The organism is Deinococcus hopiensis KR-140 (assembly GCF_900176165.1).
Taxonomy (GTDB): Bacteria; Deinococcota; Deinococci; order Deinococcales; family Deinococcaceae; genus Deinococcus; species Deinococcus hopiensis.
Map to the genome: position 1 here is coordinate 288,357 of NZ_FWWU01000006.1, position 57,671 is coordinate 346,027.

Below are 57,671 nucleotides of genomic sequence, written 5' to 3' on the forward strand. Positions count from 1 at the left end.
GGGTCCTGGCGATGTTGTAGAACCACTGGGTGGACTTGCCGGCGAAGCGGGTGACGGGGGTGCCGCTGGTGATGAATCGCGATCTTGGGGTTCGTCCCGATGGGCTCCTGAACAGGTAAGAGGGCGGTGGGCTGGCCGTACAACTGGTGGAGCCGCCGCGGGAGACCGGGTTTAGGATCAGTCACTTCGGTAAGGATGGAATATCGAAGTTTCCTTTGGAACAGATACAGTCCTATCCTTCCTCTATCTATGCGGCGAACGTAATTCAGAACGATGGGGGACAGCCAGCTTTGAGGTCAGATGGCAGACTTTTTCGAGTACTCTGGTAGAGAGGCGTAACTTCCCAGTGCGAAGGAGGTTCTCGCGCTGGGAAGTTACGGAAAAATTTCTGCCGCCTCCGAAGTTTTCTCTCGACAATTCGAAAGCCAGACTTCCCTGCCTACGACGGCATGTTGGGCATCCTCCAGAACGAATTTATTCTTCCTCGGCTTTCGCGGTAGCTTTGCGGTTATGCCAAGTCCCTTTGATTACGTTTATATACTGAGGAGTTACAGACCCGTGTACCCACAAGATTTTCCTCCAGAGGATCTGCAGCTGGAAGTGGACATTGTATTTAGCAGGCATGACCTGAAACTTGACATTTTACGCTCAAAGTGCCGATTGGATTATCCTGTACCTGCCATCATTCACTTGCACGGTGGAGCGTGGATTATGTTCGGTAAATGGGCCGTGGATAATGTCTTCCTGGCCCGGGAAGGGTATTTAACCGTTAGTATTGATTATCGTCTCGCCGGTGAAGCACTCTTCCCAGCACAGATTCATGACGTCAAAACTGCTGTACGTTGGCTTCGGAAGCATGCCACCCAACTGGGAATTGATGCGGCACGAACCGGTGTATGGGGCATCAGCGCAGGAGCCCACTTGGCCGGTCTGTTGGGTACTTCCGCAGGTGTAAGCGAGCTTGAGGGAAGTGATGGAGGGTGGGCGGAAGAGGATTCTTCGGTTCAAGCAGTTGGAAGCGTATGTGGCCCTATGGAGTTGGCTGAACCATCATGGAAGCATGAAGAGGGGCCGTTCCCGTTATTTGGAAAACCGATAGACGAGGCTGTAGATCAAGCTGTGTTGGCCAGCCCGATCACTTACATTTCACCCCGGACGCCGCCGTTCGCTTTCATACATGGACGCCAAGATAAAGTCGTTCCCGTACTTCAATCCCAGCTGATGCATCAACGCTTACTTAAAGCAGGTGGATTAACTGAATTGCATATTTTGGAAGGTGGGCATGAAATCAATATGACCCATACTGCGGAAATGCAGCGCCACTTGAGCAACTTCTTTAAAAATTCCCTGAGGGGTTAACCCTTCAGTCCAGATACCTGCCACACGCTGAATAGCTACTTACTGCATAGATATCAACACCCGGTCGCACTCCTTGTGCGTCTTTGCACTGAACATAGCCAGCCCACCGTGACAGTCAGGTGGCACCACCGGTCCCCTATTCGTGCGGGAGAGGCGCTGACCAGCGCGGCGAACGCGGCACCGCCCATCAGCTGGAGGCCGTTCAAAAACAGCGTGCCGCAGACAACGGCGTCGGTGCCGCCCTCAGGTCTCCCATCAGGTTCGCCTCAAGCCGGCGTTTTGGCACGTGCGCCGTGAGCCCAGCGTCCCTGGAGCCGGCCCTGCCTCCATCCCTGGTCCACCCATGGTCAGCGCCCGGCACAAGGAATTCCTCGTGCCGGCGCGGCGTCGTCAGCGTTGGAGATCAGCGGGTGAGACTGCCGGCCAGAACAGGGCCATATCCAGCCGGTCGACGAAGGCGGCGCCGACAAGCACGGCCTGCTGGATATGGCCTTTATGAATGAACCCCAACGTTTCGTCCGGTTTGTTGCCCCGGGGCCGTTTGGGAACACCTGCAACTCAACCCGGCTGACGTGCTGCTTGGTGTCCACCCATGAGAAAAGCTGCTGAGGAAGGCGTTGTCCGGTGCCTTGCCCGCGGTGAGTAGGGGGCGCCGACATTCCCAAGACACCACCATGGGCCAGTTGGGGCCGACGATGCCGCTGAAAATTCAGACATGCCAACAATTCATGCTCCGGCGGCCGCCACCAGCCGCGTGTCCCCGGCGCCTGTGACTTCTGCTGGATAAAAGCGAGCTCGTCGGCAGGTGAGAGCGTGCGGTGGTTGAGGAACAGGGCAGGCAGAGCTGCTCCGCGAAAAGAGAGTTGGCATAGCCTGCCAGGCGCCCAGCGTCGTCAAGGGACGCGGCGCGCACCGTGACTTCTTCCATTCGTGGCTCCTCCAGGAAGGGTCAGGCCGCGCGACCCTCCGATTGTCTCTGGCGCGGTGGTCTTCTCCCCCGTTGCTCTGAGCCTGCAGGCAGCATTCACCTTCGCCCGCAGACCCAGACAACCGAAACCGTGAAGGGATCAGCGTTTAGGGATCACGGCGCAGTAGGCGCGGCTTCACTTGGAAAAAGCCTCTTGAACCGCTGTCATCAATGGATCGCGCGCACCTTCAGCCGCGCCTGGAAGGTAACCTTCGTTGATGTTCCAGATGATGGCCCCGCCCAGGCCCGCCGTCCGGACGTAGTCGGCTTTCAGCGCGATGCTCTGGGCATCTTCGTATGACACGAACTGGCAGCCTTTCGGTCCGGCAGGCGCCGCGGAGCTGAGATACGGCACCTGCGCGCCGGCATCCCAGTTTCTGGTCATCGCCCCGTACTGCGTCACGATGTTCGTGTAGCTCAGGGCGTTATCGTCGGCGATCAGTTTCATCGAGCTTGAGCTTTGCCTGGGGCCGGTGACACCGGAGTAACAGCTGCCGAAGAAGCCAATCCCGATGCCGAGCTTCTGGGGCGGCACCCCAGCGGCGCGGTAGGCGTTGACGCTTGCTTCGAGGCTGCTCGGGGTGGTTGGCGCCGCGCCGCGCAAGGCGCTGGAGTGCCATGACTGCCACCCTCCCCACACGCCGTTCATGGCGTAACTCATGATGTTGATGCGGTCGAAAAGGCCGGCGAGGTCTGCGTGGTAAGGTTTGGCATCCGCCGGGAAGTTGGCATTTACCCAGGCCACTGGCAGCGTCAGGAGCAGGCTGGACCGCTGCTGCTTGAGCGTTTGTGCCAGCGCTTTGAGCGGCGCGGCGTCAATCGCCTGGATCGGTTCCCAATCCAGGTCGATGCCGTCAAATCCGTAGGTGTCGACGAGATTGAGGAGGTTGGCCGCGAACCGGGCGCGGTTGGCCTCTGAGGCGGCCAGGGTGAATGCCGTGTGGGTTCCAGCGCCGCCGACCATCAGCAGCGCCCGCTTGCCGTTCGCGTGTGCCCCGCTGACCGCAGCCTTCGCCCAGAGCGGTCCGGACACCGCGCCGATATCGAAGTGGGTGTTCAGTGATCCGTCGCTGTTGGGCGTGACCCGCCCGACGACCAGATGGGTGAGCGCCGACCATTTCACAGCGTCCAGAGGGTACTGGTTACGCAGGTAGCCCACGTAATACCCCATGACCCAACGGCCATCTCCTGCGGGCAGCGGTGCGGGCGTCGGTTCCGAGGGATCCGTGGGGGCTGGGCCTCCGGTTGGCACGCCATTGACGGTGAAGGCGCCGGGCGCCGCGTTGGGGGTACCGCTCGGATACCTGGCATTAAATCCAAAACTGACCGTGCCGCCGGTCGGTATGGAAGCGTTATAGCCGGCATTGCGGACCGTCACGGTTTTCCCTGTTTGCGTGACACTGCCGTTCCAGAGTGAGGTGATCACCTGGTCACCTGCATACTGCCAGATCACGCTCCAGCCGTTGATGGCGGGACCATGATTGGTGAGCTGCACGGTGGCCGAGAATCCTGATTTCCAGTCGCTGCTGACCGTGTATTTCACCTCGAGGGCAGAAGTGCTGGCCAGGGTTTGGAGCGGCGCCGTGTAGGTGACCCGCGTGGGTGCCGGAGAGCCCTGATTGCATCCAGCAAGGGTCAGGAGAAGAAAAGGGGTGATACAGGCGAATACCCGGGACATAGCAACCTCCCGCTCGGTCGGCACTTGACCGCCAAGCCAGGACATAAGGCGTGGTCCGCCGGAGCGGACCGAAAGACATCAACCACCTGCGTCTTTGTCGTCAACTCATCTTATGCAGCACTTCTCCCATGTCACCGACGGCAGTGTAGAGGAAAAACTGCGGCTGGGTAGCCACGGATGCATCCCACGCCCACTGCTCAGCGCCTCCGGGACGGGGCGCCTACTGCTGGTGATGAGGTGCGCTGTTCTTGCACCCGAGGACAAGCGGCTTCTGGGAAAGACTCCAGCTGGTGGAGCCTCTCCGCCTGGCGAGGTGCCAGGTGGCATGGCCCTGAGTGGAAGGCGCCCCATCACGCTTCTCCCTGCCCGGATGAGGGTGAGGCCCGAAGGTGGCGGTGCATCCGCGTTGGACCGCGGGCACACAGCAGAGTGGTCACGGCGTAGGCCGCGCCCCTTCGTGCTCACGAGGAGCGCCATTGACATGGGAATGCAGCGCTTTTGGGTGCTCACACTGGGCCAGGGAGTCTTGCAGTCCGAGCGGGTGCATTTCGTGTCACCCAGGCGTCATGACCAGCGTGATCTGGTGGGTGCGGCAAGTGGAACACTCACTTGCCGGTTCTCCTCACGCTTCAGCTGATCCCCTGAAGCGTCTTCTTCCTGCTCACACGTCACCCATCCTGCCAGCTCAAGGGGATCCTGGCAGGGTGTTTTCCCAGGTCTGCTGGGCGGCCGCGACTTGTTCCAGGGCCTGGGCATTAGGCGCTGAACGCAGGGCAGGCGAGGACATCGGCAGACTGTTCTGGGATGTCGTGACCGCTTCGCGTGCTGCCACAGGCCGTGATTTCAGCACCGCAGAGACCCCCAGGCACTCACCAGGGCACTTACCCAGGGCTACACCGGCACCTCCAATCCCGAGAACCTGGACGGGTGAGCTCAGGCACCCCCCCATCGCCCTGGCACGCAGCTGGGTGCCCGAGTCCCCCGGGCAGCTGACTTGGACCTTGGGTTTCCCGGGTGATCGGAAGGAGGAACTCGGCCGTGCCGAGGCCGTCTCCCACGCGGCGATGCGCCCGTCCTTTAAAAAAACGTCCTTCAAGCCGCATCTTCACGGGCGCTTCGTCATTCCACCCCAGCACAACGGAGCGTGCGTCCATTCAACGGTCACCTGATCTGAAGACCAGCGGAAATCCCTTGATAAACTGCCTTCCTATGCCACACGGGTCAGTCTGGCAGTTCCATATGCTTGGACATCACCGCTTGCTCTCCCCAGACGGAGAAACCAGGCGGTGCGAGCGTAAACCGCTGGCTGTGCTGTCGTTTCTGGCATTGGAAGGGCCCACTTCACGTTCCCGTATGGCGGGCCTCCTGTGGCCGGAGACGCAAGAGGGCACGGCGCGCAACAACCTCGTGCAGCTGCTGCGCAGAATGAAGCAGACCTACGGGGAGAATCTCGTCCGGTTGTCCGATCCGCTGGAGTTGGGTCCACAGGTGCGGGTCGAACTTCCCCTGTGGTTCGCAGGGACCGCTGTCGGCGCAGACGCGTCGCCGCTCCTCGCTGGCGACCTCCTGGACGACGTGGATTTTGACGGCATGCCAGATCTGGAAGACTGGCTGTTGGCCCAGCGGGAACGGGTGGACGCGGCGCGGACAGCCGCGCTTGTGAAGGCCGCTCAACAGTTTGAGGCCGAGGCGCAGTGGGCGGAAGCCATCGGGGTCACCCAGGCGCTGCTTGCCCAGAACGCCCTGTCAGAAGACCATTACCGCCGGTTGATGCGCTTGCAGTACCTCAGCAATGACCGTACGGCGGCACTCCAAACCTACCAGCGGTGCCGGCAGATGCTCTGGCAGGAGCTTAGGGTTGAACCGATGCCCGTCACCACGATTCTCGCTCAGGAGATCGAAAAAGGCAGCGTTGATCTGCGCCCTCAACCGAAAGCGGTCCAGTTGCCTTTGGCCGTTCAGCGCCCTCCGGTGCTGGTCGGCCGGTCCGCCGCCTGGCAGGCCCTTGAAGAAGGCTGGCGCCGGGGTCAGTTCATCGTGCTGGCCGGCGTCCCTGGTGTCGGGAAGTCACGCCTGATGCACGACTTTGTGGCGGCGAAAGGAAAGGCGCTTCGGATAGAAGCGAGGCCTGGGGATATGCTGGTGCCTTATTCCACAACAGCCCGGAATCTTCAGGCGATCCTGGTGGCAAATCCGCATTACCGTCTGAACGCGTGGCAGCGGCGGGCCCTGGCGCCACTCCTTCCGCAGTATCTGGAAGACGGCGATCTGGACCTGCCGAACGAAATGCCTTTAAATGCAGTGATTCAGGACATTTTCCAGATGGGCGTCCGGGACGTTGAGGCCATTGTCTATGAAGATATGCAGTATGCCGATCTGGCTTCGATCGAAGCGGGACTGATCTACATCTCAAGTGCCTTTCCATTGGGCAGGGCCAGCGGCATTCCGCACATGCTCTGCACGGTCCGCACCGATGAACTGAATGCCGGTACGGCGGAAGTTTTCCGTCAGATGACCCTGGATGGTCTGGCGGTCCAGATCGAGCTTCCAGCGCTGGGCGAACACGACGTTTCCACCCTGCTGCGGCAGTTGGATGTCCCCCTGGGGGAAGGCATCGAGCGCCGCCTGGTTCAGTTCGCGGGCGGAAACCCCTTGTACCTGTTGGAGACGGTTCGCAACCTGATTGAAAACGGCACGTCCCTGCAGCGCCTGCCGGACCGCTTGCCAGTTCCGGAAAGGGTCTCCCAAATCATTGAGCGCCGTCTGGGGCGGCTCTCTACGGGCGCGCTCAATACTGCCCGGGCCGCGAGCATCCTGCAGAGCGACTTCTCCATTGAGTTGGTCTCCGAGGTGCTGGGCGCCCCCTTGTTTGATGTGGCCCGTCACTGGGAGGAGCTTGAAGCGGCGCAGATCATGACTGGCGGTCACTTCGCCCATGACCTGATTTACGAAGCGATTCTGATGGGTATTCCCGACCCTGTCTTGCGGCTTTTTCACCGCAGCGCTGCGCGCGCGCTGCTCCGGAGCGGGGCCTCAAAGGCGCGCATTGCCATTCACTGGCACCAGGGGGGCGTGCTGAACGAAGCCGCGCCTCTGTATGTCGAAGCGGCGCAGGAAGCGTTCCGCTTGACGCGCTTGCAGGAGGCTCGGCATTTCATCGAGCTCGCCGCGCAGCTGTTCTCCGATCAGCGTGATCGCGACCAGGCGAACACCGTTCGCCGAATGGGCGAGGCCCTGATGGGCACGGGAGCTGTCCCTCAGCCCTAACGCTTTCCCCGGCCAGAGGATGCACAACGGCTGGGCAGGAGAACCGCGCGCCGCACTCCGGCCTGTCTACCACCAACGCAAGGTCCAGATCTCGCGTCAAGCGGAGAGAACCGCATTCCTGGTTCGCATTGATGCCCTTCCGGAAGCGGGGGTGGTCTTCACCCCCGCAGGAGAGCCGGTTGTGAAGCAGCGGGGACGGATGAGGCAATCCCTGGGGCGCGACCTCGCGCTGCGATGTCAGAAGCGCCGGGACAAGGCGCGACGCTTCCTCCACGAAGAAGGGGTAGCCCTTGGCAGCAATCAGGCCGAGCGTGACTTCCGAACGGTGAGCGTGAAGCGCAAGATCTCCGGTGGTTTTCGTTCTGTTGGAGGTGGGAAAAACGTGGTTACCCACCACGGGAATAGACCTTGCAGTGGGGAGTTACCCTGGTTTTTCGCAGTTCGGACAGGCGTCGTCGCAGATGCCCCTACTCTACCCGCTCATCCAAATCCAGGCCCCCTGCTGGGCAGTGACGGAGAATTTCCATTGCCCTCACCGTAGATACGGCCAGCTTTGAACGTACCCGGCGTCCCCACGGCGCGCCATCACATCCAGGCCTTTGGTGCCCGCGCCACGCCGGTGGTGCCAGGAACAGGCAGCGGAAGGACGTGAAGGGCAGTGGCTTCTGGACCGGTGGACGGCGCGTCGATCAGTAATGCGCGCAGCATCCTCTCTTTCTGGGCGGTTGTGCCCAGCAGTCTGACCGCAGGTGCCGGGCTCGAACGTTGCTGTGCGCCGGGACAGGCGCCACGGGTCAACGTGGCTGTGAGGGGAGGTTCGGTGCCTGAGGGGCCAGGTACAGCTGATCGATGCCGGGTTGTGAGACGTGCAGCACTGCGTACTGCACGTCATCTTCGTTGGGCACAACGTCCGTCCAGAGGGTGAAGTGGACGATTTCCCAGGCCTGTGGATCAAAGGCAACGGCCGTGGCGTACACCTGGGAGAGGGCGGCGCGCTCCAAGGCCTGAGCGAGATGACGGTCCAGAACGCCGTGCAGTTCATCGTCGGGAGGGATGCGGTCGGTGCGCCGGGAGGCCGCGACAGGCTGCTGCGTGGCCGCTTGACCCGGCAGATACTGAAGGCCGATGTACCGGCGCACGGCCGGCCGGCCGAAGGAGCCCGAAAGTCCCTTGAAGCCTTCGCCCAGCAGGAACTGACTGATCCCGTCGGGATTGGCCCAGAGGTAGAAAGGGGCGTACTGGTGAATGGTGGAGCCCTGCTCGCCGCGGAAACGAACGCAGTAGGCTTTCAGACCCAGCCCCGGAAATTGGTCGGTGGCGTGCCCTTTGGTCGCGACGCGGTGACGGATGATCTGCATGTCGTAGTCGGCAGGCAGCGTGAATTCATATTGCATGGCGTGCATGGTCGTGCTCCTTGGTTTAGCGGGGGAGCAGGTGGTCGTCACCGTCGGCGACGTGCGCGAGCCACTGCGTGGCTTGTGATGCGGCCGCTGGTTGAACGGCCAGGTGCTGCATCAGGCTGTCGGGCGCGGCGCCATGCCAGTGTTCCTCGCCGGCCTGGACAATGAAGGTGTCGCCCTGATTCATGACCTGAGGGGTTTCGCCTTTGCGCCGCAGGAGGCCGCGGCCGAGCGTGACCACCAGGATCTGCTCGTGAGGGTGGATATGCCACGCTGTCCGGGCGCCGGGCGTGAAGGTCACCCGTAGGATTTTCGTCTCGATGTCCGGGGCGTCCGGGGTAAGCGCGTCCACCCACACCTGACCGGTGAAGAGCGCTGCTGGCCCTGGCGCTGTGGTTAAGTCGCTGACTTTCCGGCTGTACATCAGGCCTCCTGAAGGTGTCCCGGTACCGGTGCTGACCCGAGCATCTGGGCGACGCCGCATCCGAATGACCAGTCTTCCGCGGTGTTCATCGTGATCGTCACCATCACGTCCTCGGGGCGTAACCCCAGGGAATCGGACAGTTTCTGAGTCAGGCACCGGTAGAACGAGGTCTTGGTGGTGGTCGAGCGGGCGCGTCCAGCGGTGATGCCGATAAAGACCTGATTGCGGCTGCGCTGGATGCCGAGGTACTGGGCGTCGAAGTAAAATTCACTTTCCATGTGCTGATGGATGACCTGAAAGCGGTCATCTGGCGGGACCTCGAACGCTTCGACAAGTGCCTCGTGGACACTGTCTGCGAGTTGTTTGAGGTACGCCGGGGATTTGCCCTGGAGCAGCGAGAGGCGAACAAACGGCATAGGGTGGCCCTCCTTGGAAGCTGGAAGCGCGGATGCGCCGATACGCTGATGGTATGGCGCAGAGATCTTGCGGTCTATCGCAAGTTCTTGCAGGTATTGTTCTAAAAAGTAGAACGTTAGGGGTTGGCCGCCATCCAACGGCAAGCCCCAGCGCCGGGCAGACCAAACCACGGGGCGGCTCACCTCTTGGCGGGGAACTGCCCGCCCCTGGTACCTGGCCGTTGCGCTTAGGGGCGTGACAGCTGCAAACCAGCAGGGGAGAGGGCAGAGGTGCGCCGCTCCGCCGCCTCACCGGGGCCGCGGGTGGGAGGCTACACTCCTCCTCGGCGCAAGTGCAGCGGCGGACGAACAGGCACACCGTTTCGTTTTATAGAACGGTCCCTTCTCAAAAAAGGGATGGACCGGACCTCAACCCATCACTACACTGCCTGTGGAATTCCGCATTCGGAAGCGCTGGGCGACCAGCCGGTTGCGTCGCCGGACAATCCAGCGCTGCTCATCTGCATCACAGTGTCTGAAAGGATCAGGCAAGGGAGAGTCATGGAACAGGATCACGTGCACGCCAGTGTTGTGAACGCCTTTACGATGAATGGCGCGGGAGGCAATCCTGCTGGGGTGGTTTTGGACGCAGGTCGGCTGACCAGAGCCCAGAAACAAAGCGTTGCAGCAAAAATGGGGCTCTCGGAAACCGCGTTTGTTTCTCCTTCCGCAACGGCTGACTTTAAACTGGAATTCTTCACCCCCACGCGCCAGATCGCGCATTGTGGGCACGCAACGATCGCAACGTTCTCCCTCCTGGCGCAACAAGGGCAGCTGCGTGGGCAGACGAGTTCGAAAGAGACCATCGATGGACGGCGCGAAATCATGCTGGATGGTGACCGCGTGTACATGCAGCAGTTGGCGCCGAAATTCACGCCGCTGGGTGAAACTTCCGTGACGCTGCCGCAGGTGTTGGGGGCCTTGGGGCTCACGCCCGACGAGTTGCTTTCCGGCGCCGCGCCCCTGGTGGTCAATACCGGAAACGCCTTCCTGGTGATCGGGGTGAACTCAAATGCCGTGTTGGCCGGGCTGCAACCCGATATGGAGAAGATCGGCGAAATCAGTGACGCGCTGCAGCTGATCGGCGTCTATGCGTTCGCACCAGCCGTGCAGAATCCCAACCATCACGCTGACGCGCGGATGTTCGCGCCGCTCTACGGCATTCCTGAGGAGGCGGCCACAGGAATGGCCGCGGGACCACTGGGAGCGTACCTCCATCAGATTCTGGGCGTGCAGGCCAACCCCATATTGATTGGCCAGGGGGCCCACATGACGCCCCCCTCGCCCAGCGAACTCGAAGTGCACCTTTCTGTAGCGCCGGGCGTCATCACCGCCGTCACCGTTGGAGGACGGGCCACAAAGCGGGAAAGCCGTGACTTCCGCCTCAGCGAACTCTGATGCAGTTTCCGGATCGTCCGTTCCATCCGCGGCGCAGCGTTGCGCGTCCGCTCGGGGTGGCCCGTGATTTCAACACGGATAAACTGGAATCCTAAGGATTCCCCTGCCGGCTCTCCAGACGGGGTCGCCCTTGAGAACCTCACGGCCTGAGCCGCCGGCACCAGCGCCTCGAAGCCGCGGTAGGTCCGCCGGCGAGGGGCCCCCTGAGTCAGGGCAAATGGAAGGCGCACTTTCCCCCACCCTCCCCTGGGTTTGCCGGGAGCGCCTCCACAGGTCTGTTCGGGAGAAGAGAAGGATCAGTGGTCATATTTTGATAGAATCAAATGATGAGGCGGCATACCAACCTTGATATGGACGCGCTGAGGACACTGGTCTACGGCGTCGATCTGGGCAGCTTCAGTCAAGCGGCGCTCAAACTGTCGCGGTCACCGTCGGCCATCAGCACCCAACTCAAAAAGCTGGAAGCCCAGGTGGGAACCGAACTGCTGCGCAAATCGGGACGTGGCCTGGTCCTGACAGACGCCGGTGAGTCGTTCCTGGTGTATGCCCGCCGCCTTCTGGAACTGAACGACGAGGCCGTGGCCGCAGTTCGCGGCAGTAAAATGGAAGGTGCGGTCCGCCTGGGCGTCCAGGAGGACTTCGGTGAATCACTGCTTCCGCAGGTGCTCGGCGCCTTCGCACGCTCACATCCCAGAGTCAACATCCAGGTGCGGATCACCCGCAACGCCGACCTCCTCGCTGGGGTAAATAAGGGAGAACTCGACCTCGCGCTGGCATGGGGTGAAACCCGAACAGCCTACGTGGAGTCCCTGGCCACCCTCCCCGTCCGCTGGTTTGGTCCGCGGGAACCGGCCCAGGTCCTTCGGCATCCTCTGCCTCTGGCCGTATTTGAAAGCCCCTGCCTTTTCCGCACACTGGCGACGGCCTGCCTCGACGCCGTGGGCATCCCCTGGAAGGTAACGTTCACCAGCCCCAGTCTGGCAGGACTGTGGGCTGCCCTCTCTGCGGGTCTTGGCGTCACACCCCGCACCGCGTTGGGGGTGCCCCAGGGTGTGCGGCCGCTGGATCACGCGGACTTGCCTGATCTTCCCAGAATCGCTTTGAGCCTGCACCGTTCAGAAGCAACGGCGTCGCCAGCCGTAGCGCGCCTCACGGAACTGGTCAAACAGACCGTGGACGACGTGATCGAACAGCGCGCAATCTAGGCACTGCAGCGAGTTCTGTGAGGTGGCTGCGCGGCATTGGGTGAGGGAAAGGCAGAACCGCTGCGGCCACGCGGGTCGGCGGCACCCACGCGCGAGATGTGGGTACAGCGCCTCCCCGTACTGAAGTGCGGGGCCTACCTGCAGCGGCGTCCGTCAGGACGCCCTGCTCCTCGTCAGCGGGTCGCGCTCTCCCGGAGGGCCCCACCGCGCTCTCCTCTGTCCACGTTTAAAGCTTCCCGTGGTGTTCTGACCAGAACATGTGTCCTGCTGCAGGACATGCGGAGCTGGGAACGCCATGGGCGTCAAGTGCTGGACCTGCTGTTCTCCAGTTTCGGGGCCTTACCGAACCGGGCCAACTCCCTGATGAGGCAGACCTGGTTCCACCAGCACCTCATCCCGAAGAAGGGCGCCCTCTTCTTCCATCAACACCCAGGCCAGGACCAGGCCTGGAAGAAAAAGCCCAAGGGCGAACGCCAGAAGGAGGGGGGAGGTCCGCTCTTCCGGTGGTCTGGCGACCACGACGGCTGCCTGCACAGGGAGACGCGCGCTGCAAGCCGCAAAGGCGCTCCCTCCACCACGGGCAAACCTCCAGCACGCGTGAGCAGAGGGGGGCGCAAGGGATGATCCGGAAACTGTATTTCTTCTCCTGGAGCCGCCTGCCGATCTGGTGCTCCACCACCTACACTGGGGTGTCCGCTTCCTCCACACGGAGGGCGTCACGCACGGCGACGGGAGTGTCAAGAGGGGTCTGTCAAGTTCGTAGGGTGAGGCGAGCAAGTTTTCGCCTGGCCGCTGTGCCGGAGAAGGTCGAGCTCACTCCGCCCTTCCCGGGAGGTGGCGTCCAGGGCGGTGCAGCTGCCCGGTTTCATTGTTTGTCATCGCGGCACTTTACCGGAGCAATTGGACGAAGGCCTCGACGATCTGAGGATCAAAGTGGGTACCGGCACTGCTCCGGATGTGCGTCAGGGCCCGCGCCTTGCTCCAAGCGGCACGGTAGGGGCGGTCGCTCGTCAGGGCGTCGTAGACGTCTACCACCGCAAATGCTCTGGCCGTCAGGGGGATGACCTCGCCTTTCAGTCCCCGCGGATAACCGCTGCCGTCCCACTTCTCGTGGTGGTACTCGGGAATGTCCAGTGCCGGACGCAGAAACTTGATCGGCGAGAGCAGCTCCACCGCGTAACTGGGGTGCTTTCTCATCTCCATCCACTCCTCATCCGTCAGCTTCCCAGGTTTGAGCAGCACGGCGTCCCGGATGCCCATCTTGCCGATGTCATGCAGCAGCGCACCCCGGCGGACATGAATCAGATTCTCGGACGAGACGCCCAGGTGTTGGCAGAGTGCCACGGTCATCTCGGTGACCCGCCTGGAATGACCCTCTGTCTCTTTGTCGCGCAGGTCGAGCGCCCTGGCCCAGCCTTCGATGGTCTCGTCGTACGCCAGGCGCAGTTCCAAGTTCTTGCGCTCGATCGCGGTGAAAAGCTGCGCGTTTTCCACCGCGATCGCCGCTTGACTGGCCAGGGTTTCAAACATCTCGAGCCACGTGGGGGTGAGGGTCAAGGCCTGCCGCTGGAGGACTTCAACGACGCCCATGACCTTTCCTTTGCTGATCAGCGGCACAGCGTAGTACGCCGTCAGCCCTTCACGCTCAAAGAGGTTCTTCTCGTCGGAGGTCAGAGGCACGCCGCTCAAGTCCAGTGCGCTGAGTGGCGTTCCACTCAACGCGACCTGACCAGCCAGGCGGACACCGAGCTTTACGGCAGAGCCCTGCAGGATGCCCGGGGAGAGCCCACGGACGGCGGCGTACTCGAGGGTCAGCGTGTCGCGGTCGAGAAGCAGGGCTGTGGCGGCGTCCGCACCGAGTTGCTGACAGATATTGTCCAGCACCAGGCTTAGCGTCATGGTGAGATTGGCACTCGACGCGATGGCCTGATCGATCTCTCTTAAACCAGTGACGTGACGCAGTTGTTGGTGAAGGTCAGCGTTCAGGGTCCGGATCTCCTGCTCCGCAGCAAGCCGGGCACTGATGTCGTGGGTGATGTTGGCGACGCCCATTACTTGGCCAGTTGCATCGAGCACAGGGGAGGCCGTTGTCGACACCGGTACCCGGCGACCGTCTTTGGTCCTGCGGACCGTCTCGAGGGCTTCGACGCGTTCTCCCTGCCGTCCCCGGCTCAGCATCTCGGCTTCCTCAGTATGGAGTTCTGGGGGGACGATCAGGTCCAGCGCCTGACCGATGGCTTCGGCCTTCGTGTATCCGTACAATTTCTCGGCACCCATGTTCCACGACCGAATGGTGTTGTCGAGGCCGACCCCGACGATGGCGTTGTGGCTGGCCTCGACGATGGCGGCCAGGAACGCCTGGTCCTCCTCGGCCGCTTTGCGCTGGGTGACGTCGCGTCCCACCCCGTAGACCAGTGGATGGTCGGGAATGGCCGCAGCGTTCCACTCCAGCCAGACCGTATGCCCGTCTTTATGGAGGTAGCGGTTCTGGAACACAAATGCGGCTGGTCCCTCTGCCGCCCCTTGCTGAATCATGCGGGCCCCCTGGGCGTAGGTCCTGGCACGGTCATCGGGATGCACGAAGGCGGTGTGGGGGCGGCCGATCATCTCTTCGGGCGTGTAGCCCAGGATGCGCCCACACGCTGCATTGACGCTGATAATCCTGGCCCCCAGGCCGGACGTCGTGATGAGGTCCTGCGACAGGTCCAGCGTGCGTTGCAGCTCGGCCGCGACGTGTCGGTAACGCGCCTCGCTGGCCCGCTGCGCCTCTTCGGCGGCCTTGCGGTCGGTGATGTCACGGGCCACGCTGTAGATTTGCGGGTCTCCCGGAACGATGGTCGCGTTCCACTCCAGCCAGATGGTGTGCCCGTCCTTGTGAAGGTAGCGGTTCTGGAATACGGTCGTGGCCTGCCGTCCGGCCTTCGCCTCCTGGGTCATGGCCGCACCCTCGGCGTAGGCTGCCGTCCGGTCCTCGGGGTGGATAAGCTCAAGGAAGGAGCGGCCGATGAGTTCTTCAGGCGTATACCCGAGGATGCGCTGGCTCGCGGCATTGACGTTGATGACTCTGGCTTGAGGACCAGACGTCATAATCATGTCCAGTGACAGGTTGAGGGTGCGCTGCAGCTCGGCCGCCACCTCCCGGAGACGCGCTTCATTGGCCAGCCGCTCTTCCTCAGCCTGGCGCTGCTGGGTGACGTCTCGGGTAAACACCGAAACCCCGTCCTCGGAAGGGTAGGCAGTGATTTCAATCCACTTTCCGAATGGCTCCAGATAGCTCACAGCGGTCTGAGCCGTACCGGTCTCTTTAGCTTGCTGGATGGCCTGGACCACCGCAGAGTCAACGATGTCAGGGAAAGTCATCAGCATGTTGCGCCCGATCAGTTCTTCAGGGCGCTTTCCGGCAATGCGGGCGGCGGCAGCGTTGAGGTAAATGTAGTTCAGGTGTGCGTCGAACGAGACAACGCCGTCAGTGATCCGTTCTAAAGTGGAAGTGAGTTGTTGCCTGGCTTCCTCACGCGCAGTGACGTCGTTTTGGAAGCCAACATAGTGTGTCAGTGTGCCGGAAGCGTCGTGAACTGGACTGAGGGTCAGCTCGTTGTAAAACAGTGAGCCGTCCTTGCGGTAGTTGCGCAAGGTTGCGGTGGTGCTCGCCCCTCCTGCCACCGCCTGCCTGATCTCTGTTAAACCCGCCTGGTCGCGGTCTTGACGCTGCAGGAAACGGCAGTTGAGCCCGAGGACTTCACCGGTCGTGTAGCCGGTGAGTCGCTCGAACGCCCGGTTGGCATAGACGATGGGATGGTCTTCGCGTTGTGCGTCACTGATCACGACGCCGATGGCACACGCCCCGAGGGTATGACTCAGGAGGTGGAGGTCTGCCGAGGATGGAAGGCGAAAGGTCATCTGGTCATCGTTGCTCCTCGAATATGGTCCGCATTCATCTCAGTCTTTGATTGAGTCATTGACAAACATCTTCCAAAAGACCCGTAGGCGCCCTGCTGTCAGTACGCTGCACGCGCTGATCAGTAGAGGTGAAGCGCCGGGTTGCGGCTGCGCTTGGATTCGTACATTCTCCTGTCGGCCACGGTCATCACGGCGCTCCCTATACCGTCGGCCGGGAAAAAGGCTACGCCAGCGCTCGCTCCCACACCCGGAAACGCCTGCGCGCGCACCATCCCCACCGCCTCCTGAACCCGCGACAACACCACCTGCTGGTATTCCTGCGTGGGCTCCACCAGCAGCACCGCAAACTCGTCCCCGCCCAACCGAAACACTTGATCCTCGGCCCTGAACACCGAGGTCAGCGCTTTCCCAAACGACACCAGGAGCGCGTCTCCCGCGTCGTGTCCGTGGGTGTCATTCACCCGCTTCAACCCGTCCACGTCAATCACGATCACCCCGAACACGGTGTTGTGGCGCTCCGAACGCGCCACTTCCCGCACCAGGTCCTCCTCAAACGCCCGCCGGTTGCGCAGCCCCGTGAGTACGTCGTGGTTTGCCAGTTGTCCCAGCATGGCCGTGCGCTCACGCTCGAGCGAAAGCTCCACCTGCAGTTGCGCGAAGTGGTGCAGCATGATGATCAGGGCCCCATGCGCAGTGAGCACGATCAGGGGCAGCGGGACGCCCACAAAAGGGCCAACCATCCTCAGCGTCGCCACCGTATGTGGAATCCCTACCATGACCAGCGTCCCCGCCAGTCCCAGCGCTTCCAGGCGTGCGCGCCGGGGGGAGTGCTGCAAAAACAAAAACGTGTATACCACTGGGGCCAGCAGCGCAACGCTGAGGAGCGCGATCGGTGACCCGGGATGCGTGGGCAGCACGTACAGCCCACAGATCCATACACCCAGCAGAATCAGCGCGTATAGTGAGGAAATCACACCTTCCAGGCACTGACGTATGGGACGGGGACCGAAGAGTGCAGTGCCGTGGATCAGGAGCGTAGCGAGCATCAGAAAGAGGTACTCGCGCACCGAGTTGCCGAAGAGCAGGTAGATCAGCAGGCCCCAAAGACTGCAGATAAAGGGAATCCACAGCAGGAAGCGCAGGGGCCGGCCGAACGCTGCCGTAATGGGCGTGTGGCGGGGCTCGCTGGGTGCGATCCGCAGGGAAGTCCCAATGGGGGGCAGGTGCAGAGGAGTCATTTCGTTTCCTGGGCAGGGGAAAGGCGCTGCTCAGGCTTCATTCTACCTTTAATTTTTTCACATTGCCTTTATGCTCTTGACTGCCTCCCTCCTCCAATTGGGGGAGGAGACATTTTGGCTCGGCGTGATGCCCCAGTTATGTGCGGAGGAACTGCGCTTTGCATTTTTCGAGGGTGCGCGGCCGGCCCACTGGAGCGGCAAGGTGACGGCGGGACTCAAGGGCCGCAACAGAGGAAAGGCCCGGGGCGGGACGCCTGGGCCTCCCCGCGCTTGGTCAAAAGGCGGACAATGCCCTCAGTGGCGACAAACAGGGGGGCCGCCAGCTTGGCGTACGTTCTGGGAGGAGCGTCCGCATGATCTGGCTCCGCCTGCTGTCTCATGTCCGCGCTCCTGCTCGCCTCCACCGCTGAAGGCGGGACCGTGGGGCGGCCGGGGGCAACCGCCACGCCGGGGGTGAGTGGGGTTGAGCGTTGGCCTCGGCCGTTCGCGCTCCACCGGTGGCCAGATATGGCGTTCACAGGGCCATTGCGGACCTAACACCGGTGGGGAAGATGGCGCCCGTATCGTGCGGAGGTGGCGCCGTCTCCCACGCGCCAGAGCCCCCAGCCGGGGGGCGTTTTTCATTCTACTCAGGAGGTGGGCTATGCTCACTGCCAATGTCTTCCGGTCTTGAACTTCTGTCTCCCCACCAAGCTCAGAATCTAGAGCAGGTCTTGGCGCTTTTCGCTTACCCAGCTGCCATCCTGGACCGGAACCTGTCGTACCTCGCCCTCAATGAGGCGCACGCCGCCTTGAACGGGAAGTCGCAGCACGATCACCTGCGCCGGCCCATCTCTGAGGTGGCGCCCGCACTCTCCGCTCACCTTGACCGCAACTTCAAGCAGGTTCTTGAATCCGGCATACCCCTCCTTGATCGGCGGGTCCTGCTCGGTCACGCCCAGGAGATGGGCACTGTACAGCCGTGGTTCGTCAGCGTCGCCCCACTTCAGAACGCGTCTGCTGTGCCTGCCGCGCTCCTCTTTACCTGCCGTGAGGAGCGGAGTGCCTCGCTGCAACTCCCGTCATCCCTGGGTGATCTTGGGGCCCGCTTGTTTCAGCTCTCCACCGATATCGCCAAAGCGCAGTCCGTTCAGGACGTCGTCCACCTGATCCTGGCCCAGGCGTTGCCTATCATTGGGGCCATCGCCGGGGGACTGTCACTCCTGACGGACGACCGCACTGCTTTAAAGGTGTTGGGCGCCTCTGGTTACGACTTTGCCCTTATCCGGGCCTGGCCGGCTGTTCCCCTCTCCCTCTCTATTCCTGCAACGGATGCGGTCCAGGAGCGGCAATCCCTCTTTCTGACCTTCCCCGAGGTGCAGGCGCATTACGCGCAAGCGGCGGACACCCCCTCCTACGCTGAACAGGCCCATGTGGCCCTGCCGCTCATGGTCGACGATCAGGTGATCGGCGCCCTTACGCTGAACTTTCCAGACCGTGTACGTTTCACGCAAGGGGAGCAGAACGTGATGACGGCCCTCGCGGACAACTGCGCGCAGGCCATCGTGAGGCTTCAACGGCAGGAGTCGGAGCGGGCAGAGCGGCAGGCCCTGGAGGAGGGAGCCACGCTGTTTCGCACGGTGTTCAGCGAGGCCTCCATTGGGGTGGCAATGGTAGACCCACGGCTCCGAATCGGTGAATCGAACCCTGCTTTTGCACAACTTACCGGCTTGTCCCAAGTTCCGGGCACCTCCCTGATGCAGGAAGGACATGGCCTCCGTGAACTCGGCGTCATGGTGGCCACGGTGCGGCAGACCCGGCGTTCCATGTTGCGGCAACCGCTGCTGATCAACCGTCAGGGTGGCGCGGAAGAGACATTGCTGGTGGACTGCTTGCCAATGGTGAATGGACAGGGAGTGCTGACGGGCGCCGCCTGCCTCCTGAGGGCACCCTTCTTGGTGGAACCGGGTCTCCCTTCGCGGACGGACACCTGAGCTCACGGCGGGTGTGCGGTTTCCTTCTGCCACGGATGTGGGCAAAAGCGCTGCTCTAAATGTTTGGTCGCTGAGATGCTCCAGTTTTGGAAAATAACCTCTGGCACAGCTTCTTGGCTCATTTTGAGGCATGTCAAAGGAGCTTGACTGTGCTTGACGGCTCCTCCGGCCCTCATCCGGGTGCTCGCGCAACGCCTGGAGCTGGCGTGCGCCTGAAGGCCGCCAGTTCAGCCGGAAGGTGGGCGTGGAGGAGTAGACCCCGCGCCCACCTCCTCTTTTGGCCGCACCGCCCGGCGGCGCTGAGCGTTGCCCAAGCCGCCTACCCTAAGAAGCAAATTCGCCTTTGCGTGCAGGACGAAGGACGTCTTGGCCTTGCGGCGGTGTTGAAGCGCCTCTGGGCGCTACGGGGTTGGCGTCTCCTGCTTGCTCAACGCCGCCCTGATCCATGGCTCTACACCTCTATTTTCGCCGAACCTCAAACGGGCAAAGTGAATTTCTGGTTTTTTCCACGGTTAGCATCCCACTGATGGAGACCGCGCTGAAAGGGTTCGGTCGGGCTGTCGATCCTGGGGCCAACAGCTTACTGTGCTTCTACTCGACCAGGCAAGATGGCACATGAGGAAAAAACTCAGTGTTCCTCACAATATCATCCTGCTCCCATTTCCAGCGTCTACAACTGAACTTTCGCCAGCAAAGCCCATGGTCATGGAATTGAAGGCACCAGTGCGAGTAAAACAATTCGAGATATTCAATCAACCAAAGATCTGATCGTAAGAGAAGGGGAAAGACTGAGAAGTTGCCCTCAGGAAGTAAAGTTGCCGACCCTCTCTTCCTGGATCAAGCACGCTTTAGACTCATATTAATCTCGAATCTCGCATTACATCCGTTCTTCCTGAGACGGACTGAATTCTTGTGGTCTTGCCGTTCCACAGGCGCCTCCCGGAGGAGAGCCAAACCTCTGCACTTCCCCTCACCGGGCCCACGTTATGGAGAAGACGGTGATGCGGAGATGACGCTTGGGCGCCGGCGTCATCTCCGCATCATCCGGATCCCTTTACGTTGACGGGCATGAAGCTTTCACGGTCCGCCCTGCTGCTCGGCAGCCTCGCCCTCCCGCTGGCCCTCGGTCCAGGCGCACAGGCCGCCGCCCCGACGTCTGCTCCGCCCCGCACTGTGCAGGTCGCCGCCCAGCTCGACGGTGTGGCGGCCAAGCTGGGCGAAACCTTTACCCTGGGCAAAGGGAGCCCGCTGAACTTCACCCTGCTAAAGGCCGAATATGACGTGGGCCGTGTGGTGATGGGCAATACGGTGTACTTTGCCAAGGCCACGGCACTCGGCTGTATTCCCGCTTCCGCGGGCACCTTCGCTCCCCTCCAGGCCTTCGACCTCCGCTTCGGTGGGGCCACATTCACGGGCAAGGCCCTCAATGGCAAAGCGCCTGCCCCCAGCTGCCGGTACCTCACAGCCGTCTTCACGCTGAAAAACCCGCTGGGCACCGAGCAGCCCTACGCCTGGTCCGACTTCAAGCCCACGTTAAAGGACGCGGACGGCAAGCGCGTGGCGTACAACAGGGTGATGCTCAAGGCCAGCCGCGACGAAAGGGTGGAGGGCAGGCTGCCCGGCGGTGAGGAAGTCCGGGTGCGCTTCTTCTTCGACTTGCCCGCGAATGAGGGGGTGGAGAGCCTCTCGGTCACCGACGCTGGGGGACGCGCCTACGTTTACGACCAGAAGGACCTCAAGTGATGCGGGAGCTGGCCCCACGCACGCCAGGAAAGGATGACGCCCTGAACCTCCACTCGCTCGGTTACCGCACGGACATGATCTTCGCCCGCTTTCACGGCAAGGTCGAAGACCTCGGTGACGCCGTGTGCATCGCCCACCCGGAAAGCCCCGGCTTCTACTTCGGCAACCTGCTGGTCTTCCGCCATCCGCCGCAGGCGGGAGACCGTTCCCGCTGGGAGGCCCTGTTCGCCCAACACGTGGGCGCGCCGCCCCAGACCAGACACCGCCTTTTCGGCTGGGACGTGCCCGCCACGCGGGAGGCCGATGTACAGGACTTTCTGGACGCGGGCTACCACCTCGAAGAAAGTCTGGTGATGGCCGCGCCCCGCTTGCACGCGCCTCCCCGCCTGAACACGCAGGCCGAGTACCGCCCCCTGCGCGACACCGACGAGGAGTGGCAGGCGGCGGTGGAGAACCAGGTGGCCGGGCGCGAGGAAGGCCACGACGAGGCCCGTTACCGCGCGTTCAAGACCAGCCAGTTTCGCGGCTACCGCGCCATGGCCCGGGCGGGACTGGGCTTCTGGTACGGGGCCTTTCTGGAGGGCCGCCTCGCGGCCGATCTCGGCGTCTTTTTCGACGGAACCGGCCTGCTGCGGTACCAGAGCGTCACCACCCACCCGGACTGCCGCCGGCAGGGCCTGTGCGGCGCGCTGACCTTCCTCGCGGGGCAGCACGCCCAGAACCACTTCGGCGCGCGGGAGCTGGTGATCGTGGCCGATGACCACGCGGAGGCCAAGCGCGTTTACGCCTCGGTGGGCTTTCAGGAGGCCGAACGCCAGCAACTGCTGCTGCACCGGGGCTGAGGCGCAGCAGCTCCTCTACCGGGAACGGTCGTGGCCGGCATTCAGGAAGGCGTGGGCCTTCCGAACACGCCGGTGGGCCTCTCGTCGGTCCAGGGCGCAGCCCGCGCTGGTGGTCCACCAGGGCCGCGCTCGCAACCGCTCCACTTCCCGCTGCGTCTTGCTGCGGTCCGGTGGGGAAGGGGTGGCCACCGCGGTGAAGCGCTCCAGGTGTTCGGCGATCTCCCGCAGGATCCGGTCGGCGTGCCCGCACAGGTTATTCACGCGGTGGTGCGTCTGCTGGAAGCAGGTGGCTTCTCCCGGCACCGGGTGCCAAGCGCAGTTGTTGGAATGGTGCGTGGAAGGGTACCCCTCCCGGCGCCATTCTCCCCCATGCCCATTCCAGTTCGGTCAAAAAGAAGTCCGCCCTTTGACCCATGTTCCAAATCAGAGCGAAGGCCTGGAGTTGGCCCCGGGCCTTCGCTCTGATCCGTCTGCCTTCAGGAGATGAACCGTAGCAGCCCCAAAATGAGACAAAGCCTGCGCCGTTCGCGCCCTGATGGACGGCCGCCCTCCTTGGGAGTGGCGAGGGCGAGCTGCGCGGCGGGTCAGTGAACACCACCCGGAACCGAAGCCTTGGAGCGTCACCTCCCCTACAACCCTCCCAGGAGACCTCTACATTTGTCCACGGGCGACTGGTCCCTCAAAAGGAGACGGAACCGGGGACTTTTATGGTGATTGAAGCGGTCGTTATCTGCCCCGCAGCATTACGTGCTGTTGCGGTATACGTGAGCGGTTTGTCCTTTCCCAAAATGTCGGGGAGGGCCAGCGTAAACGTCGCCGAACTGTTCTTGCTCGTCGCCAGCACTTCAGCATGAGGACCAGAGATGACGAGTTCCGTCGGGCCAAGCGGATCAAAGGCGTTGGCCGTCAGCTGTACCTGGCCTTTACCTTGAAGGAGGTCAGGTGAGTAGGCGTTGATCATCACTTCGGTTGCTGCAGATTCTGGACTCACTGCGCAAACAAGAGCTTCAATGTGCACCTCCCCCGACTCCAGGGGAGCCCCTTGGGCATCGAGGTAGGTGTAATTCAGAACAGATGACCCAACACCCGGTCCTGACCAACACGAGCCGAGATTTGCCTGGAGAATATCTCCATCCAGAGATGCTGGCACTGCTTTCCCATTAAGAATGAAATGCCCAGATACGGCGCTTCTTCTGAGATCTTCATTTTTCGGTAATGCTTTTACCAATACAAAGTCATTCATCAAAACACCCTGAGAAGAAAAATTGAATTTGTCTCCATTGGAAATATTAAGGATCAAGCTTGGGGAGGCTTCGGGAATTACATTCAACCCGCATGCAGATAGAAGTAAAGTCAAGCCAACGAACCAATTTTTTCTTCTCATCATAATCTCCTGTTGAAAACTTCGGTATTTCTCTTGGATTTATGAAAATGTAGAGAACAGCACCCACTCGCCCTTGGAGGAGGCGGCTACCTATCGATGAGCAACAAAGGACCTATTCAAGATGTTCGAAGAATAATTGGGAACGCTTGGCACTGAGAAGGCGTTCGTCTGAATTTCAAATTGTTCCTTTAGTTGGATGAGCGCGTCTTCATAGGACAATTCGCCACTGAGGCACTTTAAGAGGATGATCTGGTAAAGTCCAAATAGAACGAAGGCAAATTGTTGAGCATTAATCCTTTGTTGAATTTCTTCAAATTTCCAACATTGATTTAAAACCATGGCAAGTTGGTCAACGATACTTCGCGTCTGTCCGGTCACATGGCATTGCCATGGCCCGTTTTGAAAGAGCGATTCCTTGACGAAATATCGGGACAGCTCGGGATGGGTTTGGTACAAATCTATATACGTTTTGAAGATCCCAAAAAGCGCTTCGCTGAGCGTTTCTTGAGAATAGTCGCGTTCAAATACTTTAACCGTTGTATTCGAAATATAATCAGAGAATACCATAAGGAGCAGGTCGGCCTTATCTCTCACGTGGAAAAAAACTGTACCGGGTGCTACTCCGGCAAGATCGGCAATCCCGCGTATCGTAGATGATGTAAAGCCCTGTTGAATAAAAAGAGTGGAAGCCGCTTGCTTAATGCGATCAAGAGTCTCCTGCTTATTACGCTTCCGCCAGGACTCCAGTGCTTTAGCTTCAATAGATTCGGTTGTCGACAAGGTACCCCTTTTCTGAGCGATCCTCTAGTTCTTTTCTCGCATTGCCTAATAAAAGATGGGCAATGGTATTTATACAGCCCGTTTTATCCAAAAAATGTTGCTTATCTTAATATGGTCACGAGTCCATTTATGATAAAAAAATAGTATTTTGTTCCTATACATACGCTTTCTTAGGTTCATGCATTGACGTTCCAACCAAAGATACCAAATGGAACTTGGCAAGAAGTCACTTCAAGTCGTTGGCAGAAACGATCTGGATCTTGGCCACTTGCGGCTGCAGCACGTTGTCCAGCTTCATAATCAGCACCCGAGAACGGTCACGCTCTCCCGTGTTTGAAAAGCCCACTGCCCCAGTCACAGTTACGCATGGGCTCTTAAAGCAGGCAGGCATGTTGACATCCCGAACAGCCATACTCACTTGTGCCCGGGTGGGCACCCCTTTACTCAGCGAACTCTTAATGGCCGTCAGAAGAGCATTGGCCGCGTCATAGGCATACATCGTGACACCACTGGGTTTGGTGCTGTACGCCGCCTGGTAGGCATTGGTAAAGGTCAGCGCATTCGAGAAGGAGCTGACTGGACCGTAGACCGTGCTGTACACCACTCCGGCAGCGTCAATGCCGGTACGTTGAAGGAAACTCGGTGAGTCCAGGCCGTCACTGCCGACGAAGGTCGACTTCACCCCGGCAGCGCGCAGGGCCTTTACCAGCAGCGGTCCATTGTCATCGCTGCCACCGAAATACACCACAGGTGCACCACTGGCCTTGATGAGCCTCACTGCACCAGCAATCTGTTCCGCACCAGAAGCACCGATGTAGCCAGCGACATTGACGTTCAGGGGCTTGAGGTTGGCCATGACGACTTTGGTGAGGCCGTTGCCGTAAGCGGTGTTGTCGGAGACCACATACACGCTTTTGGCCTTCAGTTCACCACTGATGTATTTCGCTGCCGCGACGGCCTGCGCCTGATCAGGAGCGACAAGACGGTTAAAGTGCGTCCAGTTGTGCGCTGTGAGCTGATCATTCGTACTTGCCGGCGTAATGATGGCCAGCTTTGCCGCTGCAAGCCCCTGCGCGAGGACGTTGGAGACGCTGGAGTTTACAGCGCCGACCACACCGAGAATGCTCCGGTCCGCGACGATCGTTTTGGCCAATTGTGTGCCGACCGTCGGGGAGGACTGGTCGTCGAACGAGACGAGCTGAAGGTCATGCCCGAGGGCTTTAAAGGCAGCAACCTGCTCTTTAACGGCGAGTTCAGTACCGCGTTTGACTTCTGTGCCAAAGGGCCCGAGGCCGCCGGTGAGGGGGCTGACCAAGGCGAGTTTGATGGTGGCGGCCTCAGAAGCACCGCTGAGCAGCAAGCCGGCCGTGAGGACGCAGGTCAAAAGCTGATGTGGGAGTAAGGGTTTCATAGGGCCTCCAGCGGTGTACTGGTTTTGCCGTCAAAGCTCATGACGACCCTCCTATACGCGCGTTCCAGGAATCATTCGCGTCGAGGAGAAGGTTCTGGACGGGCGTTTTTGCACGTTTCCCCGGTGTGGTTTCGGGTGCATTGAGCGTGATGTACCGAACACCAGGGACGTGCAGCCTGGGTGGTGGAGGGCTGGGATAGAGCTCTTGGAGAAGGGCCTGGAGGCGGTTCGGAGAAAACGTCGGGGTCATACAGCCTCCTTCACGTTGGAGCGGCGCTCAACCGCCCGCTTTGACTCGCAGCGGACTGAGCTTGAAGAAATACTAGTGCAAAATGCTCACAGGATTCTGACGAATAGACAATATTATCTTCTAAGCGGTCAAGTCTGGTCACAATTCCTGCATGTTGTAGATAAAATTCTTTACACTTTGCGAAATTCCTCTCGCTCCTCCGCCGCTTGGACGCTGGAGACCGTGAAACGTCCCTGGTCAGGCCGGCAAAGCAGGTGCGCGCCAAAAAACGCACCTCCACGACGCGTGGAGGTATCCGCGGGATTCGTGGTGTCAAACCGGCGCCGGGTGGTGGAGTGGACCTCCGCCTGGCCCTGAAAATGCAGGCGCATGGTGGGGGACGGCGAGGCCCTGCCAGAGACAGCAGAACACTTCATCTACGAGGTGATCATTCGCTTGATGCTCGGCCGCTTGGCTAAAGGTCCATCCTGATCTTTTCAGACGCGCTTTATTGGTGCCAGGCTTGATTCAAGGCGTGAAGGGAGATGTTCCGTCAGGGCGAGCCTTCCCAGGGGGAGGAGCACGCTGGGTGGCCCGACCTTAAGCCGTCATCAATACGCATCTCGCAGGTCTTTCCAGCCCTTATACGGCTTCCGATTCATTCCTTAACAGAGGCCACCGATGAAAGAGGGGTGGTGGGAGAGAAGATCGGGCTGGGTCTCCAACCACGCACACTGTTAAGCGAGCGTCTGGGAGAAGTCGTGCAGCGTGTCAAAGTAGCGATTGGCGACGGTGCGATCGGTCAAGGCCCTAAGCCGTTCGGCGGGTTGCAACTCTGGGGCATACGGTGGCAAGGTCAGGGGTTCAACACCCGGTGGATGTCCCTGCGGTGCAGGGACATGGAACCCCCGCCGTCCTGAACGGCGAGGACTTGGGGGTCCTCACCCGCTCCCACACTCTTGGCGAAGGCTGCCATCACGGCTTGGTAGGCCTCCTTGTTCAGGACCGGAACCAACCAGAACCGGCTTTCTCCGCTCTCGGGGTTGACGAACGCGTAGATGTAGAGCCGCTCATCGCGTGGATGGACGGGACGGACGAGGGGCTGCCCCGTCGGTGCCCAGACCGTACGGAGAATCGGTTGTAAGCCCAGACGATGTTCGTCCATGGCCCACAACGACACTCGGGGGTGGACAAGCTCCGCCGTGCGGAGCTTCTCGACTAACGCTTTGTTTTGGACGCCTCTTTGGCTTCCTCGTCGCCCTTGACGTGTCGTGGGCGTGGTTTCTGTGGTGAAAAACCGGCAGCACGCATGAACTCGTAGGTGCGGCTGAGGTAGACGTCTTTGCCGAATTCCTGCTTGACCCAGGCCTGCACCTGCTTGCCTTCCCACACGATGCCTTGCTCGAAATCCTTATGAATTTGAGCCGCCAGACGTTGCTGCTCCTCAGGGGTCAAGAGGGTCGGGGCACCGCGGTTGGTCTGTCGCCCGTCTCGTAACGCGGCGAGGCCGACTTCCCGATACCGCCCGAGGAGGTGGTAGGCCGTGACCCGGCTGTAGCGACTGATGGACAGCACTTCCTTCACGGGGCGCTGCTCTGCGAGCAGCGCGAAGAACTGGGCCCGGCGACGCTCCACCGCGCAGGTACTGACTTCAAAGATCTTCCAAAATTCTTCGGCGGAATGCTCTGGGGGATGGGTAAAAGCAGACTGTTTGATCCCTCTATTGTAAACGATTTATTCGGAGTCCGTATTAGGCGCGACTTTTGCCCATGGCAACCCCAGGCTCTCCACAATCCACCACTTGTACTTTCTGTGTAATTTCGGGGTGAGGCCCATCCATGCGAGTCGTCCATGCTGAGCGTCCTTAAAACTCCAGGAATCGAACCAGAACTGCTCCACCGTTGCGTTAAATCTCCTGAGACGGGGATTGTCAGGCTGATAGTACTCATCCAGCACCGTCATAAAACGGGACCACTGTTCGGTGTCCCCGCTGCCAATCAACTGCTGCCCCCGCTTCGTTATTTCAAGGATGGCATCAATGCTGTAGGGACCAGTTCTCCCGGAAGCCCGGCTGAGTTTCGGTTTCAAATCTGGAATTGCCTCCTCGACATTGTGCAGAAAGGCCGCCATCCATCGGTTGTTCAACCCCATCTTTTATAATCTACAGCGTACCGATGTATGGCAGAGACGAATTTTTCAGGTAACTGCTCAGCACGGGAGTGGCTCCCATGCCGAACAGCTGCCCTAACAGCATGTGAATTCTGCTTGCGCTAAATGTACATAGTCTTCAAGATAATCACTTAAAGCTAGGCTAGGAATCGTGCTGATTATTTACAATACTCAGTTACTTCTTGTATAGGTTAAACGGTGTATTTCTATCAATTCTAATGATGTATTTTCCGCATCTGTCGTATCTATGAAGAATGACAACTCCGTTCTTAAATTCAACAGTGCGATTTCCATGATTATCATTCCAGGCATCTTTGATCTCTCCACAATTAACACGATCTCTAATAGCGTACTTTCTTATATAACTGGCATTTCTGTTCACATCAATGGTCAATAGGTAGAAGAGTCTGGGGTCCTTATAGCAGGAGGAATACCCCTCAGCATCTAGCATTCCTTGTGTGTCCATCGAATTAACCCCACTGTTAGGACATTCTAGACCAATAGGCTGCGGGAGGGCATAAATAATGGAATCGGCCTTACCTAGGGCATAGAAATCATACCTTATTTCGACCCCTTCTCCATTAACAAGATTCAAATAATGTAGTCCATCTATGTAAGTAAACGCCCCACTGCAAGCAGAATAATATTCTATCAAACCGTATTTAGAGTGCTCCAATGTAGGAGTGAGTGGATTGGTGCAAGTGGTATGTTCAATCTTATTCTTCCAAATGATTCTACCTGTTTTGGAGTCGAGTCTATATGCATATCCCTTGACTGGTCCGATATCCGGAATAGAGTCCTGGGTATACAGATAAAGACCCGTTACATCTTCTCGCTCTGCCGAAACTAACATAGAAGTTCCAAAAGACCTAGACCAAATTAATTTTCCGTTCTGTCTCGCCTCAATAAAACTTTTATTATTATTGCTATCTGCAATGCTAAGGAAAGAGATAGTAGATATACTACCGATTTCCACGACTGAATACCTATTGTTGCCTTGATATGGATTGTTAACCTTCTGGCCTTGAGACGTTGATAGTAGACATACGAGGAAGATAAGAATCCAAACAAGAAGGCCTTTACACTTCGTTATTTCAGGGTAGCGGTTCATCATAGAAGTGAGAGTTTAGGAATAAGGATATTGTTCCGAAAAATACTAACCAAACCCTTAAAAATAGAGAAGCCTTGCTTCTGAAGTGTCGAAAGATAACTACGAATGCGGCAGAAGTTCTTCCCTCCCTTGTCAGAACGAAAGCCACCAGAAATTTTTCGCTTCACACACACCATTCGGATGTCGCGCTCGGCTTGATTATTGTCAAAGGGTACGCCTTCTTTGTGGAGAAAGTGCAACACCATGTCTCGGCGCTTCTGACATCGAAGGGCAAGGTTACGACCAGGGGACTGTTTGACTCGTCCCCGCTGCTTTGGGACTGGCTCCCCTGCGGGGTTGGAGACCAATCCTGCTTCCAGGAGTGCATCAAAGCGGACCAGAAATGCAGTTTTCTCCATTGGGGTGAGGGGAGCTACTTTGTGTTGGTGGTAGACGAGTTGCAGTGCGGCACGCAGTTCTCCCGCCCAGTCTTGGCCCAGTTGTTCGTGGAGGAAGCGCAACTCTCGCAGAAGATGGGCGTTACAGAGCGCGTGTTGCGCAGGGAGTTGGAAGTACGTGAGCCAAGCATCGTGCATCAACACCCCGCTGTATTGGGGCAGGACGCCCATCGTCTGGATGGCCGCCGACCCGCGATGCGGGTCGTGCCCGTAGAGGGTGAGTTGCTTGCTGCTGATGACATGAACCCAGGCGAGCTTGCCGCCCACCTTGCTGCCCGTCTCGTCCACGTGCAGAACGGGTTCTTCGAGCAATGCTTCCTTCAGACCCGCCTCGAATTCAGCCAATCGCTCTGTAGCGAGGTTGAGATGCAACGCGAGTGTCCCTTCACTGGGACGCTGTCCGCATAGCGTCTCGAGCACGTCGCCCACACGCTTGAATGGGAGGAACTGAGCCACATTGAGGTACACCGCCAAAGCTTGGAACCGAGGGCCGTACTGCACCTGACCACGCACGTTCCCTGGGAACGCCGCCTGTTGTCTTCCGTGACAGCGCGGACAGACCTTCACCTCGGCCTGGTACTCGGACACCTGCAACCGAACTTCTGGCAGGTCCATCACTTGCCGGGCCAGCAAGTCTTGTACTTCGACCTCGTTCCAGTGTTGCCCGCAGGCACAAGTCCCTGTTACAGGTAGCACCACCACCTTGTCGGGTGAGGCGCTCATCTTCAAGGTAGTTCCTGTGTGTCCCACTTGACCACCGGAAGAGCGAACGCCTTTCTGGCGTTCGCTCTTGGGCCTTTTCTGCCATATCTGGTCCTGACTGGGAGGTTGATGGGACGTCTCACTGGTCCGCGCGACTTGGGCTTCCAACTCGCGGATGCGCGCTTGGAGTCGTTCACAGTTTGGGCAGGTTACGTCCGAGATAGCCTCACCTTACCCCATCCCGTCACGCTACTCAGGGGCTGCTGAGTAGTCACTTTTTCAGAACGCTAGCTGACACTTTGAGTTCAGGGGTGTTCAGGACGCGGCGTGAGTGCAGACGGGGAGGTATCAGGGTCTGTGACGCTCCGGAATACCGCCCTGCTGTGCTGCACGTGGCCGCGCCCGGCGCGCCCCTCCAGGCGCGGCGTCCTCACCGGGGTCTAGCGCCCTGAAACGTCTGGCCGAAGTGCTCCTGGCGCTGCTGCAGGCCGAATCCAGCTTGTACCGTAAGATCGCGCTTCACCTACCACGTGACGCGGCGGGCGGGGACGACAAGTCAGGCGCCAAGTACGCATGGGCTGGATGGGGGGGCGCGTGGGGATTCGGGTTCATCGGTGATGAAATTACAGGCTGACCCGAGCGGACGTGCAACGCTGCGCCGCAGAAGGGACAGGAAAAACGGTGACACAGAGGCGTGGAATCACCGAAGCGGAGCGGACTTGCAAAGCTGGGCAGCAGGGGGGACGGAACGAATGATCCGGAAAGCGCATCAACCCCTACTCCCGGCGGTAGGCATCAAGGTGGAGTCCTGCCGCGTCGTATTTACCCCACCACGTCCTGGTGGCGCAGAAGTCCCCCGCCGTTGGGCAGGGGACTCCTCTGAGCAGGGGGGGACGCCCGGCCGCGTCTGAATCTGGGGTGTGCCCCGGCGGATTAGCGGAAGCTGCTGAAGGTGGCCTTCGCCGAATCCACCACCAGGCCGAGGCGGCAACCGCGCAGCTCGTTGCTGGCGATGTACAGGCGTCCTGTAACTTTCGCGCTGTTGGGCTGGGTACCCGCCGTCACGACATTGAACGTCAGGAGGCCGTTGTCCATGCTGACCTTCAGGTCGGCCGGTTGCATGCTCTGGACGGTATAGGTGTCGTCGTTCGCCTTTTGCAGGTTCAGGGTGAAGTCGCCGAAGGAGGCCGTGGCCTTGGCGGCCGAGCCCACCTCAGAGAGTTCCACCCGCAGGGCCCGCACCTGAAGCGCAACGGTATTGGGCGGCGTGCAGTTTCCGCTCCGGCGGACCTGTTTGATGGACAACGTGAGGGAAACGTCGTTGGGCTTGATGCCCAGAGGGATCTCAACAGGCGTGTTGTTGAATTCTTTGGTGAAGTTGATGCCGCCGCCGATGGCCTGCTCGGTGATCAGCTCCTCGCTCGTAATCTCCACCCCGTTGAGGCCCGCCGCATTGTCCACAGTCTGTGGCGGAATGGCTCCGCCCACCAAACTGCCACATCCTGCCAGCAGCAGCGAACCTAGGACACCCATTCCCAGCGCCTGTACAGCCTTTTTCATAAGCCGTCCCCCTTATGCCTTGTGTGTTGTTGCATTGTACAACACCCAGGCTGCTTATGTCTCCTAAGTCACACTTGCAGGTTCCTCTCCTTTAGGCTGCCGAATCATCCGAATGCGCAGCTCCTCGGTCAGCGGTTGCGGGAGCAGCCGGCCTACTGACAGGGGACCTTCTAAAGAAACGCCGTCACTGGGCAGGAATGCCCGAACATCCTGCCGCCATAGCCTCCGTGTCCTTGCCCAGCCTCCGCTGTACATCGCGTTCGCCCTGGAGGTCGGGCAGCTCTGCACGGATGACGCCGTCAACCAAGTCCTCGGCGTCTGAACCACGTGGAAATGCACCTGAAACCCACTGAAGGTCCCACCCAGAAGCCCTCCTGCCCTCCTTGCACGCCGCCGCCCGGTACCCGCCCCACCGAGCGCAAGGCGCGAATTGCCCAGCCCCTGGGAGAACCACATGGCCGATGCAGTCGCCAAGGTGTGGCGTCGTTGAGCCATTTGGCCGCACGGCGAGGTCATCGACCACCAGCGAGGCGCGCCGCTTCAGAACGTCACGGGGACCGTCTGGCCAGGCGGGCAAGACGCGTTCCGGCGGACTGGAAAAAAGGAAGTCCGCGCCTGGGTGCGTGGCGTCTCGGTCGGGCAACACCCGTCAACCACCTTGGTCCGCGCCCGGTAGGATCAGGATCCCGGTTCATCCGTGATGCAGTCACGGGCCACCCCGAGCGGACGTGCAACGCTGCGCCGCAGAAGGGGGCAGGAAAAACGGTGACGCAGAGGCGTGGAAGCACCGGAGCAGATGGAGCGGATAATCCGCAAACCGTATCACCCCTGGAACGGTCACGCCTGGGCGCTGGAGAACGAGACGGCCGTGACGCACGCTGCCCCATTGCGACGTTCATGCCTGATGCCCGGAGGTTCGTGGGGGTGCCGGCTTGATCCTCCGTCTTCCCGTGTTGCCCTCGAGTCGCCCATTTGGGAAGGCGTCCTTAAGATCCAACCTGTACACTGAAGGAGCTTCCTCCGTTTCCCCACTGCACCAGGAGCCTGCGCCATGACTCAACAGTCCCCTTCCCGTATTCCCCCCCAGCATGCCTTGACGCGGAATGTCTTGCGGGCTATCCATAGCACACCGCAGCTGAATAAGACCCTGCTCCAGACGCAGTTGGACGTTCTTCTGGAGGGCTTCAATCCTGAGCGGCCCGAACACCAGCAAGCGGTGCAATCTGCATTGACGATCATCCGGACAGTCGCGGTTCAAGAGGGCGTGATCCGAACTGCCGAGCAGCTCGCGGTGCTAGAGACGGATCTGCGTTTGCTCGGTCTGGTTCAGGAACTCCTGATCGACGCGAAGGAAACCCCGGTCTTGATCTGACGGGAGCAACCCCCACGACTTCTTTAGGGAATTCCACCTCGCCCCCAAGGGGATGCTTGCTCCGGGAAGGCTGATCAGAGAGAGCAGCACACCGGACCTCCCAAACCTGAGCAATAAACTCAGCGCATGTCCGCTTTGACCGTACCGGATGCCCGTTACAAAGCGAGCTTTCTGCAAGCTGTGCGCGAGGCGCAGTCCAGAGGAAGTGGTCTGCGCGACACACTGGCTTGGAATCTCGCCGAGGTGGAAGCCGATTTCGAAGGGTTGGTTCGGAGGACCGCCGCCTGGAACCACCTCAAGCCATTCCAGAAGGATTTGTACCATCCGAAACCCGGTGGCTGGTCGAGGGGGACAGGTATCTGGGACAGGTCAAGGTCCGCCATACGCTCAACCCCGAGCTGTTGCAACTGGGAGGACACGTGGGCTATGAAGTCCGGCCTTCCGCGCAGGGACAAGGACACGGAAAACGCCTGCTCGCCCTGGGGTTGGAACAGCTGCGGGAGCTCGGCGTCGCTCGCGTCCTGGTCACCTGTGATGTGGAAAACCACCGTTCACGGAACGTGATCGAGGCGAACGGAGGCAAACTCGAGGGTGAGTTTGTGCTGGACTTCTACGAAAAGCCCATTTGCCGCTACTGGATTGAGCAAATTTCCTGCACTCCTTAGATCAACGTCAAGGGCAACTCCCGACTTGATACCGACTGCTAGGAAAACTTGCAGAAGCGGATTTTCTCCTGTGACCCGGTCCGGGCAAACATCTTTGGGGTGGACACCACCTTCACACGCTTTCGTACTCTTCTTTTGACTACCTAGCACGAATAGATAGCGTAGTTTTTGGAGGTCGTCTACAGGGGTTGACCGTTTGCCGAACCTGATGTTGTGTGTACCCTGCCGTGCCAGCACGAACTCTCCAATGGGCATACACTGGCTCCTGTGCCTCACTGGATAGCTTGCTGTCACGGGCGTTAGAGCATTTGTCATAATAAAGGAATGAAGCCAGTCGGGGGTCGAGGATACAGTCTGGATTTGCGAGAACGAGTGGTGGCGGCGGTAGAGGGCGGACAGAGCCGGCAAGAAGTCGCCCGGTTGTACCGAATGCGCGTCGAAACCGTTGATACATATCTGGAAAAGCAGCGCTTGGGAACACTCCACGAAGTGGGTCGGTCTTCTGGACGTCCTCCACGTGTCACCCTCCTCCACGAACAGCAACTGTTGAAGCAACTCGAAACGCATCGGGACGCGACCTTGGTCGAGCATGCTCGCATGCTCGAAGAAGCGACAGGATTAAAGGTCAGTTTTAAAACAGTGGACCGGGTGTTTCGCAAGCACCACATCACCCATAAAAAAAACGCTGGTCGCGAGCGAACGAAGTGAAGAGCACAGACGGCAGTTTCTAAATGATCTGGCTCCCTATCTCACGCATCCGGAACAATTGGTCTTCCTGGACGAGCGTGGTTTTCATACAGCAATGACACGTGGTTACGCCCGTGCTCACCGTTCTGAGCGCGCTCAGGGCCATGTTCCCAGGGATCACGGACGCAATCAGACGTTGATTTGCGCCCGACAACTTACGGGACCCATGGTCCCGTTCGTCCTGACTGGGGCGGTCCATGGTTTAGCGTTCGAATGGTACGTCCGCCACCTGCTCTGTCCTGCCTTACAGCCAGGACAGGTCGTTGTCATGGACAATCTGTCCTCTCATCATCGAGCCTCTGTTCGCGTGATTATTGAGGCACAGGGTGTCAGCTCTTGTTCCTTCCGCCCTATGGTCCCGACTTGGGTCCCATTGAACTGATGTTCTCCAAGATCAAAGCCGTCGTAAGAGCAAAGGCTTGTCGAACCATCGGCAGTCTCATCTCTACTCTTGGAACTGCTTTGCAGGCGGTTTGCGCACAGGACATTACTGCTTGGTTCCGGCACGCCTACCCTTCGGCATCCTTATGATAAATGCTCCAAATAACGCAATGCGAGTCTTGAGAAATGCCGCAACCGTCTGGCTTTCATGTTGCCGACGTTCTGAAGCATGCAATCGATTTTGATCCTGGGTCAGCGCTTCGCACAACGCCGTGCGTTCACGGACGAGTTGCTTGAGTTCCTGCAGTGCGGTGCTGGGGGGTGACCAGGGTTTCGGCCGCATCCGTAGCGCCGTACAGGGCAATGACCGCCGCGTCCATTTTGTCTGTCTTGCTCCGCTTGAGTTTGGTGCGGGCGAAGTATTTGATGCTGGTGGGGTTCACCACGCTGACAGTGCAGCCAGCATGGAACAGGACATTCGCGCACTTCTCCCAGTACACGCCCGTAGCCTCCATCACCACATGGAGTTCCGTTGGCGTCACGTCGTGTTGTTGGGCCCACTGCAGGAGGCGCTCGAATCCGGTGGGCGTGTTTGGAAGATCCTGAAGGGACTGTCCCAGGTCGTCGTTGATCTGTAAGTGGGCGTAGAGAGGATCTTTTCCGATGTCCAGGCCGAGGGCAAACATCAAAACCTCCTGGAGAAAGGCGTAGGCAGGTCAAACTCTCTCGGCACTGGCTCTTATGGTGCAGGCTTGGTGGCCTTTGATAGCGTTCAGTCTTCGAGAAGAGCGCCCGAGCCGGTCCTGACTATTCGACGGTCTTGCTGGACCTGGGGTTGACCCGGGCTTGACAGCTCGGACTGGCCTGGCAGTCTCCATTCTGATCAGGAATGGACCCAGACGTACTACATAAGGGTTGTTGTGCTGCGCAGTTACCGCATCTACACAGCTGCAGCCATGCCTTCGGGCCCGTTCTCCTTTCCAGCGCCGCTTATAGCGGCGTAATGCCCGTCCATCCTGCGTCTTTTTCTACCGGATCTTGCACGCCAGCGCTCCGTTCTGCCTACATCGGCTGCCATAGCGCCTATTCCCCTAAAGCCACCTCCAGCGGCTGCAGGCGTACCGGGAATGCGCGCTATGGCGGAGTGTGGAATGCGCCACCTGGGTGATGTGGTCAGGAGGGCGAGAGAGCACCATAGGGACAACCGGGGGCGAGTGTGCCGACTGGTAAGGAGGAGAACACCGTGCATCCCTACGTCCAGAACGACCGAGCTCAAGAACTGCAGGCGGAAGCCCAACGTCGCCGCGAGGCCAAGGCCGCCCGTGCCGAGGGACAGGAGCGTGACCGCTTCAACCTGGCCTACCTGCTGTCCTTCGTGCGTCAGGCCCGCCTCACGTGATCCACCGGCCTCACGCCACCACCGAAGCGCCCGACCGCCCCTCCAGTTCAGGAGGGGCAAGTTCATTCTCGTATTTTTCCCTGGGGTGGTTCGGTGCACCGATCAGGGCCGGAATCCCACGCGCCTCGTCCCCTTGATCCGGCGCTGCGAGCAGCGCTTCAGCCGCTGTCCGTCACCTTCAAGACGGACAGCCTCCGCCTGGTTCCGGAAGACGTCTGTGCTGAAGAGGGCGTGCAGCTGGACTGCACGCCCGCGCAGGACGTGACGCTGACTTGGCGCTGGCCGTGGATGGGGCATGTTCATCAAGGGGTAGCGGCTGTTTCCCGGGAGCTCCAACCAGGTGGTCGGGGCCTTCGCGGCCTTGATGTACCGTCTCCATGACTCCAGGGCACTGCTGTGGCTGGACGTCATCAGCAGCACCGGGCTTGCGCAGGGAGGGCTCCTCCCTGCGCAAGCCCACCGTCCAGGTTGGCCGCTGCGCGGCACCTGATAAGCATTCCGGTCATTCGTGATGAAAGAACTGGATTCACCCGGGCGGAGGGGACGGATGATCCGGAAACCGTATGGGTCGTCACTGGCCTTCAGGAGACCAGCATCGTCCGGAGAGGCTCCAGGCAGAGGGCCAGCGTTGACGTTCCACCTTGAATTCAGGGTTTTGGGAAGGTCTTCTCCCAGTGTGCCGTGACGTGTACGCGCTGTCCCACCTCGATTCCCTGAAGGTGGCCTTTCGGCGCGTGAATTTCCAGGGTTCCCGGCAGGTCTGTCCGCCGGACCTCCACCCGCGCTTCTGGTCCCACGATGTGGATGCGCGTCACCTGCGCGGGAAGACTGCCCTCACGCCCCTGCGTGCTCACAGTGAGGTCATGTGGGCGAACCAGGGTCTGCTCGCGCTCCGTCTCGCGCAGCACGTTGGCTTTGCCCAGAAAGCGGTACGTGAAAGGGGTAGCGGGGTGATCGTAGACGCTTTCCGGAGGCCCTTCCTGCTCGATTCGCCCCTGGTTGAAGACGACGATGCGGTCGGCGATTTCCATGGCCTCGGCCTGGTCGTGCGTCACGAAGACGCTGGTGAGGTGGATCTCGTCGTGCAGTTGGCGCAGCCAGTCGCGCAGTTCCTGCCTCACCGCCGCGTCGAGGGCCCCGAAGGGTTCGTCCAGCAGCAGGACCCGCGGCTCCACGGCCAGTGCCCGGGCGAGGGCCACCCGTTGACGCTGCCCACCACTGAGTTGCGCTGGATAACGGGTGGCGGCCCAGTCCAGTTGAACCAGACGCAGCAGGTGCATGACCTTCTCGCGGACCACCGCCTTGGGAAGACGGGCTGCACCCCGCTTGACGTGGAGCCCAAAGGCGACGTTCTCGAACACGCTCATGTGCTTGAACAGGGCGTAGTGTTGAAACACGAAGCCGATCCCGCGCTCTCCTGGACCCGCGTGCGTCACGTCCTGCCCCGCCAGGTGAACCCGACCCGCGTCGGGGAACTCAAGCCCGGCGATGACCCGGAGCAAGGTGGTTTTGCCGCTGCCACTGGGGCCGAGCAGGGCGACCAGTTGGCCGTCCGGCACCTGAAGGGTCACGTCCGACAGGGCGGTGAACGTTCCGAACCGTTTGCTGATGTGCTGAATATCGATGCTCATAGGTCTCTTCCCGTACGAACTTCAATCAGGGTTTTCAGGCCCAGGGTGACCAAAGCAAAAAGGGCGAGGAGGGACGCGACGGCGAACGCCGCCACGGTCTGGTATTCGTTGTAGAGGATTTCCACGTGCAGCGGCAGGGTATTGGTCAGGCCGCGGATCTTCCCGGAGACGACGGAGACCGCTCCAAACTCTCCCAGCGCACGGGCGTTACACATGATGATTCCGTACAGCAGCGCCCAGCGGATGTTGGGAAGGGTGACCCGCGTGAAGGTCTGCCAGCCACCCGCGCCGAGGGTGAGGGCCGCTTCCTCATCGTCCCGGCCCTGCGCCTGCATGACGGGAATAAGCTCGCGCGCGACGTACGCAAAGGTCACGAAGGTCGTGGCCAGAATGATGCCCGCCGGGGCAAAGATGATCTTCAGGCTGTGCGCTTCGAGCCAGGGGCCGAGCCAGCCCTGCCGCCCGAACAGGAGGACGTACACCAGACCTGAGATGACGGGCGAGACCGCCAGCGGCAGGTCAATCAGGGTCAGCAGCAGGCTACGGCCTGGAAAATCGAATTTTGCGGTGGCCCACGCGGCACTCACCCCGAAGACGGTATTGAGCGGAACGGCGATCAGGACCGTGAGCAGGGAGAGGCGGACGGCGGCGAGCGCGTCCGGCGTCTCCAGGGCCTGCAGGTAGGGCGTCAGGCCGCTGTGCAGGGCCGTCACAAAGACCAAGGCGAGCGGCAACAGCAGCAGCAACCCCACCAGCAGCAGGGTCAGCCCGCACATCAGGACGGGCCAGAGGCGGGCGCCCAGGGAACGGGAGGGCGGCCGCCTCACCGGGCGCCCCGCTGACCCAGCCGGGCCTGCACCGCATTCGCCGAGAGCAGCAGCACCACCGAAACCACGAGCATGGCGACGGCGACGGCCGCTGCACCGGCGTAGTCGTACTGCTCGAGCTTGCCGACAATCAGGAGGGGCGCGATCTCGGTTTTGAAGGGCAGGTTGCCGCTGATAAACACCACCGATCCGTATTCGCCGATGGTGCGCGCCAGGGCCAACGTAAAGCCGCTGAGCAGGGCGGGGAACAGCGCGGGGAGAATCACGCGGAAAAAAGTCTGCGCCGGCGTGGCCCCCAGACTCAGCGCCGCTTCCTCGGGCTCACGTCCCATATCCTCCAGCACCGGTTGCAGGCTGCGGACCACAAAGGGAAGACCGATGAACACGAGGGCGATCACAATCCCCAGCGGCGTGTAGGCCGCCCGGACACCCACTGCCCCCAGGGGTGCCCCGACCCAACCGTTGGGGGCCAGCAGGGTGGTGAGCGTGATACCCGCCACGGCGGTGGGCAGGGCGAAGGGCAGATCAATCAGGGCGTCAATCAGGCGGCGTCCAGGCAGCCGGTAGCGCGTCAGGGTCCAGGCGATCAGCAGGCCGGTGGGCACATTGATCAGCGAGGCCACAAGCGCGGTGGTAAACGATACGCGCAGCGCCGACAGGACGCGCGGCGTGGTGACGGCGTTGAAAAAACCTTCCAGGCCGAGACCAGCGGCCTTCAGCACCAGGGCGGCGAGGGGAATCAGAACGATCAGGCTGAGGTACAGCGCCGCGTAGCCCAACGTGAGATTCAGGCCCGGCAGGACGTGCCTGCGGGCCTGCCGAGAAGCAGGAGAGATCGTGGTCACGGTCTGGCTTAACGTCCCGTGTAGACCTGGTCGAAGACGCCACCGTCCGCGAAGAACTTCTTCTGGGCGGCCCGCCAGCCACCAAACTGCGCAATGCTAAAGAGGTTGACCTTGGGGAACTGCGCGGCGTACTTCTTGGCGACGGCCTGCGACCGTGGGCGGTAGTAGTTCTTCCCGATGATTTCCTGCCCTTCGGCGGAATACAGAAACTGCAGGTACGCTTTGGAAACCTTCTCCGTCTTGTGTTTGGCGACGTTCTTGTCCACCACGGTGACTGGCGGCTCGGCCAGGATGCTGAGGCTGGGCGCGACGATCTGGAATTTGCCCTCACCGAGTTCCCGGGTGGCGAGCAGCGCCTCATTCTCCCAGGCGATCAGCACGTCACCGATGCCGCGCTCCACAAAGGTGGTGGTGCTGCCGCGCGCGCCCGAATCCAGAACGGGGACATTCTTGAAGAGTTTGGTGACGTAGTCTTTGGCGCCCGCCTCGCCCCCGTACTTTTTCACGGCCCAGCCCCAGGCCGCCAGAAAGTTCCAGCGGGCCCCCCCACTGGTTTTTGGGTTCGGCGTGATGACCTGCACGCCAGGCTTCACCAGATCTGCCCAATCTTTAATGCCTTTGGGATTGCCCTTGCGGACGAGAAACACGATGGTGCTGGTGTAGGGACTGCTGTTGTAGGCGAGCCGTTTTTGCCAGTCTTCTGCGAGGAGCCCCTTGTCCGCGATGGCGTCGATGTCGTAGCCCAGCGCGAGGGTCACCACATCGGCTTCCAGACCGTCAATAACGCTGCGTGCCTGCGCGCCACTGCCCCCGTGGGAGTTGTTGACCTTGAGCACGTCTCCGGTCTTCGCCTGCCACTGCTTGGCAAAGGCGGCGTTGATGTCCTGGTACAACTCCCGCGTGGGATCGTAGGACACGTTGAGCAGCGAGATGTTGGCCGCACCCGCGGTACCGGTGAGGAGGGCAGCGATAAAGAGTCGTTTCACGAAAAACTCCTGAGCAAGGCGCGAGGGAGAGGACGAACAAGCGCGTGACGCTGGTCCGGAGAGGGGAGGAGGCAGCGGCAGAGCGCGGGCGCCTCCACCAGAACAGGGGAGGAGGACACGCACTGAGCGCGTCCAAGATGAGGTTGTAGGGTCATCATGGACAAAATTACAATTCTTGTCAACAACTTGTTTAAAACCCTTACAGTAGGGTCCATGCGCCTTTCCAGCCTCGACGTACATGCCTTTCAGGCCGTTGGATACCTTGCCGCGCACCCAGACCGTTGGGTCAACGCGGGAGAAATCTGTCAGCGCACAGGCCTGAGCCGGACCTTTCTGGTGCGCGTCCTGGCGTGCCTGGTAAGGGGCGAGATCGTGCTTTCCAAACGCGGTACCTCTGGGGGATACCGTTTGGCCCTGCCTGCCTCAGACATCACGCTCCGCGACGTCGTCCGCCTTCTGGAACGGCCCGTTGCCCCCCTGTCCTGCGTGAGCCTCAGCAGCCCCACACAGTGCGATCAGGCCTCTTCCTGCCGCATCCGGCGGGACGTGTACGAGGAACTGCGCCAGGCCACCCACCTGCTGCTTTCCCGCTTCACTGCGGCGGATCTGGCCCTTGACCTTCTGGCGGGCGTGACGTACGAACGCTGCTTGCAGCACCTCTGGCATCCTACGGTCGAGAGCGGCGCCGTCCTGCCGCTCGCGCTTTCCTCACCTCCCCGGCTGCAACAAAATGAGTGGTAGGCCATTGAAGTAGTTGACAACTTTTATCAACTGGTCTACGGTAACAGCAACCCGGAAACGGGCCTTATCCAGAGCGGCCGAGGGAACAGGCCCCACGACGCCGCAGCAACCAGGAGACCCTTGACGACGAGCCTTTTTCACCGCCAGACACAAGCCCCTCGGCCGGGTTACCCCTGCTGTTGTTGAACAGGTCTTGTGCGGTCGGGACTCCGCGGTGCTCTCTGCCTGCCCGAAACAGACGGGAACGATAGGACCAGGAAGCTGCCCACGGCTTTCTCCCGGAAAGGAACGCTTCATGTGCATGTTGCGATGTCGGCGTTGAGCCCAGCTGCCGGCGTGTCGTCCATTCCCCTTTCTCTGGGGCGCGACAACGGAGATTTCACGTCTGCCCAATTGCCCGGCGGCGGGGCACCCTGCCCACCACCCTGGCCAGAGGGGACGAGAACAAGACCTCTGCCCCGCGCTTGAGGGACGCCCCTCTCCCCACAGCGGTGGACACCCTGCACTTGTGGGGAAACGTTCCACGGAAGGGCGCGCTGCCACAAGCCGAGTTGGGAAAACGCCGTTAAAGCGTGGCCAGCTCCCGCTCCACCTTATGTGCTGTGAGGGCCCTGAACCTTCGGGCAGCGCAACGTCGTCTGCCCGTTGGCCACCGCCTGCGCTGCCACATTAGTTGATAGAGTTTGTAATCTTCTTGAGTTCCACCGCAGAGCAGCCCGTGTTCCGGCAGCAGCGTTGCCTTTCGCCCCCGGGCGGGCACCTGACTGGTTGTCTGCCGCCGTGACGGACAGGCCACACCTCCCAGGGGCGTGGTCTCGCGCCGCCCGGTTCCCCGGCGCGGGCAGCAACACCCCCTTTTTCTCCAGGAGAACCCGTGCGCCAGCCCCGCTTCCTCGCCCTGAGCCTCGCCGCGCTGCTTTCCAGCGCCGCCGCACAGAAGGCAGATACCCTCACCATCGCCCTTGACCAGGACCCGCCCACCCTGGACCCCAACCTCGGCAACCAGGCCTACACCTTTGGCGTCAGCGCTCAGGTCTTCGATACGCTCCTGTACCGTGATTACACGGACGGGCAACTGAAGGGCCGCCTTGCGACGGCCTGGAGACAGCTGAGTCCCGTCACCTGGCGCTTCACCCTGCGCCGTGGGGTGAAGTTTCAGGACGGCACGCCCTTCAACGCCGCTGCCGTGAAGTTCACGCTCGACCGCATCCTCGACCCGGCCTTCAAAGCGCCCAACGCCTTCCAACTGAGCGCCATCAAGGAGGTGCGCGTGGTGAACGACGATACGGTCGATATCGTAACGGGCGCGCCTTTCGCGCCGCTCGTACCGACGCTCACCCACCCCTTGACGGGCATCGTCTCTCCGACTGCCGTGAAGAAATACGGCAAGGACTTCTCGCGCCATCCGGTCGGCACCGGACCCTTCGCCTTTGACGGGTGGACTACCGGCAACACCGTGACCCTGCGCGCTTTCAAGGACTACTGGCAGGGCGCGCCCAAGATCGGCACGGTGGTGTTCCGCATCATTCCCGAATCGGCCACCCAGGTGATTGAGCTCAAGGCCGGGCGCCTCGATGTGCTGTCGAGCGTGCCTGCCGAGGCCGTCGGGGACGTGGAGAAGAGCCGGGGCGTCACGGTGAAAAAGCAGCCTGGTGCCACGCAGGTTTACCTGGGGTTTAACACGGCCCAGGGCCTCAGCAAAGACCTCAAGGTGCGTCAGGCCATTGCGGCGTCCATCGACCGGGGCGGCATTGTGAACTCGCTGCTGAAGGGCACGGCCGAAACGGGCGTCGCGCCCATCACGCCGCGCGTCTTCGGGGCCGCGAAGAACCTCAGCCCCGTCGCCTACGATCCGCAGAGGGCCCGCCGCCTGCTGCGCGAGGCCAACGTCGCGCCCGGTACGCGCCTGACCCTCATCACGCCCAACACCACCCTCTTTACCAAGCTCGCGCAGGCGGTGCAGTTCAGCGCGCAGCAAGTGGGCCTGACCGTGGACGTGCGGCCCCTGGACTTCGGCGCCTATATCTCGGCCGTGCAAAAACCCGATCACCCGGAACTCTTCATCTACTGGTGGACGCCGGTCTCACGCGACGCCGACACCGGGCTGTACGGGCGCTTCCATTCGAGCAACATTCCCCTCAACAACCACGCGGCGTACAAGAACGCCACCGTGGACCGGCTGCTCGACGAGGCCCGTGGCAGCGGCAACGCGGCGCGCCGGGTCATCCTTTACCAGCAGGCACAGCAGCAGATCAACCGCGACCTCCCGGTCCTCACGCTCGCCTACCCGTACAACATCTACGTCACCAGCGACCGCCTGGTAGGCGAGGTGCAGAACACCACCCTCGAACTCTTCCGGGCGAGCCTGAAATGAAGCCCGACGGTCCGCTGGAGCGCCCGTGCTGACCTTTGCCCTCAAGCGCTTGGCGGGGACCTTGCCCGTGCTGCTCGGCGTGACGCTGCTGGTCTTTGGCCTGCTGCGGCTCACGCCCGGCGACCCCCTCACCGCGCTGGTGGGGGACGAACTCGGCGGGATCTCGGCCACGCAACTCGCGCAGCTGCGTCGCCAGTACGGTCTGGACGGCCCCTGGTACGTGCAGTACGGGGCGTTTATGGAGAAACTGGCGGGCGGCGACCTCGTGTCCCTGCGCACCCAGCGGCCTGTGGTGGAGGAGATCGCCGCGCGCTTTCCCTACACGCTGCAACTCACCGTCGTGGCAGTGTTCCTCGCGGCCCTCATCGCCGTGCCGCTCGGGGTGATCGCGGCGCTGAGGCGGGGGAGCCCCGCGGACCTGCTGGTCATGGGCCTCGCCCTGCTCGGCGTGAGCGTACCCACCTTCTGGCTGGGCATCATGCTGATGTTGGCCTTTGCGCTCGGCCTGGGCTGGCTTCCGCCCTCCGGCAGCGGCGGTCCGGAATATTTCGTGCTGCCCACCGCAACCCTCACCTTCGCCTCGGTCGCCCTGATCGCGCGGATGACCCGCGCCAGCCTCCTGGAGACCCTTGACCAAGACTATGTGCGCACGGCCCGCGCCAAGGGCCTGCGCGAATCGCGCGTCGTGACCCGCCACGCCCTGCGTTCCGCCTTGGTACCCATCGTGACCGTGATCGGCCTGGAATTCGGCGCGCTGCTGTCGGGGGCCGCCGTCACGGAAACGATCTTTGCGTGGCCGGGCCTGGGCCGCCTCACCGTCCAGGCCATCGCCTCGCGCGACCTGCCGCTGATCGAAGGCATCGTAATCTTCACGGCCGTGCTCTACACCCTCGTGAACCTCACCGTGGACCTGCTCTACGCAGCGCTCAACCCCAGGATCCGGTTGCAGTATGCGTAGCCTGCCCCGCCTCGCCACTGCTCCGACCCAACGCGCGCCTCGCCGCCGGCTGCATCCCGTCCTGGCGGGGTTGCGTCGCAGCCGGGCCGTATGGATTGGCGGGACGCTGCTGGCGACCCTGGTGCTCGTCGCGCTCGCTGCACCCCTCCTTGCGCCGGACGCCCCCAACGCGCAGAACTGGCAAAACCGGCTGTTGCCGCCCGGCCCGGGCCACCCTTTCGGTACGGATGAGTTTGGCCGCAGCGTTCTGACGCGGGTGCTGTACGGCGGGCGAGTCTCGCTGCTGTCCGGGTTCCTGCCGGTACTGCTCGCCAGTTCGGTCGGCACGCTGATCGGGCTGATTGCGGGCGGGGCTGGACGCCTCGCTGATACCCTTCTGATGCGGCTGGTGGATGTGCTGCTGGCGTTTCCAGGCGTGCTGCTGGCGCTCGCCATCGTCGGGCTGTTCGGGCCGAGTTTTTCAAACGCCGTCCTGGCGATTGGGGTGGTGGGCATCCCGGTGTATGCCCGTCTGGTACGCGCGGAGGTGCTTCGCCTGCGCGAAGGCGAGTTCGTGGAGGCCGCCCGTGCCCTCGGCACATCCACCTGGCGGGTCCTGTGGAGGCACCTGCTGCCGAACGTGGCTCCCGTCCTGATCGTGCAGTCCACCCTCGGCGTCGGCGGCGCGATCCTCGCCACCGCTTCCCTGTCGTTCCTCGGCCTGGGGGTTCAGCCGCCCACCAGTGACTGGGGCGAGATGCTCGCCAGCGGACGCTCCCAGCTGCCGCAGGCGTGGTGGCTGGAAGTCTTTCCAGGACTGATGATCACCCTCACGGTTCTCGCCGTGAACCTGCTTGGCGACGGCCTGCGCGACGCGCTGGACCCGCGTGCCCGCCGCTGAACGGAAAGGAGACCCACCTTGACCGCTCCCCTGAACCGCGACACCCTCTTTCTGCTCAAGCCCGATGTCAGCGAAGGCGATATCGCCTCGTACTGCCCGCACTCGGCGCAGATCGAGGGCCTGCTGACCTATGCCCCAGAGCTGCGCGACCACCTTGATGTCCGCCACCTGAATTTCCCACGGCCTCGTCCAGCGCTGGTCGCGCTGCTCGGGGAGGCAAACCAGTCCGCGCCCGTCCTGGTGCTGGGGGATGACCACCCGGAAGACGACCTCGTGCGCCGCGCGGGTGAGGTGGCCTTCGTGCAGGGCGCCCGTGAGATCGCCACCTTCCTGTCCCGCGCCCACGGGACCGCCCGGCCGCGCTGAGCTTCAAAACGCCTCTGAATGGAGAACCTATGAAGCGAACCCTGCTCACTCTGGCCCTGCTTGCCGCCCTCCCCGTCGCCCGCGCCGAGGGGGACACCCTCACCATCGCCGTGAATGCCGACCCGCCCACCCTGGACGCCACGGTCGCCAATCAGGGCATCACCTACCGCGCCACCAGCCAGATCTACGAGGGCCTGGTGTTCCGCGATCCCCAGACCAACGCTTTGGTGCCGCGCCTGGCGACCTCGTGGAAGCAGCTCAGCCCCACCGCCTGGCGCTTTACCCTGCGCAAAGGCGTCAAGTTCTCGGACGGCACGCCGCTGAACGCCGCCGCTGTGAAGTTCTCACTGGACCGCTTTGTGGACCCCGCGACCAGGGCCGCCAACGCCTTTATCCTGAGCGCCCTCAGGGACGTGCGGGTCGTGAATGACGCGACCGTGGACCTGAACCTCAAGTACCCTTACGCGCCGCTGCTGGGCAACTTGGCAATCTTTAACCCGGTGATCGTCTCACCCACAGCGGTGCAGAAGCTGGGCACGGACTTTGCGCGCACCCCTGTGGGCACCGGGCCGTACAAGCTTGACCGCTGGGACCCCGGCAACCAGATCGTGCTCGTCGCCAACCCGCTGTACTGGGGCCCCAAGCCCAGGATCCGCCGCATCGTCATCCGCACCATTCCCGACGAGGTGACGCAGATCGCTGAGTTGAAAAGCGGGCGGGTGGACCTGCTGGCGAGCGTCACCCCGAATGTCCTGACAGAGTTTGCGAAAGACCCCAACTTCGTGGTGCGCCGCCGCACCAGTTTCGCAACGGCTTACCTCGGCTTCAACACGGCGAGTGGGATTACCAAGGACGTGCGCGTGCGGCAGGCCATCGCGCGCGCGGTGGACCGGAACGCCATTGTGAAGACGCTGCTGGGTGACCTCGGGGCACGCGGCGAGGCCCCCATCCCCGACATCGTGTTCGGCGCGTCCAAGACGGTCAAGGGCATCGCCTTTGACCCGACTGACGCCCGCAAACGGCTCGCCGAGGCGGGTGTGAAGCTGGGGAGCACCCTGACCCTGGTCGCCACCAACGACGCTTCCAGCCGCCGCCTGGCCCAGGCGGTCCAGTTCAACCTTGCGGCGGTGGGCCTGACCGTGAACATTCAGACCTCGGACTTTGCGGCCTACCGCTCAGCCCTGCAAAAACCGGACCACGCCGAACTCTTCCTGATGACCGACGGCCCGACCTCGCTGGACGCGGACTTCGCCTTCACCCAGTACTTCGACTCGAAGGAAATTCCGGTCAACAACTATGCCTTTTACAAGAACGCCAAGGTGGACGGGTGGCTCGCCCGCGCCCGTACCGAGCAGAACGCCTTCAGGCGCAAAACGCTCTACCGCCAGGTGCAAGACCAGTTGCAAACGGATTTGCCGCTGCTGACGCTGTATTACCCCGTCTCGGCCTACGTGAAGTCCAACCGTCTTCAGGGCGAGGTGCCGTACTGGCACGCCTCGTACATCGACTACCGCCGCGCCACCCTGAAGTGACGCCGCCTCAAGAAAAGGGAGAGGAGCCGCCCATGACCGTGACCGCTCGCGCCGAGGATATCCGCAGCCCAGACGCCGTGACCCTGATTGACGAACTCAGCGCCGAACTCGCCGCCCTGTACAACGTGGGTGATGGCCGCGCGGGCTTCGCGCCGGAGAACGTTGAGGTGCCGCGCGCCGCCTTTGTGATCGCCCGCGTGGACGGGGTACCTGCCGGATGCGGCGCGATCCGCCCACTCGCCGACGGGAGCGTGGAGGTCAAGCGCATGTACACCCGCGCCGCCTACCGCCGCCGGGGAGTCGCGCAGGCGGTCCTCACGGAACTTGAGCGGCTCGCCGAGCAGTTCGGCTATCCGCGCGTCAAGCTTCAGACTGGCCCCCTCCAACCCGAGGCCGCCGCCCTGTACGAGCGCGTGGGCTACCGCCGCATCCCAATTTTTGCCGGGACTTGGGACCGGGTGCTCGCCTACCAGAAAGACCTGCCCGCTGCCCTTGCGCGGCCTGAGGTGGCCTCGTGAAGATCGCGGTGCTGAGCCTGGTGGTCAATGCTCCTAACCCCGTAACCGGCGAACACTTCAGTGCCGCCGAGAAGTTCGAGAACCTGGTACGGCAGGCGGAGCTCGCCGAGGCGCTCGGGTACGACGCCTTCGGGGTGGGCGAGCGGCACGGCGCGCCCTTCCTGTCGTCCTCGCCCGCCGTGCTGCTGGCCGCCATCGCGGCGCGGACCCGCCGGGTGCGCCTGCTAACCACGGTGGCGGTGCTGAGCGTCCTCGACCCCGTGCGCGTCGCGGAGGAGTACGCGACCCTCGACCAGCTGTCCGGCGGACGGCTCGACCTGATCATCGGGAAGGGCAACGACCCGCGCCACTACCCCCTCTTCGGCGTGCCCGAGGAAGAGCAGTGGGATTCACTCGCCGAGCGCTACGGGCTGCTGCGCCGCCTATGGCGTGAGGAGGACGTGACCTGGGGGGGTAAGTACCGCCCACCCCTCTCGGGCGTGACCACGCAGCCCCGGCCCCTTCAGTCCCCCATTCCGGTGTGGCACGGCAGCGCGTCGAGCGAGCGCAGCACCGAACTCGCCGCCCTATACGGTGAACCGATCTTCTCCGCGAACGCCTTTCATCCGCTTGCCAAGTACAAGGCGCTGATCGACCATTACCGAGAGCGCCTCGCGCATTACGGTCATGACCCCGTGCGGGCGGTGGTGGGGGCGGGCGCGGGCGCGCTGTACCTCGCGGACACCACCGATGAGGCCATCCGGCGCTACCGCCCCTACCACGACGCCTTCTCGCGCAGCGCCGCCGCGCAGCACAACCGCTCGCCCTTCGCCACCCTGGAGGACAACGTCGGGAACGGCCCCATCCTGGTGGGCAGCCCCGAGCAGGTCACGGACAAATTGCTGCGCTACCAGGCAGCTTTCGGAAATACTGTGCTGGCGATTGGCGTGGACGGCCTCAGCGAGGCGGAGCAGTCCGAGCAGCTCCAGCGTTTCGCGGAGGAGGTCGCGCCGGCGCTGCGCCGCGCCGTGAAGAGTGAGGTGTGGAACCCGGCGCGCGAGCCTGTGGGGGTGGGCGGATGACCACCCTATCCCGCGAACAGGACCTCGTCACCGCGCTGGAGCGGCATCTGCCCGCCTTCGTGGCCCTGCGCCACCACCTGCACGGCTTTCCTGAGACAGCCTACGAGGAGGTCCGCACCGCCAACATCGTTGCAGAGGAACTGGCGAGCGCTGGGCTGGAAGTGCACCGCCTCGCGGGTACAGGCGTGGTCGGCGTGCTGCGGGGTCCTGGAACGCGCGCCGTCGCCCTGCGCGCCGACCTTGACGCGCTGAACGTGACCGAGGAGACCGGGCTGCCGTACGCTTCCCGGGTGCCGGGCAAGATGCACGCCTGTGGGCACGATGGGCACACCACGGCGCTGCTGCTGGCAGCGCGGGTGCTGGCGGAAGCGGGCGACCTGCCCGGCACCATGGTCTTCGTATTTCAGCCTGCCGAGGAGGGAGGGGCAGGCGCCAAGGCGCTGCTGGACGCCGGACTGCTTGACCGCTTCCCGGTGGAAGCGGTGTACGGCCTGCACAACATTCCTGGCCTGCACGCCGAGCAGTTTGCCGTCCTGGACGGACCGGTCATGGCGAGTGCCGACGGCTTCGAGGTCGTGTTGCGCGGTGTGGGCGGCCACGCGGCCTTGCCGCACGAGGCGCGCGACCCGGTGGTGGCGGCGGGCGCCCTGATCGGGACGCTTCAAACGCTCGTGAGCCGCAGCCTGAGTCCCCTCTCGCCGGGGGTGGTGTCGGTCACGCAGCTCTCAGCGGGTGAGGCGCTCAACGTCATTCCCGACGAGGTGAAGGTGCGCGGCACGGTGCGTGCCTACACCGAGGAGGTGCGTGACCTGCTGGAGGCGGGTCTGCGGCGCGTCTCGGCGGGCGTTGCCCAGGCGCACGGCGTGGAGGCCCGCGTGACCTACACCCGCTCCTACCCCGCAACGGTCAACGACCCGCGGGAGGCAGCCTTTGTGCGCGGCGTCTTGCAAGGCGCGTTCGGTGAGGCCGGCGTGCGCGCCGACCTCCCGCCGCTGATGGCCGCCGAGGACTTCGCCTTCCTGCTGCGGGAGCGGCCCGGGGCCTACGTGTGGATCGGCAACGGCAACTCGGCCCCGCTTCACTCGCCCCGTTACGACTTCAACGATGGCGTGCTGCCGCGCGCCGCCACCTTCTGGGTGCACCTCGCCCGCGCCGCCCTGACGAGAGGGGAGACTCCATGACCCAACTGATTCTGAGCGCCAGCATTGACGGCCCGGGCTTCCATCCCGGCGCTCCCCGGCCTGACCCCACCCGCCTCGCGGACCTCGCGCACTACCGCGACCTCGTGCTCACCGCCGAGCGCGGCCACCTTGACTTCGTGCTGCTGGGCGACGGACGCGCACGCACGGACGCTGCCCCGGCGGGCCGCCTGGACGCCCTGACCGTGCTGTCCCGCCTTGCGCCCGAGACGCGCTTCGTCGGCCTCGCCGCCGAGGTGCCCACCACCCACGCCGAGCCGTTCGCCGTGTCGCGCGCACTCGCCACCCTCGACTTCGTGAGCGGTGGGCGGGCGGCCTGGCAGGCCTCAACCAGCGGCGCCCTGGCCGAGGCGCGCAACTACGGCCCTGGACCCACTCCCGACGGGCAGCAGGCGCGCGCCGCCGAGTTCGTGGACGTGAGCCGAAAGCTGTGGGACTCGTGGGAAGACGGCGCGGTGATCGCCGACCGCGCGCGGGGGTTGTACCTGGATCCCGAGCGGCTGCACCACATTCACCACCAGGGCCAGCACTTCCGGGTACGCGGCCCGCAGCTCACGCCCCGTCCTCCGCAGGGGCAGGTCGTGGTGGTGGGGCTGGAGCGCGACTTCGGCGGCGGGCCACCCGCCGCCGAAGTCGCGGACGTGCTGGTGCTGCACCGGGAGGACGTGGATGCGGGGGCACGGACGCGCGCGGATCTGCGCGCGCAAGCAGAGCGGCAGGGGCGTGAACTCCGCGTGCTGCGGGCGGTGTTGCCGGTCCTCGCGGAGAGCGACGCTGAGGCGCAGGCCCTGGCGGAGGACTGGGAAGCGCGGGCGGCCCAGAAAAGCGGGTGGCCGCGCGCGCAGCGCTTTGTGGGCACGCCGGAGGCCTTTGCGGACATGGCCGAAACCTGGGTCGCGGCGGGTGCCGCTGACGGGCTGCACATTTTCCCTCCAAACCTGCCAGACGGCCTGACGCGCTTCGTTGACCTCGCGGTGCCTGAACTCACGTGGCGTGGCCTCGCCCGCACCGCCTACGACGGCCTCACCCTGCGCCACCACCTCGGCCTCACCCGGCCCGAGAGCCGCTATGCCCGGAGGACCGCATGATCCCCCCTCACGCCCGTCAAATCCACCTCGGCGTCTTCCTGCAGGGCGTCGGCCACACCATCGCCTGGCGCGCCGAGGAACACGCCGACCTCACCGACTTCCAGACCTACGTGCGCTTTGCCCGCACCGCCGAGCGGGGCCTTTTCGACTTCGTCTTTTTCGGGGAGGGCCTGATGGTCCGCGAGCACCAGGGACGCTTTTTCGGTCCCATCGTGAACGGCCGTCCAGACACCCTGGCGCTGCTGCCCGCTCTGGCCGCGGTGACGCAGAAGGTCGGGCTCGCCGCGACGCTTTCGACGACCTACAACGAGCCGTACGAACTCGCCCGGCAGCTTGCCTCGCTCGACCATGTAAGCGGTGGGCGGGCCGGGTGGAACGTCGTGACCAGCTTCAGCAACTCGGCGGCGAAGGATGCGGGCGGTGACGGCATTGCCTTCAACCACAGCCGCGAACGCCACCTGGAACACGCCACCCGCTACGACCGCGCGCGTGAATTCGTGGCCCTGGTGCAGGCGCTGTGGGACTCGGGCGGAGAAGCCCGGCCCCTCAACCACATCGGCCGGTGGTTTAAGGTTGCCGGTCCGCTCGACGTGCCCCGTCCACCGCAGGGACGGCCCATCATCATCCAGGCGGGGCAGTCGCCGGACGGGCGCGACCTCGCCGCGCGCATTGCGGACGTGGTGTTTAGCCCCCACCGCCGCCTGGAAGACGCGCTGGAGTACGCCGGCGACCTCACGCGCCGCCTCGCCGCGCTGGGCCGGTCTCGGAATGACGTGCGGATTCTGCCAGGCCTTTCGGTCATCGTCGCGCCGACCGAGGAGGAAGCGCACGCGAAGGCGGCGCGCTACCGGGCGCTGCTCCTCACCGACGGCGTCGTGCGTTACCTGCTGAGCGAGCCGAGCGGCGCCAACTTTGACGGCGTGGACCTTGACGCTGCCTTTCCCGACCCCGATGTGACGGCCCCGGAAGTCAATGGCCCCCTGCTGGAGCGCTGGACCGCGCAGGCGCGTGAAGAGGGGCTCACGCCCCGGCAGTTGGTGGAGCGCACCGCGCCGCGCCCCTCTCTGGTCGGAACGCCTACGCAGGTCGCGGACCACATCCAGACCTGGTTGGAAGCGGGAGCCAGCGACGGCTTCCTGCTGAGCCCAACCCTCTTTCCGAACGACCTCGACGACTTCGTGGACCTCGCCGTGCCGGAGTTGCAGCGCCGGGGCCTGTTTCGCACCGCATATGCGGGAGCGACCCTGCGCGACCACCTCGGGCTACGCCAACCCGTCCCTGCCCAGGCGGAGGAGGTGGGCGCTTGAGCCTCACGCTGTCGGTTCTCGACGTATCGCCTGTGCCGGAGGGCGGGACGGGTGCGGACGCCGTACGTCAGACGCTGGAGTACGCTGACCTCGCCGAGGCGCTCGGCTACGCCCGCTTCTGGCTGGCAGAACACCACAACATGCCGGGGTTCGCGGGCGTCGCGCCCGAGGTGCTTATCGGCGTCATCGCGGCGCGCACCCGGCGCATCCGCGTGGGGTCGGGCGGGGTGCTCCTGCCGAACTACGCGCCCCTCAAGGTCGCCGAGGTCTTCCGCACCCTGGAGGCCCTTACGCCAGGCCGAATTGACCTGGGCATCGGGCGCGCCCCCAAGATGGATCCGCGCAGCGCCCTCGCCCTGCGCGGCAGTGAGGACCGCCTGCGGGCGGCGGACGACATCGGGCGGCAGGTGGAAGAGCTCGAAGGCTACGCGGAGGTCGCCCCCTCACCCTTCGCGCCCGACCATCCACTGTTTGACGTGAGGGCGTCTCCCGAAGGTGCGCCCCTCCCGCCGGTGTGGCTGCTCGGATCTGGACAGCTCAGCGCGGGAATCGCGGCACGCCACGGACGGGGCTTCGCCGCGGCGCACCACTTCAGCCCGCTGGAGTCTGAGGCGGCCGTGCGGACCTACCGGGAACACTTCGTTCCGTCGGTGGCCTTTCCGTTTCCCTACGCCGTCGCCACCGTATCGGTCATTGCGGCGGACACGGCGGAACTCGCCGAGGGCCTCGCGCGCGCCTCTCAGCTCGCCTTCTTGCGCCGCTTGAATGGAGAGCGCAGGCCTGCCCCCACGGTCGAAGAGGCGCGCGCGCACACCTTCACGCCTGAGGAAGAGGAGAAGCTGCGGCCGTTCGCGCCTCTGCACGGCACGCCAGACCGTGTACGGGCAGAACTGACGGCGCTGGCCCGGCGCCTGAACGTCAATGAGCTGATGGTCAGCACGGTCGTCGCCGACGTTGCCCGGCGGCGGCGCTCTCTGGAACTGATCGCAGACGCCCTCGGACTGCTGGGGCGTCGCCAAGCGCTCGCGGCGTTGTGAGGGCCCTCCCTTGACGGTGGGGTTCCGGCCCCTGAGCGCCATCTGGCCGGCAGGCTGTGCGGGAACAGCAGCCGTACCGCAGCGGGGAACAGCAGCGGGACCGGCCAATCCATGCGGCTGTATCGCCGCTTCATCCATATGACGTGCGAGAACCTCTTCACGCGCGGCCCAATAGGTCAGCCACAAGACCCTGTGATGCGGATTCCGGATCATGCGTTCCGTCCGCTCCGGTGATTCCACGCCTCGGTGTCGTTTCCCACTCTCGCTGCTGCGCAGCGTTGCCCGTCCGTTTGGGTCAGCCCACGATTTCATTACGGATGAGCCAGAATCCTCATAATAACAGAACGTCAATTTTGCGCCGTTCCTGATCAACGGACCGCACCACCGGGTCCGCGCCACTGCATCTGGGCCACCGCGTCTGGGTCACCGGGGAATACGGGGACGTGCTGAACGTTCGCCTCCAGGAACACCAGGGTGCGGTTGTGGCAAGTTGCCGGGGTAGGGTGCTGAGCGGTGAGAAGCTCCCCGGTCACCGGGACGCCGAGGAACCTCTGCTGGAGCGCGGCACCGTTTACCGTCGTGAATGGCCGTCCATAAGTTTGGCGTGGGTCTGTATAATCCGGCGGCATCGTGGCTGAAGGCGCGTGGGCACCGGCCTACCCGGCGGAAGCGAGGGGGGACGTGGGCACGGGCGAGGCGCGTAGAGTTGAACCAGGGGCCTGCGTGCTCCGGGCACGTCCTCCTGGGGCGCGGGCACGTCCCTTGGCCTGAAACCAGAAAGACCAGTTTGGAGTTCATCTTCCCGGCCCAGCTGCCGGGTTTTCTTTCGGCCGCCTGAGCTGCACGCCCAGACGCGCTTCTCCACGGTGATGGCGGGCACAGACGTAACGCACGGCATTCGGGGGAAAACCCCCACAACGGCAGAGGCTCGGGGCTCCTGGCCGAGCCGGGCGTACCCAACCCCACAGGGCAGGGGGCGGTCCAGCAGCTGGCCAAAGGGGGAAAGGCGGCTCTGGTGCCGCCGCGAAACGCACCCGGGAAGAGGACGTCCGCCGGAGACGCCGAGAGGCACACGCCCGGAGCGCATCCGCGCGACTCTCCCCTCAAGGCGCGCTGCATATGAGCACATTCTGAAGACGCTGTCATTCAAGCATGGAAAGGAGAGCGTCACGCGCATGACGGGGTGTAGGCAGAACCAGTCAGTCTACCTGGAGGAAGCGTGTTCAAGCGGCAATTGGTCCTGATCACGGCGCTCCTCTCAAGCTCGGCGCACGTCAGCGCGCAGGGGAGATTCAGCGCGCTCGAGCTCCACCTTCAAACTGATGAATGGGGTGGGCACCACCCCGACCGCAGGCAATGGATCCGCAAAGCCCAGCGCCGCCACTCCGCCAAAACCCGCACCAGGCGTCAATTCCGCCACGCTGACCTTCTGGGCGTCTCCCGCCGTGCGGCAGAAGGTCATTCAAGCGTTCGTGCAGGAAATGGGCAGGCTCAGCCCCGAAGCGGGCGCGGAGTGGAAGAAGGTCTTCACGGGCACCGGTGTCTTCGCGGCGGTAGACCAGGAAGTCAAAACGCGCTTTGGAATGAGTTCCACCACCTGCGGACGTGTGGGCGGTGTAGTGGAGTTAGGCCTGGCTCATGACGCGCAGCCGGACGGACCAGCCGACACGGGCGCAGGTGGTGGGACTTCGCGACCAGTTTCGCCCCCCTGCTGCGCTCACTGCCCGACGTGGCGGGCATGAACGACGCCCACAAGCAGGAAATGGCGGAATCATTGCTTCTGCACACGGTGATGTTTGGTGCGTTCGCTGAAGCGCGCAAGGAAGACCCGAACAGCCGTGCCGAGTTTGGCCAGGGCCTTCAGCAGGGGACCGCGTCCCTCGGACTGGACCTCGGCAAGGTGGACCTGACGAACCAGGGCTTCGCGGTGAAGAAATGAACCACCTTTAGCCCGGCATGCGCATTTCCAGCAGTACGGTGTCTGGGAGAGGGGGCCTTCGTAAGCGGATCACCGCCGCGATGGCGCCGGCGACCACTTCCAGCTTGTCCTCCGGATTCCAGGGCCCTCAGCGCTTCTTCCGACAGCAGGGTGTCCGCGGCACTGTCCTCCACCGCGAGCAGTGACGGTGGAAGCGCAGGAGGGGACATTGAAGCGGTGGGATGTCCCTCACCCCAGAACCTCCCTCTCCCTATACCACGCCCTGAACCAGGGCCTTCAGGAGCGTGACCAGGGCGCTGTACGACGTGGGTTTGTGCAGGTACGCCTGGCCACCGGACGCCAGAACCCTCGATTCATCCAGAGGCTGCCACCCTGAACTCCACAGCACCACCTTGAGGTCACGCGCGCTGTGCCTCAGCTCAAGCAGCACTTCAAGCCCCGAGAGGCGCGGCATGTTCATGTCCATCAGCACGAGATCTGGCGTGGGTTTTTGCTGCAGGCGTTTGAGGGCCTGCTCGCCATTGCGCAAGATCTCCACATCCACGGACGTACTCAGTTCATCCAAAGCCGTCTCCGCCAGGAGAATGTCGTCCGGATCGTCATCGACCAGAAGCAGCGAGAACACGTCCGGGCGAAGGGTCACACGCCGGAGGTTACAGCACGGCAATATTCAAATTTGTCACGCTCAAACGGGGCTTGAGAAGGTGACGTATTTATGGGCCCTTCTGACAAAGCCGTATGGGCCTCTGCCCCCTTTGGGCCGTTGCAGAGGGAGAGGGCCCCGCGCCTCTGGAGGATGGTCTTTCCTGGCGTACCGCCTTCGCCCTCTGGGTGAGGGAGGCGCCGGTGAAGGGGCGGCTTGCACCACTCCGGATTTTAGCCCTATAATTCTGGCGTACCAGGCAAAATCAAGTCTTCCGCGCCCTCTCCGAAATCTTCTTCGGGATGCACGCTCCTGTGCCCGAAGAAACAGCCAAATTATTTTAGCGCTATATTCAAATGCCGTCCCTTTGCACAAGGCGGGACATTCCGTCTCACAGCCTTCCTGCTCCCCGGAGGTTCCAGATGAAGAGAGTTGCTGCCCTCGTCACCAGTCTCAGCGTTGCCCTCAGTGCGTGCGGGACCAGCCCGCACGTCCCCGAGGTTCAGGCGGGCCTGTCCGGCTCCGCTGCACTCGCTTCCCAGGCCGTGCCCGGCTGCGCTGCGGCCAACCTGGCCCAGGGCAAGACGGTCACGGCCTCCTCGACCGAAAATGCCACGTCTCTCGCGGCCCGTTTCGCCGTCGATGGAGACGCGGGGACACGCTGGGCCAGCCAAGCCAGCGACGCGCAGTGGCTGCAGGTCGATCTGGGCAGCACCCAGAATATCTGCGGCGTGACCCTTCAGTGGGAAGCCGCCTACGCCAAAACCTTCCAGCTGGAGGTCTCCAACGACGGCACCACCTGGACACCGGCTTCCGGCGTCGTCAACGGAACGGGTGGAACCCAGAACGTGAGCGTGACTGGCACTGGACGGTATATCCGCATGACTGGCCTGACCCGCGCCACCGGCTACGGATACTCGCTGTTCGAGTTCCAGGTGTTCGGAAGCGCCGCGGCGGGAACCACCTGCACGACCACCAACGTCGCGCAGGGCAAGACGGTCACGGCCTCCTCGACCGAAAATGCCACGACGCTCGCGGCCCGCTTCGCCGTTGATGGAGACGCGGGGACACGCTGGGCCAGCCAGGCCAGCGACGCGCAGTGGCTGCAGGTCGATCTGGGCAGCATCCAGAATATCTGCGGCGTGACCCTTCAGTGGGAAGCCGCCTACGCCAAAACCTTCCAGCTGGAGGTCTCCAACGACGGCACCACCTGGACACCGGCTTCCGGCGTCGTCAACGGAACGGGTGGAACCCAGAACGTGAGCGTGAGTGCCAGCGGGCGGTATATCCGCATGACTGGCCTGACCCGCGCCACTGGGTACGGATACTCCCTCTACGAGTTCAAGGTTTTCACAGCGGGGGGGACGGGCAGCACGCTGCCGGGGGGTCCCACCGTCAAGATCTCCGGCAACAAGCGCGCCTACGCCTCCACCACCCAGGACCGTGGCGCCGATCCTGCCTACGCCATTGACGGCAATCTCGGCACCCGTTGGTCGAGTGGGAGCAGCGCCAAAGCCTGGCTGATGCTGGACCTCGGCGCCGC

51 protein-coding genes and 3 pseudogenes (2 of these 54 cut by a window edge) are annotated in these 57,671 nt (G+C 62.4%); 28 read left to right on the top strand and 26 right to left on the bottom strand.

Annotated elements, in window-relative coordinates:
- Positions 1–181: pseudogene (locus tag B9A95_RS36915) on the bottom strand (NADPH-dependent FMN reductase) (it extends 841 nt beyond the left edge of the window).
- Positions 182–558: 377 nt separating this feature from the next.
- On the opposite strand from B9A95_RS36915, the gene B9A95_RS08015 reads away from it, so the two are divergent.
- A complete protein-coding gene (locus tag B9A95_RS08015) occupies positions 559–1,359 on the top strand; it encodes an alpha/beta hydrolase (RefSeq protein ID WP_139806586.1) in 801 nt (266 codons plus the stop codon).
- A gap of 347 nt (positions 1,360–1,706) precedes the next feature.
- Here B9A95_RS08015 and B9A95_RS36920 read toward each other — a convergent pair whose 3' ends face one another.
- Positions 1,707–2,201: a GNAT family N-acetyltransferase gene (locus B9A95_RS36920; RefSeq protein ID WP_425429925.1), complete on the bottom strand. Its 495-nt coding sequence runs from the start codon at positions 2,199–2,201 to the stop codon at positions 1,707–1,709.
- A 261-nt stretch (positions 2,202–2,462) separates the two neighbouring features.
- On the bottom strand, positions 2,463–4,004 hold the full coding sequence (locus tag B9A95_RS08020; RefSeq protein WP_170928518.1) for a glycosyl hydrolase family 18 protein: 1,542 nt from the start codon (positions 4,002–4,004) through the stop codon (positions 2,463–2,465).
- Positions 4,005–5,357: 1,353 nt separating this feature from the next.
- Here B9A95_RS08020 and B9A95_RS08025 point away from each other — a divergent pair.
- Positions 5,358–7,271 (top strand): ATP-binding protein, encoded by a 1,914-nt coding sequence (locus B9A95_RS08025; RefSeq protein ID WP_170928519.1) that lies wholly within the window; start codon positions 5,358–5,360, stop codon positions 7,269–7,271.
- Between the two features lie 199 nt (positions 7,272–7,470).
- On the top strand, positions 7,471–7,812 hold the full coding sequence (locus B9A95_RS36925; protein WP_170928520.1) for an IS66 family transposase: 342 nt from the start codon (positions 7,471–7,473) through the stop codon (positions 7,810–7,812).
- A 44-nt stretch (positions 7,813–7,856) separates the two neighbouring features.
- Here the strand turns inward: B9A95_RS36925 and B9A95_RS36140 are convergent, their stop codons facing one another.
- The 4 genes from B9A95_RS36140 to B9A95_RS08045 form a co-directional block, all read right to left on the bottom strand.
- Positions 7,857–7,979, bottom strand: a complete 123-nt coding sequence (locus B9A95_RS36140; RefSeq protein WP_281255829.1) for a hypothetical protein — start codon at positions 7,977–7,979, stop codon at positions 7,857–7,859.
- Between the two features lie 86 nt (positions 7,980–8,065).
- Positions 8,066–8,674, bottom strand: a complete 609-nt coding sequence (locus B9A95_RS08035) for a DUF4865 family protein (protein WP_084046397.1) — start codon at positions 8,672–8,674, stop codon at positions 8,066–8,068.
- A 16-nt stretch (positions 8,675–8,690) separates the two neighbouring features.
- Positions 8,691–9,095: a cupin domain-containing protein gene (locus B9A95_RS08040; RefSeq protein ID WP_084046398.1), complete on the bottom strand. Its 405-nt coding sequence runs from the start codon at positions 9,093–9,095 to the stop codon at positions 8,691–8,693.
- On the bottom strand, positions 9,095–9,511 hold the full coding sequence (locus B9A95_RS08045; protein WP_084046399.1) for a tautomerase family protein: 417 nt from the start codon (positions 9,509–9,511) through the stop codon (positions 9,095–9,097). The genes B9A95_RS08040 and B9A95_RS08045 overlap by 1 nt, the downstream gene beginning before the upstream one ends.
- 540 nt (positions 9,512–10,051) lie before the next feature.
- On the opposite strand from B9A95_RS08045, the gene B9A95_RS08050 reads away from it, so the two are divergent.
- Entirely contained in the window at positions 10,052–10,948 is an 897-nt protein-coding gene (locus B9A95_RS08050) for a PhzF family phenazine biosynthesis protein (protein WP_084046400.1), read from the top strand.
- Positions 10,949–11,274: 326 nt separating this feature from the next.
- Positions 11,275–12,153, top strand: coding sequence for a LysR substrate-binding domain-containing protein (locus B9A95_RS08055; protein WP_084046555.1), 879 nt, complete (start codon positions 11,275–11,277; stop codon positions 12,151–12,153).
- An 888-nt stretch (positions 12,154–13,041) separates the two neighbouring features.
- Here B9A95_RS08055 and B9A95_RS08065 read toward each other — a convergent pair.
- Together B9A95_RS08065 and B9A95_RS08070 are read right to left on the bottom strand one after the other, a co-directional pair.
- The gene (locus B9A95_RS08065) at positions 13,042–16,053 is read right to left on the bottom strand and encodes a PAS domain S-box protein (RefSeq protein ID WP_084046402.1); all 3,012 of its coding nucleotides are present in this window, start codon (positions 16,051–16,053) and stop codon (positions 13,042–13,044) included.
- Positions 16,054–16,172: 119 nt separating this feature from the next.
- The gene (locus B9A95_RS08070; protein ID WP_084046403.1) at positions 16,173–17,291 is read right to left on the bottom strand and encodes a GGDEF domain-containing protein; all 1,119 of its coding nucleotides are present in this window, start codon (positions 17,289–17,291) and stop codon (positions 16,173–16,175) included.
- A gap of 656 nt (positions 17,292–17,947) precedes the next feature.
- Here B9A95_RS08070 and B9A95_RS08075 point away from each other — a divergent pair.
- From B9A95_RS08075 to B9A95_RS08085, 3 genes are all read left to right on the top strand, one after another.
- Positions 17,948–19,264 (top strand): GAF domain-containing protein, encoded by a 1,317-nt coding sequence (locus B9A95_RS08075; protein ID WP_170928521.1) that lies wholly within the window; start codon positions 17,948–17,950, stop codon positions 19,262–19,264.
- Between the two features lie 1,068 nt (positions 19,265–20,332).
- Positions 20,333–21,007 carry a hypothetical protein gene (locus tag B9A95_RS08080; RefSeq protein WP_084046405.1) on the top strand — a complete coding sequence of 225 codons (675 nt, stop codon included), beginning with the start codon at positions 20,333–20,335 and terminating at the stop codon, positions 21,005–21,007.
- On the top strand, positions 21,007–21,849 hold the full coding sequence (locus B9A95_RS08085; protein ID WP_245808203.1) for a GNAT family N-acetyltransferase: 843 nt from the start codon (positions 21,007–21,009) through the stop codon (positions 21,847–21,849). Before B9A95_RS08080 ends, B9A95_RS08085 begins: the two co-directional genes overlap by 1 nt.
- 15 nt (positions 21,850–21,864) lie before the next feature.
- Here the strand turns inward: B9A95_RS08085 and B9A95_RS08090 are convergent, their stop codons facing one another.
- The 9 genes from B9A95_RS08090 to tnpC form a co-directional block, all read right to left on the bottom strand.
- On the bottom strand, positions 21,865–22,152 hold the full coding sequence (locus B9A95_RS08090; protein ID WP_084046406.1) for a hypothetical protein: 288 nt from the start codon (positions 22,150–22,152) through the stop codon (positions 21,865–21,867).
- A gap of 376 nt (positions 22,153–22,528) precedes the next feature.
- Positions 22,529–23,236 (bottom strand): hypothetical protein, encoded by a 708-nt coding sequence (locus tag B9A95_RS31820; protein ID WP_139806587.1) that lies wholly within the window; start codon positions 23,234–23,236, stop codon positions 22,529–22,531.
- An 87-nt stretch (positions 23,237–23,323) separates the two neighbouring features.
- Entirely contained in the window at positions 23,324–24,013 is a 690-nt protein-coding gene (locus B9A95_RS08100; protein ID WP_170928522.1) for a TetR/AcrR family transcriptional regulator, read from the bottom strand.
- 226 nt (positions 24,014–24,239) lie between these two features.
- Positions 24,240–25,424 carry a branched-chain amino acid ABC transporter substrate-binding protein gene (locus B9A95_RS08105; protein ID WP_084046409.1) on the bottom strand — a complete coding sequence of 395 codons (1,185 nt, stop codon included), beginning with the start codon at positions 25,422–25,424 and terminating at the stop codon, positions 24,240–24,242.
- Between the two features lie 1,085 nt (positions 25,425–26,509).
- Positions 26,510–26,818: a hypothetical protein gene (locus B9A95_RS08115; RefSeq protein WP_084046411.1), complete on the bottom strand. Its 309-nt coding sequence runs from the start codon at positions 26,816–26,818 to the stop codon at positions 26,510–26,512.
- A gap of 53 nt (positions 26,819–26,871) precedes the next feature.
- A complete protein-coding gene (locus B9A95_RS08120; protein WP_139806588.1) occupies positions 26,872–27,288 on the bottom strand; it encodes a winged helix-turn-helix domain-containing protein in 417 nt (138 codons plus the stop codon).
- 99 nt (positions 27,289–27,387) lie between these two features.
- Positions 27,388–27,804 (bottom strand): hypothetical protein, encoded by a 417-nt coding sequence (locus B9A95_RS08125; RefSeq protein ID WP_084046413.1) that lies wholly within the window; start codon positions 27,802–27,804, stop codon positions 27,388–27,390.
- A 193-nt stretch (positions 27,805–27,997) separates the two neighbouring features.
- Complete coding sequence (locus B9A95_RS31825) at positions 27,998–28,936, bottom strand: hypothetical protein (RefSeq protein ID WP_139806589.1); 939 nt, start codon at positions 28,934–28,936, stop codon at positions 27,998–28,000.
- Positions 28,933–30,294 carry an IS66 family transposase gene (gene tnpC / locus B9A95_RS08130; protein WP_084046414.1) on the bottom strand — a complete coding sequence of 454 codons (1,362 nt, stop codon included), beginning with the start codon at positions 30,292–30,294 and terminating at the stop codon, positions 28,933–28,935. Before tnpC ends, B9A95_RS31825 begins: the two co-directional genes overlap by 4 nt.
- 161 nt (positions 30,295–30,455) lie before the next feature.
- On the opposite strand from tnpC, the pseudogene B9A95_RS36930 reads away from it, so the two are divergent.
- Positions 30,456–30,613, top strand: a pseudogene (locus B9A95_RS36930) (IS4 family transposase); the annotation flags it as partial.
- Between the two features lie 392 nt (positions 30,614–31,005).
- On the opposite strand, the gene B9A95_RS08135 reads toward B9A95_RS36930, so the two are convergent.
- Positions 31,006–31,632, bottom strand: a complete 627-nt coding sequence (locus B9A95_RS08135) for a hypothetical protein (RefSeq protein ID WP_084046415.1) — start codon at positions 31,630–31,632, stop codon at positions 31,006–31,008.
- Between the two features lie 514 nt (positions 31,633–32,146).
- Between B9A95_RS08135 and B9A95_RS37530 the strand changes: the two genes are divergently transcribed.
- The 4 genes and pseudogenes from B9A95_RS37530 to B9A95_RS08150 all read left to right on the top strand — a co-directional run bounded on the left by B9A95_RS37530 (position 32,147) and on the right by B9A95_RS08150 (position 34,947).
- Positions 32,147–32,308: a hypothetical protein gene (locus B9A95_RS37530; protein WP_483863746.1), complete on the top strand. Its 162-nt coding sequence runs from the start codon at positions 32,147–32,149 to the stop codon at positions 32,306–32,308.
- A gap of 375 nt (positions 32,309–32,683) precedes the next feature.
- Entirely contained in the window at positions 32,684–33,004 is a 321-nt protein-coding gene (locus B9A95_RS08140) for a hypothetical protein (RefSeq protein ID WP_084046416.1), read from the top strand.
- A gap of 227 nt (positions 33,005–33,231) precedes the next feature.
- Positions 33,232–33,669, top strand: a complete 438-nt coding sequence (locus tag B9A95_RS08145) for a GNAT family N-acetyltransferase (RefSeq protein ID WP_245808192.1) — start codon at positions 33,232–33,234, stop codon at positions 33,667–33,669.
- Positions 33,670–33,993: 324 nt separating this feature from the next.
- Positions 33,994–34,947 (top strand): annotated as a pseudogene (locus tag B9A95_RS08150) (IS630 family transposase).
- A gap of 128 nt (positions 34,948–35,075) precedes the next feature.
- Here the strand turns inward: B9A95_RS08150 and B9A95_RS08155 are convergent.
- Entirely contained in the window at positions 35,076–35,483 is a 408-nt protein-coding gene (locus B9A95_RS08155; RefSeq protein WP_084046417.1) for an IS110 family transposase, read from the bottom strand.
- Positions 35,484–36,040: 557 nt separating this feature from the next.
- Between B9A95_RS08155 and B9A95_RS33435 the strand changes: the two genes are divergently transcribed.
- A complete protein-coding gene (locus B9A95_RS33435) occupies positions 36,041–36,196 on the top strand; it encodes a hypothetical protein (protein ID WP_170928523.1) in 156 nt (51 codons plus the stop codon).
- A 647-nt stretch (positions 36,197–36,843) separates the two neighbouring features.
- Here the strand turns inward: B9A95_RS33435 and B9A95_RS08165 are convergent.
- Genes B9A95_RS08165 through B9A95_RS08180 form a run of 4 tightly spaced genes read right to left on the bottom strand, consistent with a single transcriptional unit; the run spans position 36,844 to position 40,485 of the window.
- Complete coding sequence (locus B9A95_RS08165) at positions 36,844–37,827, bottom strand: sulfate/molybdate ABC transporter ATP-binding protein (RefSeq protein ID WP_084046419.1); 984 nt, start codon at positions 37,825–37,827, stop codon at positions 36,844–36,846.
- Positions 37,824–38,654: a sulfate ABC transporter permease subunit CysW gene (cysW, locus tag B9A95_RS08170; protein ID WP_084046420.1), complete on the bottom strand. Its 831-nt coding sequence runs from the start codon at positions 38,652–38,654 to the stop codon at positions 37,824–37,826. The genes B9A95_RS08165 and cysW overlap by 4 nt, the downstream gene beginning before the upstream one ends.
- Entirely contained in the window at positions 38,651–39,499 is an 849-nt protein-coding gene (cysT, locus tag B9A95_RS08175) for a sulfate ABC transporter permease subunit CysT (RefSeq protein WP_084046421.1), read from the bottom strand. Before cysT ends, cysW begins: the two co-directional genes overlap by 4 nt.
- An 8-nt stretch (positions 39,500–39,507) precedes the next feature.
- Positions 39,508–40,485 carry a sulfate ABC transporter substrate-binding protein gene (locus B9A95_RS08180; protein WP_084046422.1) on the bottom strand — a complete coding sequence of 326 codons (978 nt, stop codon included), beginning with the start codon at positions 40,483–40,485 and terminating at the stop codon, positions 39,508–39,510.
- Between the two features lie 213 nt (positions 40,486–40,698).
- On the opposite strand from B9A95_RS08180, the gene B9A95_RS08185 reads away from it, so the two are divergent.
- The 12 genes from B9A95_RS08185 (at position 40,699) to B9A95_RS08240 (ending at position 53,546) form a co-directional block, all read left to right on the top strand.
- Entirely contained in the window at positions 40,699–41,226 is a 528-nt protein-coding gene (locus B9A95_RS08185) for an Rrf2 family transcriptional regulator (RefSeq protein WP_170928524.1), read from the top strand.
- 874 nt (positions 41,227–42,100) lie between these two features.
- Positions 42,101–43,600, top strand: a complete 1,500-nt coding sequence (locus B9A95_RS08190) for an ABC transporter substrate-binding protein (RefSeq protein WP_084046424.1) — start codon at positions 42,101–42,103, stop codon at positions 43,598–43,600.
- 25 nt (positions 43,601–43,625) lie between these two features.
- A complete protein-coding gene (locus B9A95_RS08195) occupies positions 43,626–44,558 on the top strand; it encodes an ABC transporter permease (protein WP_084046425.1) in 933 nt (310 codons plus the stop codon).
- The gene (locus B9A95_RS08200; protein ID WP_084046426.1) at positions 44,551–45,438 is read left to right on the top strand and encodes an ABC transporter permease; all 888 of its coding nucleotides are present in this window, start codon (positions 44,551–44,553) and stop codon (positions 45,436–45,438) included. The genes B9A95_RS08195 and B9A95_RS08200 overlap by 8 nt, the downstream gene beginning before the upstream one ends.
- Positions 45,439–45,456: 18 nt before the next feature.
- A complete protein-coding gene (locus B9A95_RS08205; RefSeq protein WP_084046427.1) occupies positions 45,457–45,804 on the top strand; it encodes a DUF3088 family protein in 348 nt (115 codons plus the stop codon).
- Positions 45,805–45,833: 29 nt separating this feature from the next.
- Positions 45,834–47,336 carry an ABC transporter substrate-binding protein gene (locus B9A95_RS08210; RefSeq protein ID WP_084046428.1) on the top strand — a complete coding sequence of 501 codons (1,503 nt, stop codon included), beginning with the start codon at positions 45,834–45,836 and terminating at the stop codon, positions 47,334–47,336.
- A gap of 32 nt (positions 47,337–47,368) precedes the next feature.
- Positions 47,369–47,854: a GNAT family N-acetyltransferase gene (locus tag B9A95_RS08215; protein ID WP_084046429.1), complete on the top strand. Its 486-nt coding sequence runs from the start codon at positions 47,369–47,371 to the stop codon at positions 47,852–47,854.
- Positions 47,851–48,915, top strand: a complete 1,065-nt coding sequence (locus B9A95_RS08220) for an LLM class flavin-dependent oxidoreductase (RefSeq protein ID WP_084046430.1) — start codon at positions 47,851–47,853, stop codon at positions 48,913–48,915. The genes B9A95_RS08215 and B9A95_RS08220 overlap by 4 nt, the downstream gene beginning before the upstream one ends.
- Complete coding sequence (locus B9A95_RS08225; protein ID WP_084046431.1) at positions 48,912–50,096, top strand: M20 aminoacylase family protein; 1,185 nt, start codon at positions 48,912–48,914, stop codon at positions 50,094–50,096. The genes B9A95_RS08220 and B9A95_RS08225 overlap by 4 nt, the downstream gene beginning before the upstream one ends.
- Positions 50,093–51,202: an LLM class flavin-dependent oxidoreductase gene (locus B9A95_RS08230; RefSeq protein ID WP_084046432.1), complete on the top strand. Its 1,110-nt coding sequence runs from the start codon at positions 50,093–50,095 to the stop codon at positions 51,200–51,202. Before B9A95_RS08225 ends, B9A95_RS08230 begins: the two co-directional genes overlap by 4 nt.
- Entirely contained in the window at positions 51,199–52,509 is a 1,311-nt protein-coding gene (locus B9A95_RS08235; RefSeq protein WP_084046433.1) for an NtaA/DmoA family FMN-dependent monooxygenase, read from the top strand. Before B9A95_RS08230 ends, B9A95_RS08235 begins: the two co-directional genes overlap by 4 nt.
- Positions 52,506–53,546 carry an LLM class flavin-dependent oxidoreductase gene (locus tag B9A95_RS08240; protein WP_084046434.1) on the top strand — a complete coding sequence of 347 codons (1,041 nt, stop codon included), beginning with the start codon at positions 52,506–52,508 and terminating at the stop codon, positions 53,544–53,546. The genes B9A95_RS08235 and B9A95_RS08240 overlap by 4 nt, the downstream gene beginning before the upstream one ends.
- 1,258 nt (positions 53,547–54,804) lie before the next feature.
- Here the strand turns inward: B9A95_RS08240 and B9A95_RS08245 are convergent.
- Positions 54,805–55,008, bottom strand: coding sequence for a hypothetical protein (locus B9A95_RS08245; protein WP_084046435.1), 204 nt, complete (start codon positions 55,006–55,008; stop codon positions 54,805–54,807).
- Between the two features lie 258 nt (positions 55,009–55,266).
- Here B9A95_RS08245 and B9A95_RS08250 point away from each other — a divergent pair, with 258 nt between their 5' ends.
- Positions 55,267–55,485: a DUF6683 family protein gene (locus B9A95_RS08250; RefSeq protein ID WP_342744578.1), complete on the top strand. Its 219-nt coding sequence runs from the start codon at positions 55,267–55,269 to the stop codon at positions 55,483–55,485.
- Between the two features lie 250 nt (positions 55,486–55,735).
- Here B9A95_RS08250 and B9A95_RS08255 read toward each other — a convergent pair whose 3' ends face one another.
- A complete protein-coding gene (locus tag B9A95_RS08255) occupies positions 55,736–56,128 on the bottom strand; it encodes a response regulator (RefSeq protein WP_170928525.1) in 393 nt (130 codons plus the stop codon).
- A gap of 422 nt (positions 56,129–56,550) precedes the next feature.
- Here B9A95_RS08255 and B9A95_RS08260 point away from each other — a divergent pair, with 422 nt between their 5' ends.
- On the top strand, positions 56,551–57,671 hold the 5' portion of the coding sequence (locus B9A95_RS08260; protein WP_212648274.1) for a discoidin domain-containing protein. Its footprint extends 1,213 nt past the window's final position; the window shows 1,121 of its 2,334 coding nt (coding positions 1–1,121); it begins with the start codon at positions 56,551–56,553; its stop codon lies off the right edge, out of view.

What these genes read in the sequence shown, in the direction of transcription:
- B9A95_RS08020 (WP_170928518.1), bottom strand. Translation starts at nt 4,004, where the DNA reads ATGTCCCGGGTATTCGCCTGTATCACCCCTTTTCTTCTCCTGACCCTT.
- B9A95_RS08025 (WP_170928519.1), top strand. Translation starts at nt 5,358, where the DNA reads ATGGCGGGCCTCCTGTGGCCGGAGACGCAAGAGGGCACGGCGCGCAAC.
- B9A95_RS36925 (WP_170928520.1), top strand. Translation starts at nt 7,471, where the DNA reads ATGAGGCAATCCCTGGGGCGCGACCTCGCGCTGCGATGTCAGAAGCGC.
- B9A95_RS36140 (WP_281255829.1), bottom strand. Translation starts at nt 7,979, where the DNA reads ATGCTGCGCGCATTACTGATCGACGCGCCGTCCACCGGTCCAGAAGCC.
- B9A95_RS08035 (WP_084046397.1), bottom strand. Translation starts at nt 8,674, where the DNA reads ATGCACGCCATGCAATATGAATTCACGCTGCCTGCCGACTACGACATG.
- B9A95_RS08040 (WP_084046398.1), bottom strand. Translation starts at nt 9,095, where the DNA reads ATGTACAGCCGGAAAGTCAGCGACTTAACCACAGCGCCAGGGCCAGCA.
- B9A95_RS08045 (WP_084046399.1), bottom strand. Translation starts at nt 9,511, where the DNA reads ATGCCGTTTGTTCGCCTCTCGCTGCTCCAGGGCAAATCCCCGGCGTAC.
- B9A95_RS08050 (WP_084046400.1), top strand. Translation starts at nt 10,052, where the DNA reads ATGGAACAGGATCACGTGCACGCCAGTGTTGTGAACGCCTTTACGATG.
- B9A95_RS08055 (WP_084046555.1), top strand. Translation starts at nt 11,275, where the DNA reads ATGAGGCGGCATACCAACCTTGATATGGACGCGCTGAGGACACTGGTC.
- B9A95_RS08065 (WP_084046402.1), bottom strand. Translation starts at nt 16,053, where the DNA reads ATGACCTTTCGCCTTCCATCCTCGGCAGACCTCCACCTCCTGAGTCAT.
- B9A95_RS08070 (WP_084046403.1), bottom strand. Translation starts at nt 17,291, where the DNA reads ATGACTCCTCTGCACCTGCCCCCCATTGGGACTTCCCTGCGGATCGCA.
- B9A95_RS08075 (WP_170928521.1), top strand. Translation starts at nt 17,948, where the DNA reads ATGTCTTCCGGTCTTGAACTTCTGTCTCCCCACCAAGCTCAGAATCTA.
- B9A95_RS08080 (WP_084046405.1), top strand. Translation starts at nt 20,333, where the DNA reads ATGAAGCTTTCACGGTCCGCCCTGCTGCTCGGCAGCCTCGCCCTCCCG.
- B9A95_RS08085 (WP_245808203.1), top strand. Translation starts at nt 21,007, where the DNA reads ATGCGGGAGCTGGCCCCACGCACGCCAGGAAAGGATGACGCCCTGAAC.
- B9A95_RS31820 (WP_139806587.1), bottom strand. Translation starts at nt 23,236, where the DNA reads ATGATGAGAAGAAAAAATTGGTTCGTTGGCTTGACTTTACTTCTATCT.
- B9A95_RS08105 (WP_084046409.1), bottom strand. Translation starts at nt 25,424, where the DNA reads ATGAAACCCTTACTCCCACATCAGCTTTTGACCTGCGTCCTCACGGCC.
- B9A95_RS08115 (WP_084046411.1), bottom strand. Translation starts at nt 26,818, where the DNA reads ATGGACGAACATCGTCTGGGCTTACAACCGATTCTCCGTACGGTCTGG.
- B9A95_RS08125 (WP_084046413.1), bottom strand. Translation starts at nt 27,804, where the DNA reads ATGGGGTTGAACAACCGATGGATGGCGGCCTTTCTGCACAATGTCGAG.
- B9A95_RS31825 (WP_139806589.1), bottom strand. Translation starts at nt 28,936, where the DNA reads ATGATGAACCGCTACCCTGAAATAACGAAGTGTAAAGGCCTTCTTGTT.
- B9A95_RS08135 (WP_084046415.1), bottom strand. Translation starts at nt 31,632, where the DNA reads ATGAAAAAGGCTGTACAGGCGCTGGGAATGGGTGTCCTAGGTTCGCTG.
- B9A95_RS08140 (WP_084046416.1), top strand. Translation starts at nt 32,684, where the DNA reads ATGACTCAACAGTCCCCTTCCCGTATTCCCCCCCAGCATGCCTTGACG.
- B9A95_RS08155 (WP_084046417.1), bottom strand. Translation starts at nt 35,483, where the DNA reads ATGTTTGCCCTCGGCCTGGACATCGGAAAAGATCCTCTCTACGCCCAC.
- B9A95_RS08165 (WP_084046419.1), bottom strand. Translation starts at nt 37,827, where the DNA reads ATGAGCATCGATATTCAGCACATCAGCAAACGGTTCGGAACGTTCACC.
- B9A95_RS08185 (WP_170928524.1), top strand. Translation starts at nt 40,699, where the DNA reads ATGCGCCTTTCCAGCCTCGACGTACATGCCTTTCAGGCCGTTGGATAC.
- B9A95_RS08200 (WP_084046426.1), top strand. Translation starts at nt 44,551, where the DNA reads ATGCGTAGCCTGCCCCGCCTCGCCACTGCTCCGACCCAACGCGCGCCT.
- B9A95_RS08210 (WP_084046428.1), top strand. Translation starts at nt 45,834, where the DNA reads ATGAAGCGAACCCTGCTCACTCTGGCCCTGCTTGCCGCCCTCCCCGTC.
- B9A95_RS08215 (WP_084046429.1), top strand. Translation starts at nt 47,369, where the DNA reads ATGACCGTGACCGCTCGCGCCGAGGATATCCGCAGCCCAGACGCCGTG.
- B9A95_RS08225 (WP_084046431.1), top strand. Translation starts at nt 48,912, where the DNA reads ATGACCACCCTATCCCGCGAACAGGACCTCGTCACCGCGCTGGAGCGG.
- B9A95_RS08230 (WP_084046432.1), top strand. Translation starts at nt 50,093, where the DNA reads ATGACCCAACTGATTCTGAGCGCCAGCATTGACGGCCCGGGCTTCCAT.
- B9A95_RS08235 (WP_084046433.1), top strand. Translation starts at nt 51,199, where the DNA reads ATGATCCCCCCTCACGCCCGTCAAATCCACCTCGGCGTCTTCCTGCAG.
- B9A95_RS08245 (WP_084046435.1), bottom strand. Translation starts at nt 55,008, where the DNA reads ATGACCTTCTGCCGCACGGCGGGAGACGCCCAGAAGGTCAGCGTGGCG.